Consider the following 57,671-nt stretch of genomic DNA (forward strand, 5'->3'; position numbering starts at 1 on the left):
GCGGATAAAGTTTGGCAGCAACTAAGAGTGCAGAAGTTGCAATAAAGCCATCAATCAGCAACGTGACTCGTGCTTCAGCTGCTGCGAGCAAGGCGCCGACCATCATGGCGATTTCGAATCCGCCAAAAACTGCCAGCACCTGCAAAGGGTCTCTGGCATCGACATGATGCTTTTGCAATGCGTTGGTCAGCACCGATAGTTTATGATCCAGGCCTTTATCGCTGAGGCCGGTGCCACGGCCTACACATTGATGCAAAGGAAAACTGCACAATACACTCATCAGGCAACTGGCACTGGATGTATTCCCTATCCCCATCTCGCCGAGGGCCAATACATTGCAGCCTTCGGAAATCGCATCACGGGCGATTTCAGCGCCGCGGGCAATGGCTTGCGCAGCCTCTTCACCAGTCATCGCCGGATGTTGCAGGAAACTCAACGTTCCCATGCCGAGCTTGGCATCAATCAGCATCGGATGCGGTTCAAAAACCGCATTGACGCCGCTATCCACCACATGCAACTGAAAGTCATGCTGGCGCGCGAAAACATTGATTGCGGCGCCACCATTCAGGAAGTTCAGCACCATTTGTGCCGTCACCGCTTGTGGATACGGGCTAACGCCTTCGGCCACAATGCCATGGTCACCGGCAAACACCAGCATGGTTTGCTGTTGCAAAGCCGGATGTTCAGTTTCCTGGATCAGCCCAAGTTGCAAAGCCAACGTTTCCAGCCGCCCAAGCGCACCTAACGGTTTGGTTTTCTGGTTGATCTTCTGTATGAGCGCAGCTTGCAGCGTTTCGTTTTTTGTCGATTCAATCTGGAATGTTTGCATGCAGTTATTCTACCCGATGAAATATCCGCCTGTCAGATAGACGCGTTGGCATCCAGCATAAAAAAGCCCCGCGTTGGCGGGGCTGAGAGAGGGATGGCAATATTCAACTTAGCTAATCTTCACCGGCACATAAATCTTGTTGTCACCACGCATGACCAGTAGTGCAATATTTTTGCTGTTCGGCAGTAATTTTTCATGCAGTTGCGTCACGCTGGTGACCTGGTCACCGTTCACTGCAAGAATCACATCACCCGGCTGGATGCCCGCATTGGCAGCAGGACCTTTGCCGACTTCCTCTACCAGCAGGCCTTGCTTGACTTGCACTTGCGCCAGTTCTTGCGAAGTTAGCGGGCGCACACTGACACCAAGCTTGGCCTGTTTATTGTCAGGTGCAATCAATGGAGCAGCTTTGGCAGTTTGCATTTCATCCACACGCACACTCAGGGTTTTGAGTTGTTTTTTACGCCAGACTTCCATCTTGACCGTGCTACCAGGCACAATATTTGCCACCATTGGCGGCAGGTCACTGGAGCGGTCTATCACCTGATTATTGAATTTCAGGATCACGTCCCCAGGCTCCAACCCGGCTTTATCGGCCGGACCATTTTTCTCAACATTGCTGACCAGCGCACCGCTGTTGGTTTTCAGGCCGAATGAAGTCGCGAGGTCCTGGTTGATAGACTGCACACCTACCCCAAGTCGGCCGCGGCTGACTTTGCCTTTATCCAGCAATTGTTGCTCAATACCCATGGCGACATCGATAGGAATAGCAAATGACAAACCTTGGTAACCGCCACTGCGGCTGTAGATTTGCGAGTTAATACCAATCACCTCACCATTCAGATTAAACAGCGGGCCGCCTGAGTTACCGGGGTTGATCGCCACATCCGTCTGCAAAAACGGGACGTAGCCTTCATCCGGCAAAGCGCGGGATTTGGCCGAGATAATGCCGGCAGTGACGGTATTGTCGAAGCCGAATGGAGAGCCAATCGCCACTACCCAATCGCCGACATGACTGTTTTTAGTGCTGCCGATTTTGACGGTAGGCAAGTCTTTGCCATCAATTTTCAGTACGGCCACATCGGTCAGTTTATCGACACCAATGACCTTGGCTTTGAATTCACGTTTATCAGTCAACCTGACGATTACTTCATCGGCCTTGTCAACCACATGCGCATTGGTCAGGATTACGCCTTCCGGCTTCACAATAAAGCCAGAACCCATGCCGCTCATAGGTGTTTCGGTTTGTGGCTGATTAGGCTGGAAACGGCGGAAAAATTCATACATGGGATCATTCGGATCCATGCCCGGGATGCCACTGGTTTTAACGGTACCGGTAACGCTGATATTCACCACTGCGGCGCCCTGGCTATCGGCAATGGTGGCGAAATTTGGCAAGGTAATGTATGCGCTAGGGCTAGAGATGGTTTTCGCGGCAACCTGTGAGGTGGCCTCCGCATGATTCACCAGCGTATTGCCTTTTACCCAATAGCCAGCACCAAACAGCGCTGCAATAGCCAGTGGTACGCTGACCCAATGAGTGAGTTTTGATTGCATAAATGCCTGCATAAATTTGATTCCTTTCAGACTTATTTTTTGCTTAGTTTGAGTGTTTGGATAAATAACTAAAAACACTTTCTGTGCGTAAGAGCAAAAAATTCGCTGCGAAGTTTCCGGGAATTTGTATCCTCATGTATCACGATCTGGATTTGCAAACATGGCCTCGCGCGGCTGTCACAGGCCGTGCGCGTGATACACTGCCAACTTTCATTATGCACTCGCAGTGTCGTATTCGCTCATGCCTGCTATCCCCGCGTTTTTGAAACCCTACTGGCCTCGTCCTGTCACTGGCTCGCTGCGTGATCACGCACGTGCCGCATTCGGTGCCGGCTTAGGCATTTTAGGCACTGGCCTGATGGCCCATGCTGCTTTACCGGGTGACTGGCTCACCGCTATTTTCCTGATCGCTCCTATGGGGGCTTCGGCAGTCATCCTGTTCTGTTTGCCATCCAGCCCGCTTGCCCAGCCGTGGGCGATTCTAGCGGGCAATACGGTGGCGGCACTCTGTGGCGTTTTCTTTGCCCATTTATTGCCGGCCCATATCGCCTATGCCGCTGCCCTGGCAATGCTGTCATCGATTGCCATGATGTTTGCCTTGCGTTGCCTGCATCCACCAAGCGGCGCGGTGGCATTGACCGCAGTGCTTGGTGGTGAAACAGTTTATCAGCTGGGGTATACATTTATTTTGTGGCCGGTACTGGCAAATAGCGCTTTACTGGTATTGTCCGCCTGGCTTTACCATACCCTGACTGGCTACCGCTACCCTGCGCTGCAAATCGATACTAAGCCTGCTGGGCCCGAGCACATGAATTACCAGTTCGGTTTCCGGCAGGAAGACTTACAGGCAGCGTTAGGGCAATTTCATGAAGTACTGGATATCAGTCCGGACAGCTTGCAGGCACTGCTGCAACAAACCGAGCTGATTGCCTATCACCGCAAACTGGAAGAAATTGAGTGCCGGCATGTGATGCGTCCGGTGACAGATACCTTACAGTTTGGCGATACATTAGAAGATGCCTGGCAAACATTGTTGCAACAATCTGAGCCGGCCATCCCGGTGGTGAATAAAGCCAACCTGGTGATTGGCTTATTGAGTGTGGCGGACTTTATGCAGCACGCCAAACCCGAAAAATTTAACGAGGTGGCACCGGCACTTAAAAAGCTGATCCGCTGGTCACCGACCACCCATAGCAGCAAACCGGAAGTAGTCGGCCAGATCATGGCCACTCCGGTGATTACTATTCTGGAAAATATGCACCTCATGCATACCATCCCGCTGATCACCAGCCATCATCTACAACTGGTGCCAGTTGTTGACCAGCATAATAAGCTGGTGGGTATCCTCACTCAGACAGATATTATTCGCGCGCTATATCGTTAGGCTATTCCTCACTTTAAGCTAGCAGTCTAGTTACATTACAGTATCTTCGACTTTTCCATTTGCTTGTATGGCACGATCACTTCGCGTGAGGCCAGAACGATCTCCCGCAAAAAACATAGCAAGGACAATATCAGCGAAGCCATTGAGATAATAAAAGAAATCATCACCAGATGTGACAGGCGCAAGCCGGTCTCCACTGACAGAAACATGCTGGCAATCGAGACGCAAATACACAGCGCGGCAAAGGTTGCCAAGCCTATCGCCCGGCGCAGCCATTTGGTCCTTCGTACGATAATCTTCAATTCATCCTTAAAGCGTTCTCTTTTTTCTTCTGGTGCATCGGTCAGAAATCTTGCACGATCAATCGAGCGTCCCAGCCTGCCGATCAGTACACCCAGGATAGAGCCGATACCAGTAAGCAAAAACACCGGTGCTACTGCATCGCGGATGGCTCCAGAGACATTATGAATCTCAAATGCGCTGCCAATCATGAAGTTTATTTTTCCTTTCAAAAATAGAGGGCTCTTCCTTCTCCCATAAGCAGTTCTTACGCCCGTATTGGAGATAAACTTTCCCTACGAATTTTTACATTTATTGCTATATTTCTGCACCAATAGGGGGAGTTATCGCCCCATGAAAGTGCAACCACGATTGGAAAACCGCAATAAAGGTCTATTGTAGGCTCTATCGAATACTAACATATGTGAAAAATCCCGTATTTTCAGAGCTGAAGCAAAGAAAAACGGTCGTTTTAACTGCTTATTCGCTCAATTTCATCGCGGTTTCAGGTCCCTTTCTTGCTGTAGAAGCATCGGATATTCGATGTTTTTTTGAAAGTGTTTCATGTACAAGCAGCCCCTTACCGATGATCTCACCAGCCATTTCAAACAAGTTAATGATTTTCGCTCACGAATTTACCAGCTTCAACACGCCTGGGACAGTCTTGCATTAATGGCCCAGCTTTCCGGCACCGGGTCCGAAATGGAGCATACCCGCAGTGCGTTTAATACGATTTCTAACGATGTACTGCAGCATTTATCACAGGAGACCTTACGCAAAACAGCGGCACAGCTATCTTCCAAAGCGTTTGAAATTATCAACCTGCTGGTACGCAACCTGTTTGAGCGTACGGCGGACATTGGTTTTTTTGCAACCGATGATGATGTGCGAGATTATTTATCGCACTATATGCAAGGCACAATGACCGATGAGGAACACGATGCGATTTGCTTCCGCTTTGAGGAATACCAGAAAAAATACACCGTATACGAGAATATCGTGCTGTTCGACAGCCAGGGGCAACTGATTCACCAACTGGATGCCAGCCAGACCATACTTGATCATTTCCACCCTATCGTGGCGCTGGCTCAGCAATCTTCAGAGCCGTACATCGAGCGTTTTTACGAAACGGTGATTAACGGCAGCACCTACAAATCACTTGTTTATGCACACGAAGTGCGTAGCAAGGATGACAAAAGATCCCTGGGAGTGTTATGCCTGAGCTTCAAGTTTGTGAATGAACTGGATACGATTTTCCACAACCTGATTCCCGAACATGACTGGACCATAGGCATCCTGCTGGATGAAGAGCGCAATGTGATTGCCTCCAGCGATGTTTACCAGATTCCACTGGGTGCAAAAATCTGTGCCGAGCCAGACCAAGACTGGTTTATCAGCCGCTTCTCCGGCCGTGAATATTTGTGCGTGACCAAACATTCAGAAGGCTACCAAGGGTATTTGGGGCCAGGCTGGTTAGGCCAGGCCATGATTCCGCTGGAGTATGCGTTCCGCCATAGTATGCATGAAATGGTGGCGCACATTGATGGCGAAACCCTGCGCAAGGTGATGCGCAGCCCGCTGATTTTCTCGGACAGCCTGCTGAATATTCCGAAACAGGCGGCCAGTATCCAGAGCAAACTTAACCAGTCGGTGTGGAACGGCAATATCTGGCAAAGCAACTATGTGGATACCCAGCAGAAAAACTTCTCCAAAACCCTGCTGTGCGAGATCAGCAATACCGGCCATAAAACACAGCAGATTATTGAGCAGATGGTCTCTGAGCTATACCAGACCGTGGTCTCAGTAATGCTGGAAAACTCCAGTTTTTGCGCACAAATGGCGGTGGATATCATGGACCGCAACCTGTATGAGCGCGCCAACGATGTCCGCTGGTGGGCACTGACTCACAGTTTCAGGGAGTTGCTAGGCCAAAACCAGGTGACCAAGGATGATCAGCGCAAGATCTCCGACACCCTGCGCTATATCAATAGCCTGTATACCGTGTATGATAACCTGATTGTGTTTGACCGCCAGGGCGAGGTCATGGCTGTTTCAAATCGCCACTATGAGCATCTGCTTGGCACGCAGTTGCAAGATGAATGGGTGGGCCGAACGCGTAGCTGCTTGTCGACGCAGGATTATGTGGTTTCCGCCTTTGAAAAAACGTCTTTATACAACGACCAGTTTACTTACATTTATGCCGCACCGATCCGGCATCTGGATAACAACAGCATTGTTGGTGGCATAGCGATTGTGTTTGATAGCACGCCACAATTCCAGGCCATGTTAAAAGATGTGGTGCCGCGCGATAGTGATGATGCGCCGGTTGCAGGAAGTTTTACCGTGTTTGTGAATGACCAGCTCAGCGTAATTTCCAGCACGTATCAGGAAATTATGGTTGGTGATAATTTCGAACTCATGCCTGCCATAGACAAACTGAAAGAAGGCGAGCAATTGTTTGATATCGCCATTTACCACAATACCTATTATGCCGTTGGTGCGCATGCCTCTTATGGTTATCGCGAATATAAAGGCGCAAAAGACAACTATCGCAACAAGGTAATTGCGCTGATTTTTACACCACTGGGTAAAGTGGATGAGATTAATCAACGCATACGCGCGGAATCGGAAGTGATCCATAACAAATTTAATCCCAACCTGTTCTTGCAGTCCGGCAAAGAATCTCAGGAATACGCCACTTTCTACGTGGCCGACACATGGATGGGCATTGAAACCAGTTTTGTACGTGAGGCGATTGACGAAGGCCAGTTACGCACGCTACCGGAGGCGGCACCGTTTATTGCCGGCATGCATGCTTACGGTGACGAGGTAATCCCGGTCATTGACCTGGCGCGCATGCTGGGCCACCCGCATTACTCTACCGAGTACCGCCAAATTATCGTGATAGAAGATAAAACCTCTTCGCTGAAATTTGGCGTATTCGTCTCGGCTCTGGGGGAAATCCCTTATCTCTCGCCCAACCAGATTCAGCCACTGACCTCGCTGTTTAAAGGCGTCAGCCATAACCCCGGCATCGCGATTGCCAACATTGCGCAGAACAGCATGCTGACTTTGGTCTCCCCGCAAAGTTTATGGGACAAGGCGCTCACCGTACGCAGCCTGAGGCAGGAAGAACAGGTGTTTGTCTGATGAACAGCCAAACCATACTCGGCATTATGCAAAACGACATCATGGACTCCTTACTCACTGCGCAACAGCAAAGGCTGCTGGATACGCTGCTGGATAACCTGGATGGCATGATTTACCGTTGCCTGTATGACGACAGCTGGACCATGATCTATGTCAGCAAAGGCTGCGAGACGCTGACTGGCTATACACCGCCTCAGTTATTGCTCAATAAGGATATTTCTTATGAAAGCATGACGCATCCTGATGATCGTGACAGGGTGCGGATCACCATCGCCGAAGCCCTGGAAAAACGCGAACGATTTCAACTGGAGTATCGTATTGTACGGGCCAGCGGCGACTTTGTCTGGGTGGCTGAACGCGGTAGCGGTGTGTTTGACGAGGATGGCGAGCCGGTAGCGCTAGAAGGCATTATCCAGGATATCAGCAGTCGCAAAAGGATTGAACAGGCGCTATTCAGCACCGAGCAAAAATACCGCTCCATGTTTGATAATTCAACATTGGGCATGTTCCAGACTACAGAATCCGGCACTTACCTGAATGCCAACCAGGCATTGGCCAACCTGTATGGATACGCATCTGCCGCCGACCTGATCAGCGACCTCAACAATATCAGTACCCAGCTGTATGTTGCGGAAAGCCGCCGTAGTGAATTCACTCAGGCCATCAGCACTTATGGCCGCGTGCAAAACTTTGAATCCGAGGTTTACCGGCACAACGGCGAAGCGATCTGGATCTCAGAGAATGCACACGCGGTGTATGACACCGTTGGCAATATCCTGTATTACGAAGGTACAGTAGAAGACATTACTGACCGCCGAAATCATGAACAGCAAATTCACCAGTTAGCCGTTACCGACAAATTGACTGGCTTGCTCAATCGCCATGCCTTCAGCGGCAAACTCGCCAGCCTGATTGCCGAAGCCGATAAAATGCAACGCAAAATCGCGATTGCATTTATTGACCTCGACCACTTCAAGCTGATTAATGACACCCTCGGACATCGCGCCGGCGATAAAATGCTGGAAAATGTTGCGCAACGGCTGATACAGAGCACGCGTCCCAGTGACGCGATTGTACGTTTTGGTGGCGATGAATTTGTCATGCTTTACCCCGGTTTACGTGATGGCGAAGATGCCGAGCCATTATTGGCACGTGTGATGGAAGCGATCTCGCTGCCAATTGAAATTGGCGACTACGTGTTTAACATGACCTGCAGTGTCGGCGTCAGTATTTACCCCGACCATGCCAAAGATATAGACACCCTGCTCAGTTGCGCAGACTCGGCACTCTATAGCGCCAAAAATGCCGGCAAAAATAAAGTGCAGATGTTCAGCGGCACCCTGGCGAAACAGCTTGGTGAGCGCAACGAAATTGAATATGGTCTCGGCCATGCTTTGCAGCGCGGTGAACTGATGTTGTATTACCAGCCACAACTCAATATGCAGCATGGCAATATCAGTGCCCTGGAAGCGTTAATCCGCTGGCAGCATCCTGAAAAGGGATTGATCCCGCCAGACGAATTTATCCCGGTAGCGGAAGAAACCGGGCACATTTTTGCGATTGGTGAATGGGTGCTGCAAACCGCCTGCCAGAAAATTAAATCCATGCAGACTGAATGGGGTTACCTGGTCCCTATTGCAGTGAATGTATCCCCGATACAGTTCTTGCGCGGTAACCTGGTCGAAACTGTGCAAAGAGTGTTACGCCAGGAAAGGGTACCGCCTCACTTATTGACGCTTGAAGTCACAGAAAATGCAAGATTCAAAGATGAAGCCATGTTTACGCGCACGCTTGAGCAGTTAAAACGATTGGGTGTATGTATCGCGATTGATGATTTTGGCATTGGCTATTCCAACATGGCATACCTCAAAAACTATCCGATTGATGAACTGAAAATCGACAAAGCTTTTGTGCAAGACCTTGAGCAAAGCGTGACCAACGGCAATATTCTGCTGGCGCTGATTAACCTGGGCAAAAGCTTGCATAAATCGGTCACGGCAGAAGGGATAGAAACAGAATACCAGCACCGGTTTCTGCTACATAGCGGCTGCGATGTCGGGCAAGGTTATTATTACAGCCGACCGTTATCGGAAGAGGCTTTGACAGAGTTTATGCGGGAGCAACAGCCGAAGTTTGATCATATGCAGAGAGTGGCCAGGTGAGACTGGCCATTATTGTGTTATTTAGCTGAGGTAGCTGCGTTGTATCAGCTAGCAGGCCTGCGCAAAGACTGACTTCTGCGCGAATGGTGCGCGCTGCAGCAGCTCGTCATTCCGGCGAAGGCCGGAATCTAGGCAAGGTTAATATTTAGCTTGGTTCCATAAGAGAACAAGTGATGCACTTGCGGTGAAGTTCTAATCGGTATTTCTTGGAGGGTTAAGTATTCCATTTCGCCATTCTTTTTCGCCTCTAGGCGAGTTACTTTTCTTTGTTTGCCCAAAGAAAACGTAACCAAAAGAAATGCACCCTAGCTTCCGCTTGTATCCTGCGTTGCTCGTCAAAAAAAGCGGTCGCGAAACTCGACCTGGCAGCTCACACACATCGTGAGCTGCTGCGGGACTCAAACAAACGCTCCCTTATCTCTTGTTTTGTCTGCGCTACTCGGCGCGTCAGATAGGGGCCCGTTTTAAACCCACCACGATGAAAGGTCGGATGAATTTTTTGTATTGAGGGCGCTTAGTGAATGTTTTATTTCTAAAATTAAACCCAGTGAGCAATTTCGTTGTTTTGCTTTTTGATTTTTAGGTTTGTTTAATTTCCAACGGTTGAGCGGGAATTAATGTGGCGAGTCTCACGTAACTAAAGGCGTGTGGTTTTAACGGGCCCTATCTGACGCGCCGAGTAGCGCAATCAGCGTGGGAGCCTTCGGCCAGCGTCTGTTTGAGTTCCGCAACAAGCCACGTTGTGTGTGGCTTGTCAGGGCGAGTTTCGTTGGACGCCCACGGTGATGAGCAATGCAGGATAAAAGCGGAAGCTAGGGTGCCCTTTCTTTTGGTTACTTATTCTTTGGGCAAGCAAAGAAAAGTAACTCGCCTAGGGGCGAAATGGAATGATGAATAATCCAAAGAAATACCGATTAAAACCTACAGGAAGTTTAATACCTGCTCACTTGAAGTGACCAAGCTAAACATTAACCTTGCCTGGATTCCGGCCTTCGCCAGAATGACGAACTGTTATAAAGCGCGCCGGCTTCTGCATAGGCAGTAGTTCCGCTGGCACAGAGTTGCCCTGTGAAACCCCTGGTAATACTCCTGCCAGAATTGAGACCTATTGCAGTGAACGCGGGTTTCTACATCATGAATTCGTCAGCTCAATCTCCGGCAATGCCTCATTCTTGATCGCCGCTTCAAACGCCGTCAACCGTTTATACACCGATAACAACTCAACAATCGTCGTCCACGAATTCACCAGATACTGGAAAGAATTACTGACTTGCGAAAACGCTGTCAGGATCTGCTGCAAAATACCAAATGTAATTTTGCCAGCCGCAATGGTCGGCACCAGAATAAGGTAAGCAAATATATTATCCGCCTGCAGATATAGGCTGCGGGCAACGTTAAAATACATATAGTGGAAATACAATCGGAAGTAGTTGTTACGCACATCCAGGAACAACGATTTCAATGTCTCTGGCTGTGCACGCTCAGCGTTATCTTCACCATAGACCAACTCCTTACGGTAAGCCGCTTCCACCCGCTGATTCCTGAACTCCAGGCCCGGCAATTTAATCCCGACTGCCGCCAGCAGCAGCGTTCCGAATACTGACCAGGCAATTGCAGCGGTAAACAGCGGCGCAGGCACCGCCCCAAACACTGGCAACTCACTCACGTATGATGACAGGCTCCACAATACCGGCAAAAAAGCCACCAGCGTCATAATGGCCTCCACCATGGATACGCCCAGGCCTTCCATAATAGTGGCGAAGCGCATGGTGTCTTCCTGCACACGTTGTGAAGCACCTTCAATTTTGCGCACTTGCGGCCATTGGCTTACGTAAAACTCATTCATCGCCGTACGCCAGCGGAAAATATAGTGACTGACAAAGAAACGCGTAATGACATAAATAAAAATTGCGACGAACGCAATCTCGGCAAACTGCAACATCAGCGTATACAGTTCAGCGGTAGTGACTTTTGAATTCGGCGACAATGCAGCTTGCACGCCATCAAAGAACGGCCGGCGCCAGTTGTTGATCGCCACTGATACCTGCACTGAATAGTAGGTAGAAAACAGGATAAACGCAGAACCAAGAATCGACCACCATTGCCAGCGGCTCGGTTTCAAGGTGAACCAGACCAGGGCAAAGATGGCTACACTGACCGCATAATGGACATAAAACAGCTTAAATGAATCGGTGACAAAGTGCCCTAGCCCAATCACCGGCTCTTTTTCAGTCATATCCAGGCCAACAGCGGTGCCAATCGCGGTGGAAAACTCGAACCATACTCCGCAGCAAATCACTGACCATAAAATGACAGAAGGCCAGAACCAGCGGGAATCAGGGAAAAAGGATTTGAACATGGTGTTTTCTTTATGGATTTTTTGCCAGTGTATTGCCTCTGACAGTTAGCCGCAAGAAGAATGACCTTCAAAAGCTTTTATAACAAACACTGACAAGAAAAAAGCCTCGCAAGGAGGCTTTTGGAGGATCAATTAAATTCACTTTTGCTAGCTACGATATCCGCGGAAGCAACAATCAACCGGTGCTGATTTTGCCTTCACCAACTGTATGCGAGGTGTTTTTGCGTTCGCGTGACGGGTATTGTGCATACGTTTTTTGGCCACTGCAGGTTTTTTTTCAACCTGAGTTTCAATGGCTTCATTTTGGCTGTTATCGGCAACCTTCATCAAGCCATCGGCTTGAACACTGCCAGTACGGCTAGGTTGATCACCAATCACTTTTTGCGGTTTTTCATTTATTTCCGCCGGTGCGTGGCCTTCAAACGTCATCATAATAACGGCCAGAACGTTGGCAAAAATCATCTTCGGAATCATGTAGGATTTTGAATTGTGCATCTTGAATAACTCTTATTTATTACTTGAAGTGAAATGGTAGAGGGGCATAGTTGTAGTCTTAAGAAGGATAAGTCCGATTTGCCTGTAAGAATTCCCTTACACTGCACTTAGAATTCACAATTTAATACGCACCAGCAAAACGTTTACTTAATAAAGTAGTCATAGCAAGACTTATAGGTAGCATTCATCGGAAAACGGGGACTTGCATGAAACCAATCATGGCGCTTTTTTGTTTGACTATCGGCTTGAATATTAACGGTGCGCAAGCCCAGCCGGATATAGTGGATACACTGGAGTTAGGACACTCAATCGTGATGGTCACTACCGATATGCCGGGTGGGTCTAATGGCCGTGGTTCAGGTGTGGTTGTAAGCCCTGAATATGTCGCCACCAATTGCCATGTGATTGCCAATAGCAATGGTGCCAATATCGCCAAATTTCGGGATGGTTATCAGCCAACCGGATTGAAAGCCAATTGGCGTCGTGATTTATGTCTGCTTAAATTTACTCCGCTCCCTTTCAAACCGGTGCCAATGCGCGAGAGCAAAACGCTTAAATATGAAGAAGAAGTATTTACCTTAAGTTTCCCCGCTGGTTCGCCGGTGCCGCAACCTTCTTACGGGACGATCAAAGGTATTTACCCTTATGATGGCAGCCAGATTGTGCGTTCTAGTGCCTCTTTTGCGATGGGCTCCAGCGGTGGTGCCCTGTTTGACCAGAATTTCAATTTAATCGGCCTGACTACTTTCAAAAGCCCTGGTCATCACGCCTTTTTCTATAGCTTACCGGTAGAGTGGATTAAAGAGTTGATGGAAACGCCGGATGTAGTGTCATTGAAAACGATGGAAGTACCTTTCTGGGCATTGCCTATGGCAGAAAGGCCTTTTTTCATGCAAGTGGTGATTCCTTACCAGAATGAGGAATGGGCAAACTTAAAAACCATTGCCAGCCAGTGGACCATAAAAGAACCGGAATCGGCAGATGCCTGGTATTTTTTAGGACTGGCTCAAGAAGGGTTATTGGAGCTGGCACAAGCCGAAAAAGATTTCAAAAAAGCCTATGCCATCAATGCGCGCGACCTGGATGCCATGCTGGCATTGTCGCGAATTGCCTTTGTGCAGAAAAACCTCAATGCGCTGGAGTTATTGCAACCCGCTGTCTCGTCACTGGACCAGGCGCAGGGTGAGCTGATTGCACAGCAAATCACAAAGCTCAAGCAAACGAATTAACAAGCACTTTCATTCTTACGCCATGTAAAACAGCATTCTTATCTAGTGGCTCCCATCAGATGGCCAACAATGGTAAGGTTTAATAATGGATAAGAAAGATACGACTGAAGCCGCCGCTCATTCCGGCATGGTGGGCATTTTGCTGGCGGCTGGTTTTTCGCGCCGGTTTGGTGAGCACGATAAATTACTGCATAAACTCAATAACGGACTAACAGTAGCTGAAGCTTCTGCACAGGCGCTGCTGCAAGCGTTACCGCATTCGGTAGCGGTAGTGCGTGAAGAAAACCTGGCTTTGCAAAACATGTTAGCGGCAATTGGTTACCATGTAGCGCTGAGCAAGCATCAAAATGCAGAGATGGCTGAAAATCTTAAACTGGGTGTACTGGCCGCACACTCCAAATTTCCTCAAGCTTCCGGCCTTGTAATCACTCTGGCCGATATGCCTTTTATCCAGCCACACACCATCACAAAAATTGCGAATCAATTAGCGACAGCCGCCATTGTGCAACCCGTTTTTAATGGTAAACCAGGACATCCGGTAGGTTTCTCGCAGCGGTTTAAGAATGAATTGCTGGCGATTCAAGGCGATCAGGGCGCACGAGAAATTCTGCGCGCCCATCAAAATGAGATAATGTTACTGGCTTGTGCTGATGAAGGCATTTTGCGCGACATAGATACCCTGGCTGATCTGCCTGGTCAGGCTTGAATGATGAACCTTCAAGCGACTGAATTCAGGCAACCGCGCGATTAATATCTACAGCCTGAATACATGCCTGCTGTACCTGCGAGCGTTCCTGAATCAACTCGGCCAAAATAGATACCGCGATTTCAGCAGGTGTACGACTGCCAATACGCAGACCAACCGGACCGTGCAGACGGTTGACTTCCTGCTCACTTAAATCAAACGTACGCAGACGCTGTTTACGTTTTTCCTGGTTTTTTACCGAGCCCAAAGCACCTATATAAAATGCTTCAGATTTGAGTGCCTCCAATAACGCCATATCGTCTAGTTTCGGGTCATGCGTTACCGCAACAATCGCGGTATGCGGGTCTGGGGTGATTTCCAGCACCACATCATCCGGCATCCCCGGCAACCAGTCAGCGCCTTCCACATGCCATTCGTCGCGCATTTCTTCACGCGGATCACAGATCATGACGTGAAAATCCAGCGCCTGTGCCATGGCTGCCAGTACCGAGCCAAGCTGGTTTGCGCCAATAATCAGTAAGCGCCATTGCGGGCCAAAATAGCTATGGAACCAATCATTTTCCAGGCGTGGTTGCCCTTCAGGCAATACGTATGCGTGGCGGATTTCGCCGGTTGGCAAATGGACAGAGCGTTTGAGCAATCGCCGTTGCGCCAGGCTTTCCAGCATAGGCGCTAATTGTGAGGCATCATTAAGAGATTCAGAAAAAATCTTGATCTGGCCGCCACAGGGAATACCGAACCGTTGCGCCTCGGCCTGATTAACGCCGTACTCCATGATCGCTGGCTGTACAGGTAGCTCTTGATGCTTGGCCTTATTGGCTAAATCATCTTCGATACAACCGCCGGACACCGAACCGACCAGATGGCCGTCTTCACGCACTACCAAGATAGCGCCGGGCAACCTGGGAGCAGAACCCCATGTTTGAATCACAGTGAACAAATGCGCACGATATCCTTGTTGCAACCAGTCACTGGCGCGTTGCAGCACTTCCTGATCAGAAGATTGCATTATGCTAACTGATCCCCAATTGGCAGGCGGCGTATGCGTTTGCCGGTCGCTGCAAACACGGCATTAGCCACCGCAGGCGCCAGTGGTGGCACGCCAGGCTCGCCTACGCCACCCATTTTCTCGTTACTGTTCACGATATGCACTTCTACTCTAGGCATATCTTTCATGCGCAACACCTGATAATCATGGAAGTTGGATTGCGCCACATTGCCGTCCTTAAAACTGATTTCGCTGGTCAAGGCCGCGCCCAGCGCATAGGCTACTGACGATTCCATCTGCGCTTGCACACCATCAGGATTGACTGCCAGGCCACAATCGATAGCCACTACGACGCGATGTACTTTGACTTCGCCTTCTTTAACGGAGACTTCCGCCACTTGTGCCACATAGCTGCCGAAGGATTCGTGCACAGCAATACCGCGGAATACGCCGGCAGGCAATGGCTTACCCCAGCTGGCCTTATCCGCTGCCAGATTGAGGGCCGCCAGGTGTCGCGGATGACCTTTCAATAACTGGCGACGGTAGGCAAGCGGATCCTGTTTAGCGGCGTGCGCCAGCTCGTCTATCAGGCTTTCCATCACGAAACCGGAATGGCTATGGCCGACCGAGCGCCACCACAATACCGGGATATCACTTTGTACGGAGTGCAGATGCACCTGGTGATTGGCAGTGCCTTTCACATAAGGAGAATCGGCAACGCCTTCTACCGACGTCGCATCAATACCATCCTTGATCATGACACCCTCAAACGGGGTGCCTTTGATAATGGATTGGCCCACCAGCGTGTGTTGCCATGACAATGGCTTGCCCTGTTTATCCAGCGCAATACTGGCGCGGTGCAGGAACATCGGGCGGTAAAAACCACCCTTGATATCATCTTCACGGCTCCACACGGTTTTCACCGGCATATTCGCTGCCTTGGCAACTTCCACTGCTTCAGAAACAAAGTCTGCACGCGGATTGGCCCGACGGCCAAAGCCGCCACCGAGGAATTGCGTGTGGATTTTCACCTGTTCAGGTTTCAGGCCCAGGATTTTGGCTGCTGACGCCTGGTCAGTGGTTTGCATCTGGGTACCGGTCCAAATTTCGCAACCATCCCCTGAGATTTTCACTGCACAATTGAGTGGCTCCATAGGCGCATGCGAAAGGAACGGCAGCACGTATTCGGCGCTCACGGTATGCGTAGCCTTTTTGCTGGCACTGGCAATATCCCCTGCCTTGGCCGCCTGTGTGCCAGGCTTCTGTGCCAATGCCTGATATTGCTTGAGCAATTGTGCAGTATCCGGCCGTTCGTGCGCCGCTTCATCCCACACCAGTTTCAGTGCTTCACGGCCCTGTTTGGCAGCCCAGTAGTTTTCGGCAATCACTGCAGCGCCTGTCGGCACTTGTACCACTTTAATGACGCCAAGGATTTTGCGGGTAGCACTGTCATCATAAGATTTGAGTTTGGTGCCAAACACTGGCGCACGCGCGACCATGGCGATTTTCAAACCATCAAACTGCACATCCTGACCGAACTTGGCGGTGCCGTTGATTTTGTCGGCGCTATCCAGACGCTTGGTCGGTTTGCCAATATATTTCCATTGCTCCGGCTTTTTCAGTGTGACATTTTTCGGTGTTTCCAGCTGGCTGGCAGTCTCTACCAATTGGCCATAGCTTAATTTCTGAGTGCCATTGATCACATAGCCATTTTCAGTGCGCAAACCTTCAACCGGCACCTTCCATTGTTTGGCTGCTGCTTGCAGCAACAATGCGCGGGTTAGCGCGCCTGCCTGGCGGTAACGCTCAAACTCTGACCAGGTGGTAGAAGATCCTCCGGTAATCTGTATGCCATACGCGGTATGCACATAAGAAGGCGCAGCTGGTGCATGCTCAACCTTGATTTTGCTCCAGTCAGCGTCGAGTTCATCGGCGATCAGCATAGGCAATGTGGTCCAGATGCCCTGTCCCATTTCACTATGTGCAAGCATGACGGTAATACTATCGTCCTTGCCTATACGCAAAAAGGCATTTGGCGCCGGCAATGTCAGCGCCTCGGCGGCATTGGCCACACCCATAAAACGTTTCGCTTGAGGAATACTGAAAGCCACCACCAAGCCACCCGCGACCAGGGCGGTATTTTTGATAAACCCACGGCGGGAGAGATTAATCATATCGTTCATGTGTTCTCTCCTTAAGCCAGTTTTTCGGCAACTTCGTGAATCGCTGCACGGATACGTTGATAAGTACCGCAACGGCAGATATTGCCGCTCATGGCGGCATCAATATCGGCATCATTGGGTTTCGGGTTTTGCCTGAGTAATGAAGTAGCGGACATGATCTGGCCGGACTGGCAATATCCGCATTGCACCACATCAATTTTCTGCCAGGCGGTCTGTACCGCCTTGCCCACTTTATCTTCCTGCATGGCTTCAATGGTAGTGATCTTTTTGCCAACGGCAGCGCTCACCGGCGTCACACATGACCGGATAGCCTGCCCATCCAGGTGTACAGTACAGGCCCCACACATTGCCATACCGCAACCAAATTTGGTGCCGGTCAATCCGGCGACATCGCGAATAGCCCACAAGATAGGCATATCATCGCTGACTTTTAATTCTGTTTCTTTGCCATTGATATTGAGTTTCATGAGGTAAGGTTCCTTGGTATCTGACTAAAGCCACAGATATGCGGCTGGTGCGCGAAACCCTGCGGTGGGGTCTCATCCTTATCAAAAACATCCTAACATACATGAGTGTATGTATGAATAGCTTAGCGATGACTTACTGGAAATTTAATAGTGTTAAAAAAGTGCGCTTATTCTGGAATAAAGGCATCAAGGTGCGATGCGTTTTAGCACTTTAGCTATCACGCCGATCCTACTTGGGTCACAGATGAATACTTAATCTACTGTGAAATACCGCTTTTATTTTTTGCTTTATAACCACTTCAATTTAGTCGCCAGTGTATACAGCCCCATCCCAGCCAGCATACTGGCGACAAAGATCCAGACCTGACTACCGCCGATCAGCAATGCGGCAACTGCGGGACCGGGGCAAAAACCGGCCAGACCCCAGCCAATACCAAATAACACTGCACCTATCACTAAAGGTTGATCAATATTAGTACGCTCAGGCAAATCGATAGAAAAACCCAGCTCGCTCCACTTTCGCTGTTTGGCGTCGCGAAATGCAAAGAAGCCAACGGCAATCGCGCCTATCATGACAAACGCCAGTGAAGGATCCCAGTCACCGGCAACATCCAGGAAGCCCAATACTTTAGCCGGGTTGGTCATGCCGCCTATGATCAGGCCTAAGCCGAACACCAGTCCTGCTATTAATGCTATCAAGTTCGCCATGCAGGTTTCCTTACGAATTTAACAAGTGGCGGGTGACCCACACTACAACAATAGCCACCAGCATAAATGTGAGCGTGGCGACCAGTGATCGCAAAGACAATCGAGACAAGCCGCACACGCCATGACCGCTGGTGCAACCGGAACCCAGGCGCGTGCCGAATCCCACCAGCAAACCGGACACAATCAGTAACGGTAAGCCAGCTTCAATCTGCATGGCCGGTAGTGGCGAGAATAGTTGGTAGAGTAACGGGGAAACCAGCAGGCCACTCACAAATGCGAGCCGCCAGCCACGGTCATCGGGCTTGCTTGACCAGAGTTGCCCGACAATACTGCTGATGCCGGCGACTTTACCCAGCCAGCGGATTAATAACAGGGTGGAAAAACCGATCAGCAAACCGCCGATCAGCGATTGCCAGGGGGTGAATGTGGTCATGGTGCGGACCTCAGTAATAAGTATTGTTGTTATTGGCTGTAATGCGGAAAGCCAGCACTAATCTTCTTCGTCCGTGGTATCCAGATTAGGCCTGAATTTACTGGTGTTGCATTCAAAACCGGCTTTCTCCAGTAACACGCGATATTCGCAATCTGGCAAATGGCCTTCCAGGCGACCGTTGATTTTGGTGGTCTCCTGTTTGCAAAATGCGCAGCGATAACGGTGTGCCTGACCTTCAAAATGCTCTTGCGGATAATCAATATAAAAAATCTTTTTCATCGCCGCCTCCTAACCTTATGTTCACTCTATGCTACGCCGGGTTTTGCTTGACGACAATACACAACACCTGCTGAAGAAGTTTATGGCAAGTACTGAATAACGCCCTTATTTTAAGCACAGCTGAATTACCTTGTGCAATCAGTAGTTTACAGCTTCCACCCACAGCCCACCCTAAAAGTTATCCACAAAAAATGTGGATTCACGCCTGATTGCTCCAAACTTAGCCACGGGTATGCAAGGCTGCGATTTCCTGGATATCCAGGTCCCGCTCCATCAAATGCAGCAGTTCATCATGAATCTGGCCTGAGCGATGCAACTTGAGCAACTCTTCCCGCCCTGCTGCCACTGCCGCCAACACCACATTAAAATGCGCTTTACGCACATCTTCAGGTAGCGCATGCGAGTCTTTCAAGGTATGCGATAAATTGGCCCGGTAACCATATTGTTCCAGCAAGCGTGGATGAATTACTTTTCCGGATTCATCGTGTGCCAGTGCTTTCACCACCGCAAATTGCGCCGCTTCCAGCTTGGCCCAGGTTTGCGGCTCGTTTAAATAGACGTGCTCATTGGCCGTGTGTTTAATATCCAGCACGCGAATCAGCCAGCCTATGGTGGTCCCCTGAAACAGCACCGTTACTAAAATAACGGCGAATGCAGAAAGCAGCATCAGGTCGCGGCCGGGAACTTGCGCGGGTACCGCCAACGCGGCCGCCAGCGTCACAACACCACGCATGCCTGCCCAGCTTTTGACAAAAGATTCGCGCCAGTTGGCCTGCATATGTGGCTTGTTCGATTGCTGTTTAAATAACCTTGCAAGCCCATCCACGGCAAATATCCAGACGAACCGCGACAGGATGACGGCAGCCAACACCAGCAATACCTCAATACTGTAAGCACCCCACGACTTCTCGGCATGCTCAATGCGCTCCCACACCCCGCGCAGGGAGAGTCCAATCAGGATAAACACCAGCGATTCCAGAATAAAAATCATAATGTCCCAGAAAGCACTGCCGCGCCTGCGGGCGGTCGCGGTCATGATTTCATGCTGATACCAGCCCAGTATCATGCCGTAAGTCACAGTGGCAATCACGCCGGAAACATCAAGGTATTCGCCAACCACGTAACAGATCCAGCCAGGCAACGCTGAAGCCAAAATCATGAGTGAAGTATCTTCCAGGTAACGCAGCAGTTTGTAGACCAGGTAACCAAACACCGCCCCCAGCACCACACCGCCTACACTCAGCCATACAAATTCAACCAAGGCACTTTGCATGGAAAACACACCAGTCAGTATGACTGCGATGGAAAACTTGTATAGCACCAGGCCAGTGGCATCATTGAGCAGGCTTTCGCCTTCAAGCAAAACCAGCAATTTGCGAGGTAACGCAACCCGTTGCAACACGGCTTTGGCAGCAATCGCATCCGGTGGCGACACAATCGCCCCAAGGGCAAAACATGCGGCCCATGGCAGGCCAGGGTTTAATGCATGCAAGGCGAGGCCAACAACGAGCGTAGTGAATAGCACCGCCCCTATGGCGAGTAACAGGATGCCCGTGAGGTGACGACGGAATTCATGCCAGACCGTGAAATAGGCACCCTCCATTAGCAATGGCGGTAGAAAGACTACCAGCACCAGGGCAGGGTCAATCTCGAACGCAGGCAAGCCGGGCAAAAAGGCAATGACGGCGCCGCCGACTAGCTGGGCAACGGCGGGTGGTAGACGTAACTTTTTTGCCACCAGTTCGAGGCCGATGATGGCAACTAAAAAGAAAAGAATCAGGTTGAAATAGAATTCGTTGCTCATAATGTTTCTATTCTGAAAAACTGCTGTTGGCACAATGACACAGGATAGATATTACAGTTAAATTTAAGATTTTAGATTTCATTCAGTAGGCGTATTAGAGAAGAATGCAATAGGAGTTTACATAGGATGTTTTTTGCATTTGTGGCTGGCTTATGCAGAATTAAACGCGCCCTGTATGCTGAATCCAGACCTGGTTAATTTCAGGTTGGTTGAAGTTAAAGAATGCAGCACTCACTCTTCGATTGTAACCAAGCTAAGCATTAATTTTGCCTGGATTCCGGCCTTCGCCGGAATGACGAACCGCTGCGGATGATGATTTGTTAACAATAATGATTTGATATGGCAACTGTAACCAAAGCTCGTTACACTTAAACCATCCAGCACATGGTGACGCCATCACTTCCGCCATGTCGCGAAACCAAGCGGGCTATACCTCAGCAAACCCCGCCTGACATAAAAATATAGAAGAGGATTTTCATGAGCGCGTTGAAGATTGTATTGTTAAGCATACTATTGCTTTCAAATAAGGCTGGGGCCGAACCCGCACCTGCAACAGCTGCTGTCACGGTACAATCATTCTCGCCCCAAGGTGAAATCAAAGCTGTACGCCAAGTGAGCGCACGCTTCTCAGAACCTATGGTGGCCTTTGGTGACCCCAGACTTGAATCGCCTTTTGACATCAGTTGCCCGGCAACCGGCAACGGCCACTGGGCCGATGCACGCAACTGGGTCTACGATTTTGACGATGACTTGCCCGCGGGACTGAAGTGTACTTTCACACCAAAATCATCAAGCAAAAGCCTGAATGGCGTGGCGCTTGATCGTAAGTCGTTCAGCTTCAACACCGGCGGTCCGGCCATTCAGCTTTCCCATCCTTACGAAGGTAATGAGTCCATTGATGAAGAGCAGGTATTCCTGTTGGGGCTGGACGCGCCGGTCAATCTTGAATCAGTGAAACAGCACGCCGCTTGCAGTATTAATGGCGTGGGTGACCGTATTCCGTTAAGGATTATCGAAGGCAGCCAGCGCGAAAAAATCCTGGCCGAGCAGGCTAGCCGTGCCAGTAATTTTTTTCTGGTCATCACCAAAAAAGCTAAACAAGGCATCGTTGAAGTCAAAGATAACCGCTTGAAAAACGCAACTGTGGTCGTGGCACAATGTGACCGCAAGTTACCGGCCGGCAGCAAGGTGACTTTATGGTGGGACAAAGGCGTCACCTCAACCTCGGGCATTGCCACTTCACAGGCCCAGTCACTGCAATTTGCCGTGCGCGAGGCATTTAAAGTCAGTGTCAATTGCACGCGCACCAACCCGAAAGCGGGCTGCGTGCCGGTGCTGCCAATTACGGTGCAATTCAGCGCGCCGGTAGAACGCGATGTTGCCAGTAAGTTATTGCTTAAGACTGCCGATGGCAAGCAAATAGCACCGGTGATTGCCAAGAATGACACCGGTAAAACCGTGGAGTCGGTGTCTTTCCGCGGGCCATTTACCGAAAAAAGCAGCATCAGCCTATCACTGCCTTATGGCTTCAAGGATGACGCTGATCGCTCACCCGTGAACAGTGCGTCTTTCCCGCTGAAACTGAATATTGATGAAGACCCGCCACTAATCAAATTCCCGTCGCGCTTTGGTATTCTCGAGCAACATGCACAACCTGCCCTGCCCGTCAGCGTGCGGAATGTGGAGGCAACATTGACCGGCGTGCAAGTGCAACCTGGTGCATCCACGACCAGTAAAGGCGTTGTCGGCAGGCTGGCACTGGACGATGACGCCACGCTGGCCGAATGGTTTTTCCGCGTCACCCGCCACCCTTACGATAACAAGTTAGATCAACAGTTTTCGCGCGAGCATGATCGTTACCCACGCGAAGGCGAAATCCCGCTATTAATGGGGTCAGCCAGGGATTCACGTTTTAACACCAGCCCACTGCAACTGCCGCGTGCGCATGGTGATAAAACCTTTGAGTTGATAGGCGTGCCACTGAAAAAGCCTGGTTTTTATGTAGTGGAATTCGCCAGTGACCGCCTGGGTGCTACCCTGCATGGCGAGCAAAAGCCCTACTATGTATCTTCCAGTGCGCTAGTGACCAATATGGCAGTGCATCTGAAACAGGGTCGTGAATCTTCCCTGGTCTGGGTCACACGTTTGGATAATGCACAACCGGTCGCCAATGCTGCAGTTCGGGTTTCCACCTGTGAAGGTCGCACCTTGTGGGAAGGCAAAACAGATGGCAAGGGCATGGCTCATATTGAAGAAACGCTGCCTGACGGCTATTACAACCGCTGCTCGGGTTTGCTGGCAACAGCGCGCAAGGATGATGATATGTCCTTCGTGTTTTCATCCTGGGACGATGGCATCAGCCCTTGGCAATTCAACCTTGGCGGCGGCTCTTCCGGCACCCCGCTGATCGCGCATACGGTATTTGACCGGCCGCTGTTCCGCGCCGGTGAAAAAGTGTCAATGAAACACTTCATCCGCGTACGTACCGGCAAAGGCTTTAATCTTGCAGACAAACAGCCAGATACTATTTCAATCGTGCATGAGGGTAGCGGCGAGAAATACGATGTACCGGTGAAGTGGTCCAATGCTGCCGGCATCTCGACCTGGGAAATCCCTAAGGAAGCAAAGTTGGGTACTTACTCTGTGTCGTTAATGGCAGGGCAGTTCATGCTCACCTCGGGCGCGTTCCGCGTGGAGCAGTACCGGGTGCCGCTGATGAAAGCAGTGCTGAAGCCGCCTGTGCAACCATTGATTAACGGCAATCAACTGGCGATTGATGCCCAGCTGAATTATTTGGCGGGAGGCGCCGCTGCCGGCGCGCCGGTCAAATTCCGCAGCCGACTGGTGCGTTACCCGTTGCAATACACCCAGTTTGAAGATTTCAGTTTTGGCGGGCGCATTCCAAAAGAGGGCATAGAGGCTGTACAACCCTATTCCTATGATCCGGAAATGGAGGAAGAGGGTGAAAGCGATGCAGGTGATGAATCTACCCAGGTAAAAGGCTACCCGGCGAAAACGGTCAATCTGTCGCTGGATGGCAATGGCGGTGCCAGGGTCACGTTCGACAAATTACCCAGGGTGCAGGAATCGCATGCGCTTGAGGTGGAGATGGAATACACAGACCCTAACGGACAGATTTTGAATGCGGCCACCCAGGCCATCATCCTGCCTGCGGCATTATCGCTAGGCATGAAAATAGAAGGCTTTTTTGCCACCAAGGAACGGCTGGCGTTCAAAGTACTGGCGCTGGATGCGGCCGGCAAACCTTGGGCAGGCCGCAAAGTGAATATCGAAGCATATACGCGTAAAACTTATGCTTACCGCAAGCGCATGCTGGGCGGGTTTTATGCCTATGAGCAAACCGCTGAAGTGAAGCAGGCAGGCAATGTTTGCAGTGGCAATACTGATAAACGCGGCATGCTGGTTTGCGATGGCCCGGCGCCGGAATCCGGCGAAATCATACTTGTCGCCACCGCCCAGGATAAACAGGGCAATATTGCCATCGCCAGCAATGAAGTGTACGTGGCAGACGACAATGCCTGGTTTGACGCCTCGCAAAGTGACCGCATAGATTTGTTGGCGGATAAGCGCGCCTATGAACCTGGCGAAACGGCCCGCTTTGAAGTGCGCATGCCCTTCCGCAAAGCAACTGCCCTGGTGACAGTCGAGCGCGAAGGCATCCTCGACTCTTTCGTAGTACCTGTCAGTGCCAGTTCCCCATTCATCAAGGTGCCGATTGCCAGCAATTACGGCCCGAACGCCTATGTATCGGTGATGGTGGTGCGTGGCCGCATAGACCCCGAAGTGTCGGGCCAGTTTTCATGGCTGAAACGCATGGTTTACCGCATAGGCATGTTCTTCTGGCTGGTCAAGAAAATGCCGGTTGAGATAGATACGCGCCCCACTGCACTGGTGGATTTAACCAAGCCGGCGTTCAAGCTGGGCATGACACAAATACGCGTTGGCTGGCAGGCCTATAGCCTGAAAGTCAACGTCGAAGCCGACCGCCAGGCTTACCATGTGCGCGATAAAGCACGCGTGAAACTGACGGTGACAGACCCATCCGGAAAACCTGCTGCCAATGCTGAAGTGGCATTGGCAGCAGTGGATGAAGGCCTGCTGCAACTAGCAAAACCGCAGTCGTGGAATGTGCTGGAAGCGATGATGGAACGGCGGCCAATTGAAGTACGTACGTCTACCGCGCAATCACAGGTGATAGGCAAACGCCATTTTGGCAAAAAAGCCGTGGCACCTGGCGGCGGTGGTGGCCAGGGCGCCAATGCACGTGAGTTGTTTGATACCTTGCTGTTATGGAAACCCAGCCTGAAACTGGATAAGCATGGCCAGGCAGTGGTGGATGTGCCCTTGAATGACTCTTTAACCTCATTCCGGATTGCGGCGATTGCCCACGCCGGGGCGATGCGTTTTGGTACGGCATCGACACTGATCCGCAGCGGCCAGGAAGTGATGCTGTTCTCGGGCTTGCCGCCGTTTGTACGTGAAGGCGACCAGTTCAATGCCATGGTCACTGTGCGTAATGGTGCCGAGCGGCCATTGACCCTGGATGTGGCGGTAGCGGATGACATCAGCAAAACCCCGCACACCCAGCGCGTAACGCTGAAACAGGGCCTGGGCGCTACTTTATCTTTCCCGGCGACTGTTCCGTTAAATGCAACTCGTCTTAACTGGGCTATCAGTGCCAGGGAAGTGGTCACCGGCAACAATCAAAAACCCGCGCAAGACCTGCTGAAAATTTCACAGCAAGTCGGTGCCGCGTACCCGGTGCGGGTATACCAGCAAACCTTGCAGCAATTAAATTCAGGACAACAATCAAACCCAGAAGGGCAAACGAATGCACCATGGACCTTCTCCGTCCAGCAACCGGCCGGTGCGATTGCAGGACGCGGCGGTATCGATGTCCAGCTGACGCGCTCACTGGCTGGCAACCAGGGCGCACTACGCGAGTGGATGAGCAAATATCCCTATGTTTGCCTGGAGCAACGCGCTTCTGTCGCGGTCACGCTGGAAAGCGAAGGCGGCTGGAACCAGGTGATGAACAGCCTGCCTGCGCACTTGGATCAGGATGGCCTCGCCAGGTATTTTGCCATCGACTGGTTGCAGGGTGACGATACGCTGACCAGCTACCTGCTGCATATCGCTGATGAAGCGCATTACACGATTCCGGAGGGTCCGCGTGAGCGCATGTTGAAAGGCCTGGAAGACTTTGTCGCCGGCCGTATCCACCGCTATGGCAGTTTGCAAACAGCTGATTTAACGCTGCGTAAACTGGCCGCGATTGATGCACTAGCCAGGTATGAGCGCGCCCGCCCGGCCATGCTGGAACCACTGGAAATCAGTCCCAACCTGTGGCCAAGCTCGGGCGTGATTGACTGGCTATCCGTGTTGCAAAAGCTGCCAGAAATTCCCGAACATGACGAAAAACTGAAACAGGCACGCCAGGTCTTGCAATCGCGGCTGACATTCTCAGGCACCACCATGAATTTCTCTACCGAGAAACAGGATTACCTGTGGTGGCTAATGGTGTCGCCCGACCTGAATGCAGTACGTGCACTGCGCCTGCTGGCAGAAGACCCGGAGATGGAAGCGGCTGACATAGGCCGTCTGGCGCGTGGTGCACTATCGCGCCAGGTCAACGGCCACTGGAGCACTACTGTTGCCAATGCCTGGGGCGCGACCGCTTTGCGTTACTTCCAGGCACATTTTGAGAAAGCACCGGTAGCTGGCAGCACGCAAGTCAAACTGGGCGATCAAGCGCAGTCACTCAATTGGTCTGGCGCAAAAACGGCCTCAGAAGAAACCGGGCATCATGACTCGGTAAAAGGCACGCCTATGGGCGCCGGATTAGCCACGCATTTTGCCTGGCCAAAAAATGCCACACCACTATCTATCCAGCACTTGGGCAATGGCAATCCATGGGCATTTGTGACTTCCAAAGCCGCATTGCCGCTGGATAAACCATTATTTTCCGGCTATAAACTCAAACGCACAGTGACTGCAATTGAACAAAAAAACGGTGGTCTGTGGCAACGTGGGGATACCTACCGCGTGCAACTGGAAATTGATGCGCAGACCGATATGACCTGGGTAGTGGTGAATGACCCGGTACCGGCGGGAGCGACTATTTTAGGTAGCGGCCTTGGCGGCGATTCCAGCCTGTTGGCAGCCGGGGAAAAGAAACAAGGCTGGCAACTTCCTGCGTTTGAAGAACGCGCATTTGATGGCTTCCGCGCTTATTATTCATATGTGCCTAAAGGCAAGTTCAGCATCGAATACACCGTGCGGTTGAACAACGCTGGCCGCTTTGCCATGCCAGCCAGCCGTGTGGAGGCCATGTATGCGCCGGAGATATTTGCCGAACTGCCTGTCGCTGCCATAGAAGTAAAACCTGGCTCCTAATGAGCATGTTAGGCAAAGGAATCAAGCCCAGTTGAGGAAAGAACTGCAGTGACACGTAAACGCATCGTGCTCGCAACAATGTCCATCTTGGTGATTGTTGCGAGTGCCTGGGTGTTTCTTGCGCCTGTGCCATCATTTGAACAAGCCAGGTCTGCTACCCATAGTTCTGAAGCGGTTTTGCTGGATAGGGACGGCCAGGTTTTGCAACGCCTGCGCCTGGATAAACAACGCCGTATGCTGGCATGGGTTCCCTTGCAGGAAATTTCTCGCACACTGCAACAGGCTGTATTAGTCGCCGAAGACAAACGGTTTTACAGTCACTCAGGCGTAGATTTGATGGCGGCCGGTTCAGCCGTACTGGACAACCTGCATCGCTCGCGTGCCCGGGGTGCAAGTACCATCAGCATGCAATTAGCCAAGCTGTTAAATGCTCCAGCTGACGGTTCTTCGCAAAACAGCTGGCTGTCTAAGCTCAACCAGATACGGTATGCACTGGCGCTGGAATTGCACTGGAGCAAACCGCAAATCCTGGAAGCCTACCTGAATCGCGTCACGTTTCGCGGTGAGCTGGTCGGAGTAGATGCTGCGGCAAGAGGTTTGTTGGCTAAAGGTCCGAATGGACTGGATAACATAGATGCAGCTATCCTGGCATCACTCATCAAATCGCCGGGAGCCTCCCGCAGCCGGCTGGCGAAGCGTGCCTGTGCAACGCTGCAGACCATGCCGTTTTTCACCGGCAACAAATCCAGGCCGGATAGCTGCATGCAAGTGACCTTGCGCACAGCATTGTTGCCGTCACGACCGTTTCCAATCGCGGGTATGGACGATGCACCGCATCTGGCGCGACATTTATTAAACAAAAATGGCGAACAGTTGAAGAGCAGTATCGATGCCAGTGTTCAGCGTTTTGCTCGCAATACCCTGCGCACTCACCTGTCACAACTGTCAGACCAGAATGTGGAAGATGGCGCGGTGGTGGTGCTCGATAACCTGAGTGGCGAAGTGCTCGCCTATGTCGGTTCCAGCGGTGATTTATCCGGCGCATCAGAAGTTGATGGCGTGGCTGCTTTGCGTCAGCCCGGCTCCACCCTTAAACCGTTTTTGTATGCGCTGGCGATGGACCAGGGATGGCTGAATGCCAGTTCGGTACTGGACGATTCCCCATTGGCACTGACCACCCCTTCCGGGCTGTATATCCCGCAAGATTATGACCGGCATTTCCAGGGCGCCATCAGTGTGCGCACGGCACTGGGTGCGTCGTTGAATGTACCCGCGATCCGCACGCTGACGCTGGTCGGCGTTGATCCTTTTCTGGATAAACTCAGGAATCTGGGCCTTAACAGCCTGACCCATGATGCAGATCATTACGGCTTTGGCCTGGCACTCGGTGGGGCAGAGACCACGCTGCTGCAATTGACTAACGCTTATCGCGCATTAGCCAATGGCGGTCTATGGCAGGCGGTCAGTTTTATACCTGCCAGCGCATCTACAGTAGAAGGTGAATCCAGGCAGGTGTTCAGCCCACAAGCCAGCTTTATGATCGGCGATATATTGTCGGATCCCGGCGCACGCACCATCACTTTCGGGCTATCCAGCCCGCTCTCAACCCGCACCTGGGCAGCGGTGAAGACCGGCACCAGCAAGGCTATGCGCGATAACTGGGCGATTGGTTATACCAACCGTTACACAGTAGGGGTCTGGGTAGGTAATTTTTCCGGTGCGCCCATGTGGGATGTGTCCGGCATCACTGGTGCGGCGCCGGTGTGGCGTGATATCGTTGAATACCTTCACCAAAAACAACATAGCCAGCAACCGACGCCTCCAGATGGCCTTTTGCATCAGCAAGTGCGTTATCAACCACCGATTGAGTCACCGCGGCAAGAGTGGGTGATCGCACACAATCGGGCAGCGCAAACTGTTCCCAATCAACTCATCAGTATCAATGTTACCCCGGCATCAGCCATGCTGATTGCGCCGCCAGACTCCGCTATCATCGCCCCTGATCCGGATATCCCGCAGCAACGTCAGGCACTGCTGCTGCAATCCGGAGGCACGGGTAAATCCTGCATGTTCTTGGACAATCGCCCGGTAGCTGCCTGTGGTAAAAGCAAAGTCGTGTTGCCATTGCCTTTACCAGGTAAGCATCAGCTGACATTGAAAGATACCAGTGGCAAATTACTGGATACGCATCATTTTGAAGTGCGGGCGTTAAATTTACCGATTCAGGCTAAAGGTAATCGTAAATAGGCATTTCTTTAGATACCTCAGCATTTGATTTCGCCTCCAGGCAAAAAGCGAAAAGGAACCGTTAATTCATTCAAAGACATACCGATTAGAATTTCAACAAGCATGACACTTTTTCTCTGTTGTAACTCAGCTAGACATTCACCTGACCCAGATTTTAGATCATCCACATCCAGAACCATTCTGTACAATGTGTTATCAAACTAGCTGCAAGCAAGGAGCACTTATGTTTAAATTAAAAAAATGGCTATGGACACAATGGCAAAATTTGCGAGGTACAGACCGCGCTTATGCCAGATACCTGAGCCATTTCCATCGCTACCAGGCGCAAGCTGCCGATAATGAACTGCAGCAATCTTTAAATCTTAAACCAATGAGTCGCCAGGCATTCGAGCAGGCCTGGCAAAAGAAAACGCTGAAGCCGACTGGAAAATCGTGTGGTTGCAAACCTGGCGGTTCTTGCTAGCGACAAGAATCAATAAAAAATTTCATAAAAAAAGCCGCATATCAATGCGGCTTTTTTATTATCCAGTTATAAAGCATGACTTAAAAAAGGGAATCCATATGCGATTTAAAGTAACGCGTCGCACACAAGCCTAAAGGGGTGTGATGCTTTGCAGGTGACATCCAGTCCACAAGGAAATTCATCAGTGTTTCTTCATTGTCGATACTGTGCACGTAACGCTCAAAAGACAGCTGGTCCTGGTTAAAATCCGTCTCAGGCAATTTTTTACCGATACGGTTACCGGAATGGAAGTCATACACATTGCCATAACGGCTGTTTTTTGCATCTTCCTGCGCTTTGGACTGGCGTTCAACCATGCGCCATGGCCTACCTAAACGGGCCAGCATAGGCATACTTTCCAATGCATCTCCGGCAATCCAGTCATAAATTACTTGCTGTTCATAAGGTGTAAACACGCCAAACATGGCCGCTTTTTCACCAGCAATGACTTTCCAGAAAGGGCTTTGTTCAGGGTCCTGGTGGCGTTTGATCCAGCCTGTTTTTTCCATTTCGTATAAAAACATGGCGACCTGTTCATTATCCTGCAACCATTCATTTACAGTCTTGCCGCCGATCACACAGCGGTCAGAATGCATGAATTGTCCTATGTTGGCTTTGCTTTGCAGAACCCTTACCACTTCGCCTTGCAGGTCGAAATGCCTAATGATATCCAGCGTACTCAAACCAACGTCATTTAACTTTACGCCAGCAATTACGCGTTGCATAAATTCGCGTGAGTTACTAAACATTGGCATAGCTTCTTCAACCGCATCAATCGCTGAACGCGCATGACCAGATTGCGCATTATCAATAGTGGTGTGCAGCGTGAAATAATACGGATCTATATTGAGTTCTTTCAACTCGTAGGCAGTAATCAGCAGGTGCAGCGGTAGTTGCTCGTAGCCAAGATTAAAACCTATCACCTCCGGCAAATGGCTGTCAGTGTGTGCGGATAACGCTAATTGAATTGCACCTTGGGTGAAAAACTGGTCATCTAGCGTTTTCCAGTCTTCGCATCCATTGAGTTTTAATAGTTTGCGGTAAAGCACTACGTGGTTCATGGCTTCGACACCATCACCAAGCTCTTCGAGATAAATTTTGATCAGTGATGCTAGCCGCGGGTCTTGCCAATGACGCATCAAGCCAAATAACCATGCGCCATCTACCAGTTTGGTAGGTGCCACGGCTTTCAGGAAAAACAATGCATGGGACTTGCTGCCGAAATACCACCTGGGTTGACCAGCTTTTCGCGCTGCCAGGTATTCACGGTATTGACGGCCTACGATTTCATTATGTTCAGTCAGCCAGTGATCCAGCTCTTGAATACTGGCAGGCATGCTGGTGGCATGGCTGTCAGTTTCTTTTAACTTTTCAACCAGTAATTCTGCACTGTTTGCTTTGGTTGCTGCTGAATGATTAGATTCCAGCAAAGAGAAATAGACTGATTTGGAAGTCCAGTGATTAACAGCCTTGCTTGGCTGGCTCACCGCTCCCTGAGGTCTTTTTATTTCTCTTTCAATTTCAATACGCACACCAGACATAGTTACCGCCTCTGATTCATGAAGTTGGTAAGTTACGCATTTAGTGTCAAATTCCCTATCAGACAATCATGGAGATACATGTAGGAATACGCTTATTAAAACAATTGCGGAGTTCTGTTAAGCTGCCATTACAACTCATCAAAGCATTGCAAAGGTGTACAAAGTGATCAAGCAAGTCGATAATCCACCAGCCCAGGATACACTGGGCTACGATCCTCTAGAAAAGCTGCTGCGGGCTTTATATGAACGCGGTTACCGATTTGTCACGGTGACCCCGACCACGCATAGACTGGTAAATGAGCGCCCGGAAAATGCCTGGGCAAAAACTTTGCAGGATATTTTTGGCTGGAATCGTCCCTTCACGCAAGCAAGTATAGATGCTGATATTTTTGAGCTCATGCATGCTGCCGCCGTGCTGCGTGCGGTAGATGATGGCTGGCAATCCCTGGTGCGCGTTTCCAGTGTCGCGGATAAATTATTTGTCCATTCCGGCTTTCCAACCGAGGCACAAGACGCCGTGTTTTTTGGCCCGGATACCTATCGTTATATTAATGCCATGTATCACTCACTGGCGACACTGCAAGGTAAGGTTCAACGTTGTGTGGATATTGGTACCGGGTCTGGAGTAGCAGCGATTTTGCTGGCTGAAGCTTTACCATATGCAGAAATTTACGGTGTGGATATCAATGAAAAAGCGCTGGCTTTTTCAACGACCAACGCCAAGGCGAACAGCATTGCCAATGTCTATTTTCAATATAGTAATCTGCTGAATGATGTGCAAGGCGAGTTTGATGTGATTATTGCCAACCCGCCTTATCTGGTAGACCCATCTGCCAGGGCATATCGCCATGGCAACGGGCCATTAGGTGCGCAGTTATCGCTGGATATTGTCGATGCTGCCCTGACCAGACTTTCTCCCGGCGGCACGCTCATGCTGTATACCGGTGTCGCAATCGTCGAAGGGCACGACCCGTTTCTGGAAGAAGTAAAACAGAAGACCAAAGAAGCTGGTTGCACCTATCAATATTCAGAAATAGACCCGGATATTTTCAGTGAAGAACTCGCTACCGATGCCTATGCGCGGGCAGACAGAATTGCCGCCGTCTGGTTACTGGTCAGCCGGCCTACCATTGAGGCCGATAACTTGCTGCAACTCATCAGCACAGTAGCTGAACCGTAAGCCAGCACTTACTTTGCAATGGATGCCGGGGTTGCAACAGTCGGCATCTTGTTCAACGTCAGCCATAGCAAATGTACCCGGCAATCAAACTCATATTGCATGTAATTGGGTTCCATATGCTGGCACAATTGATAAAACGCTTTGTCGTGATCACGTTCTTTCAGGTGCGCAAGTTCGTGCACGACGATCATGGTCAGAAATTCAACCGGGGTGGATTTGAAAAACGCTGAAATGCGGATTTCTTTTTTGGCTTTAAGTTTGCCGCCCTGCACCCGCGAAATAGCAGTATTTAATCCTAGCGTCTGTTTTTCTACGGTGAGTCGATTATCAAAATAGACCTTGTCTAACAACGGTGCATTTTTTAAATAGCGCTGCTTAAAATCGTTGCAGAAGTCATACAGCGCCTTATCGCTTTGAATAGCATGTGCCTGCGGATAGCGCTTGCTTAGGTAATCACCCAATTTGCCTTGGTCATGCAATTGCGCAATCTGCACATGTAACTGCGCGGGATACCCGGGTAAATATTGCTGGATTAACTGCAAAGACATGCAGCTATTTTAGTGCACCAGCCCAATATTGGAAAATCAGACGGATTTAAGCAATGCAACAAGTTGGGAATCAGATACGGTGAAACTCCCACGCCAGCGATTGCTTAACAGAATCACCTAGGCAACCAAATCCTGTTTTAACTCATGTTCAGCCAGGTATGCAGGAATATGTTCCGCTGCCATAGGCTTGGAATAGAAATATCCTTGTACCAGCTGGCAACCCATCTGCTGCAAAAACTGCACCTGGCTACCGGTTTCAGCCCCCTCGGCAACGCACTCTACCTGCATGCCCTGGCACAAGGCCAGAATTGAACGCACAATGGTTTGGCTAGTGGTGTTGGTTTCAATATCCTTGATAAAACTACGGTCGATTTTGAGCTTGTCCAGCGGCAGGTTTTGCACATGGCTCAGGCTGGAATAACCGGTGCCGAAATCATCCAGGGCAATCCGCGCACCCGCCTGGCGTAGCAGTTCGATATTATCTTTGGCGGTGGCAAAGTCCTGCAACAGCGCCGTTTCGGTCACTTCAAAAACAAAACGTGAAGGATGCAAACGGCTCTGCGCTACCATGTAAATCAGCTCTTCAATCACCGCTTTATTGGTCACGTCATATGCTGACAAATTGAAAGAGAGGCGAATGTGTGCCGGCCATTCTGCCATCACGATAATAGACTTGTGGAACATCAACCGCGTGAGGTCAGAAATTACCCCTAAACTTTCTGCCACACCAATAAACACCGCTGGTGGCACAATGCCTAAAGTTGGACTATTCCACCGTGCCAGGCTTTCAAATGAGCTTATCTCGCCAGTGCCTACATTGATGATAGGTTGAAACACCGGGAACAGCTCTGCCTCCATATCCGCCACACGCAATGCCTGGTCTACCTTGTGCAAATGCTGTCGCTCTTCCTCCAGTGTCTTCGAGTAAATCTCCATATTGCCGCGGCCAGTGCGTTTCATGTGATAAAGCGCAAAATCCGCATGTTCATACAGTTCTTGCGCAGTATCTTTGGTATTGGAAAACACGCAGGCACCAATTGAAGCCTTGATGTTGATGAGAATGCCGTCGACATTCATAGGTTGAGAGATGATACGATTAATCTCTTTGCCTATCTGCTTTAAAATCGAATTCTGCGCATCCGTGACTATCTCGAATGCAAACTCATCGCCACCCAAACGGTAAAACTGCACACCGGCGATCTTTACACGTGCCAGGCGCTCGCCTACTTCCCTCAAGACCAGGTCGCCAGTATGGTGTCCGTATACATCATTCACTGGCTTAAAATTATCCAGGTCTATAATGCCGACCGCAAAGGGTTCTGCGGTTTTTTTGGCACGTGCGAGTTGCTGTTCTACATGCAGGAAAAACTGGCGGCGGTTCGGCAATTGCGTTAACGCATCCAGATTTGCCAGACGCCGGTTTTCTTCCAGCAAAGTATGGGTTTCGTAAGTGGCATTAATGAGCCGGTCAAACACGTTGTTGCTGGCCCGCATGGCGAATAGCATGCCTATCTCAAACACCAGCACCAGCCCGGCCAGCACATACGGTTGTTGAAAATTTCCCATGAAAATGCATACCAGCGCAGCAGAAATTAGCAGGAAATTATAGATGAAAGCCGCAATCCCAATCTTACTGAGGATAAATGCAAAACACAGGCCGAACAGTGTGATATAGATAACGAGGAAATAATGCCCGAAGCTATCGGTATGGTTGAACAAATACAAACTGCGGAAAAATGTGATGGTGCCGGAAATGATCAGTACTACCGATGCCGCGCGCAAGCGCCAGCGAACTTTTTCTATGCCAGGGTTATCTTCGCGGTGCCAGAACCAGTACATAAACAACATGGCGGCAAAGGTCATGCGTATCAGCGGCAAGGCAATAGATACGCGCCAGTCAACGCCATCCCGCAAAGCAATAATCTGGATAGCCGTCGCACTTAAGCCGGCAAATATGACGACGGGCACATCAGCCATCAGGCTGTGATACCTGGCCAGCAAAAGCTCAGAACTCGTTGTTTTAGAAAAAGGCATGTTTTAATTCACTTCTGATTGACTGATATTAATTGCTGTCAATTTGTTTTAATCTTTTGGAAATAGACACATTTTCCACTCTATTCTCAATTGTCAGCTTCATAAAAAGTGCATCAAAACCAATTGGCGACGGGCTGTCACTCTCTTTAAATAGTTATCACATCAAAAATTCAGTCACCGCCAGCTGGACAAATCAACATAAGGGAAAAGATTCCGTATGGTAAGCTAGTCCTACAAAAATTGAGCTTTTCGTGAACAGTTTTTTAATAAAATGATTATTAAATCCATTCCAGCTGACTAAATGGTGAATTTACTAGTATTTGCTAAGCCGCTATTGGATCAGATCGCTTACTCTTAGCAGAGACGGTTAATCGTTCGCTATAGAGCAATTTTGTTCGACTTCCATTGCATTGATTGAAAAAGAAAAAGCCGGGGAATCCCGGCTTTTGTCATTGTAAATTCTTAGACTTCATTTAAATCGTTGCTGAATACCCTCTATGCCTGACAGGTCTTGCGATAGGCAAAGGCGCTTCTTCAAACTCATTCTGGTAAACCTTGATTAGCTCATCGCCATGCTTCAAAGTCAGTTCAAATCTAGTCACATCTGATGAGGTCAAAGTCTCCGTGCACTCCATTGATTTGTAAGTCAAAGAGAGATAAATATCTGGCTCAATCTGCAATTCGAAGCATTGACCATAAGCAGCGCCACAACTGACGTCAGTCTGGCTGAATCCCAGTACCCGCGCATTGCGGCAGGCAATAAACCAATAGCGCTCTTTGCAAGCCTGGTCTATCGAAACCCTTAACTCTTCAAACACTTCATTCGCAAATTCAATTGATGTCAGCATAATTCTTTAACCTGTCCACAACTTTATTAGTTTAAATTTTCGGCTATTTTAGTGGCGCAGCCGATTTTTGATTGCAGGCTTGCGGCTGATTCTCAAGTAAGACTTTTCTGACAGAGTCCGCTGACAGAAATATCAGAATCAGACTTCTTTTGACACCTTTATAGATTGTATAGATTCTCCTACATTATCCGCGCGTGAATAATTCACATGCGGCTCAACTAACGATTTATTAACGGAGTTATCTTCATGTCGTCTGCCAGCCTGCAACCCTCCTTCGATCCATTGCCCGGAATGGGCGCTATTCCACATGCGCACGGGGTGGCATTTCGCGTATGGGCGCCTAATGCAGACAAGGTCTCTGTTATCGGCACTTTTAATGACTGGCAAGCGGAGACGGATGACTGCGTGCATGAAGAAAATGGCTACTGGTATGCCGATCTTTCCCATGCCAAGCCAGGTGATGAATACAAGTTTCATATCGTCAATGGTGAACAGCAACTGCAACGTATAGACCCTTACGCCAAAATCGTTACCAACTCGGTAGGTAGCGGCGTGATTCCTGCGCTGGATTTGTTCGAGCCGCCAAAAAACCATTTTCAGATGCCCGCCTGGAACGACCTGGTCATTTATGAAATGCATATCGGCACGTTTAATACAGAAGAAGGGAAGGTGGGCACGTTTGACAGTGCCATTGAACGCCTGCCGCACCTGAAAGCATTGGGGATCAATGCGGTCGAGCTGATGCCAATTGCTGAGTTTGCCGGTGATTATTCCTGGGGTTATAACCCTGCGCATCCTTATGCTATTGAAAGTGCTTACGGCGGTGCGGACGGCTTCAAGCGTTTTTTAACCGCCGCTCATGAAGCGGGCATCGCCGTGATTGTAGATGTGGTGTACAACCATTTTGGCCCATCCGACATCAGCTTGTGGCAGTTTGATGGCTGGAGCGAAAACGATAAGGGCGGCATTTATTTTTATAATGACTGGCGTTCCACTACGCCTTGGGGCGATACGCGCCCGGATTATGGCCGTGGCGAAGTGCGCCAGTATATTTTTGATAACGCCATGATGTGGCTGGGTGACTACCATGCCGATGGTCTGCGTTATGACATGACGCTGTATATCCGCAGCGTAGAAGCCGATGCGCAGGATCTGATTGCCGAAGGCTTCAGCCTGCTGCAATGGATCAACAGTGAAGTGCAAATTCGCCACCCGGGCAAAATCACCATTGCCGAAGACCTGCAAAATAGCGCGGAGCTCACCTTGGCTAAAGAGCATGGCGGCGCTAACTTCAGCAGCCAATGGGATGCCGGGTTTGTGCACCCGATCCGAGAGGCATTGATAGAAGGCGATGATGCCCATCGTTCTATGCATGCCGTGCGCGACGCCCTGCTGAATCAGTACAATCATGATGCATTCCAGCGTGTGATCTACACCGAATCACATGATGAAGTTGCCAACGGCAAACAACGTCTGGTTTCTGAAATTGACCCTAGCGATCGTCCGAACAGATATGCCATCAAACGCTCAACCCTGGGCGCCGCACTAGTCCTGACTGCGCCAGGCATTCCCATGCTGCTTCAAGGCCAGGAATTCCTGCGTGATCAATGGTTCCGTGATGACAGACCCATCGACTGGCAACGCGCAGAAGAGTACGCCGACATTACCACCCTGTACCGCGACCTAATCAATCTTCGCCTGAACCGCGCCGGGCATTCCGCTGGTTTAAGCGGGCAACATACGTCGGTTTACCATGTGAATGACAACGACAAACTGATCGCCATGCATCGTTCAAAAGAAGGTGGCGCTGGTGATGACGTAGTCGTCGTGTTCAACTTCGCCGAAGGCCGCAAGGAAAACTATGTCATCGGCCTGCCGCAAGGTGGTGAATGGAAGCTGCGTTTCAACAGCGACGCCACGCTCTATAATGAAGAGATGGATGAAACCCCTTCAGGTGACATCAGTGCCAACGAAGAAGGCAAGGACGGTTTAGGCTACTCAGCGCCAATCACCATTGGCGCCTATACATGCCTGATTTATTCGCAGGATAAATAAGCAGACGCCTCTAAAATCTCACACTCGTTGTTAATCAAAAAAGCCGCAATTCGCGGCTTTTTTGTTACTGATGCAACGACTGACTGCAATGTTACTGACTCGCCAGCCCGGCTCAGATATGTCGTTTCTGCATTTCGTGCTACCTAACAACTCAACCCTGAATCACCGTAGCGAGCTACGAAGCGTTAGCTCATTTGCGTAAAATTACCAATCCACCTGTTGATCCTCAAACTTTGTGAGCAATCAATGACTCTTACCTATACGTAAATGAATGGTTGAGGAGACACATCATGACCACAGCGTTAAAAGAAGCCAAACTGGAAGCGCATTTAGATGCGGTGGAAAAACACAAAGCATTACTTGAAAAGTTACATTTAAATGGCAACCAGCATCTGGATGAAGTAAATAGCTCGTTGCAAGAATTGACCCTGACATTGGAAGAGTATTTGAAGATTATCGGCATTCCGTAAAGCAGGTTACTTTGCCGGTTTTGCTTTTTCCCGGGCTTTGGTGGGATTCAATTCGCCAGGCTCATCCGCGTGTGACCAATCCATTTCACGCAACCCGGATTCCAGGTCCAGCCGCCTTAACAACTTACGCGCATCAAACGGCGCTTTCACTTTGATATCATTATCAAAATAGCAATAGACATCGCGTGATTTGCGTTGCGTCGGAGCCTCTTCAGAAACCAGTTTCGCATCTTCCGGCTCGCTGCCTTTACTCCAGGCATCGATGCGCGCAGCCCAATGATCGAGTGCCTTATCGGTGTAACCACTGGCATACAGCTCTTCTGCGCCATGCAACCTTAAGTAAGTGAAATCGGCGGTGATATCTTGCTTATCCGGCCACTTGCCTGCCGTATCTGCAATCACCAGTGCCACGTTATATTTGCGCAGCAATGTTATAAATTCAGGAGCCTCGAAACTCTTGTTGCGGATTTCTACCGCATGACGCAACGCACGTTTTTGATCGGCTTTGATAAATTCACGATTGTGCATAGTGGCATCACGCTTTTCAGCCAGCTTGGCAGCAGCTTCTGTGTCATGCGGTAACTGCTTCAAAAAACTTTCGAACAGCGCTGCATCAAACCTGAAGCTCGGCGGAAACTGCCACAAGACAGGTCCCAGCTTTTCCTTGAGCGCCAGCAGGCCCGAGGCAAAAAAATTCGCCAAGGCTGTTTCAATATTTTCCAGCCGTAATATATGGGTAATGTAGCGCGTGGCTTTAATGCTGAATATAAAATCTGGTGGTGTTTGCTCATACCAGCTCAGGTAACTACTTGGCCGTTGCAAGGCATAAAAAGAGCCATTGAGCTCGATGGTTGGCAGCGCCTGCGAAGCAAACTCAAGCTCACGCTTTTGAATCAGGCCTTTAGGATAAAAGACCTGACGCCATGGCGGATAACGCCAGCCTGAGATACCAATCAAAATTTGCTTAGCCATCAAGGTTGGTATGTCGTCGCCAGTATTAAGTTCAACCGCTTGCGATTTGCGGGCCCGTTATCACTCAAAGAAAACCAGTAATTTTACTTACACCCTGACAAACATATCCTGATATCCGCATCTGTAAGCGATTGTCAGAAAAACAAATATGAATGGCAGAAGTTATCCCTGCTACAAGCGGATCATCTCGTTGTGGTAATTTTTAAAAAAATAGATAGAATTGGCATAAATATGTATATAGAACCACTGAGGTTCACCTCAGTCGCAGTCACGTTTGCCAGGATGGAGCAGCCATTGCTGAAGCAGCCGTTCTAGCAGCATTTGTCACGCAACCGGACACTTAATAACGTTAAGCAGTAAACAAGAACTTAGTCAGGAAATTGCAAAAAGCTTGTCCTGGTGCGACCACACTGCACCAGGGCTGCTCACCCGACAAATTTGTGACACCAAAGGGGGCTGTAGATGCATGATGACATCGGCGACATCGAGCGTGCCAATTTGCGCTTTCGCCAGGTAGTTGAAGCCGCGCCCACAGCCATGGTCATGGTCAACAAACGGGGCATCATCGAAATGGTGAATACCCAGACCGAACTCATTTTTGGCTATAGCCGTGACGAATTGCTGGGTCAGCTCATTGATATCCTGTTACCAGAACGCTTCCGCCACCAGCACCCGCAACACCGTGATTCCTTTTTTTCTGACCTCAGTCCGCGCGCCATGGGAACCGGCAGGGACCTGTTTGGCCGCCGCAAGGACGGCAGTGAGTTTCCCGTAGAGGTTGGTATCAATCCGATTGAAACCGATGATGGTGTCAAAGTCTTGTCAGCTATCACGGATATTTCTGCCCGCAAGCGCTTGGAAGAGCGTTTCCGCCAGGTAGTTGAAGCTGCACCCAATGCCATGGTCATGGTCAACAAGCGCGGCATCATTGAAATGGTCAATACCCAGGCCGAGACTATCTTTGGTTACAGCCGGGCGGGACTACTGGGCCAGCCCATCGACATCCTGCTGCCGGAGCGTTTCCGCCACCAGCATCCGCAACACCGGGATTCCTTTTTTTCTGAGCTGAGTCCACGCGCCATGGGAACTGGCCGCGATCTGTTTGCCCGCCGCAAGGATGGCAGTGAATTCCCTGTCGAAGTAGGCCTTAACCCGATTGAAACCGATAATGGCGTCAAAGTGCTTTCCGCCATTACCGACATTTCAGCCCGCGTCAAAGCCAGCATAAAACTCGCTGAGCACAGAGATGAACTTGAACGCAGCAATAAAGAACTGGCGACTTTTGCCTATGTTGCCTCGCATGACCTGAAGTCGCCGTTGCGTGGCATTTTCCAGATTTCGCACTGGATTGAAGAGGACCTCAACAACGGTCACACCGAGGCAATCCCACAGCATATGAACCTGCTGCGTGGCCGCCTGCGCAGGATGGAACGCCTGCTTGACGACTTGCTGGCCTATTCCCGGGCCGGCCGCCTCGAAGGCAGTGTCAGTCAGGTGGATCTCGGAAAATGGGCGCAAAATATTTTTGAGATGCAAACACCTCCGGAAGGCTTCACGCTGGAAATGGCTGCCGACCTGCCAACCTTCAACACACTGACCACACCACTGGAACAAGTCCTGCGGAACCTGTTCAGCAATGCAATCAAACATCATGATAAACCTGCAGGCCGGATAGAACTTAGCTGGCGGGTAGCCAGCAAGCATTACTATGAATTCAGCGTGGCTGACGATGGCCCGGGCATTTCGCCAGAGTACCAGGAGCGTGTATACATCATGTTTCAAACCTTGCGACCACGCGATGAAGTCGAAGGCAGCGGTATGGGGCTGGCGCTGGTAAAAAAGATAGTCGAAGCCTATGGCGGCAGCACCAGCATCGAGTCAGATGGTATTCGTGGCAGCGCTATCCGTTTTACCTGGCCAATCAACATTGAAGAGAGGCTGAACCGTGCAAATTCTGCCGAAGCAAAACTATAAAGAAGTCACCCTGCTGATTGTTGACGATGACGACATCGACGCTATCGCACTCGAGCGTGCCCTACGCAAAATGCGGCTACTCAACACCGTGCTGCGTGCACATGATGGTCGCGAAGCGCTGGATTTGTTACGTAGCGGCGCGGTCCCCCAACCTTATATTATCTTGCTCGACCTCAATATGCCGCGCATGAGTGGTCTTGAATTTTTAAAAATGCTGCGTACAGATCCGCAGCTGACACATGCCGTGGTATTTGTTCTGACCACATCGAAATCAGATGAAGACCTGGTGGCCGCCTATCGCAAACACGTGGCAGGCTACGTATTCAAGCAGCACATGGACCGTGACTTCATGGAGGTGATCGGGTTTATCGAGCATTACTGGCGGCTGGTTGAACTACCCGTCACAAAGGAGTAAAGATGCGATTGCTACTCGTGGATGACGATGAACTGGACCGGATGGCTGTCATCCGGGTTTTACAAAATCCCAGGCTAGTCAAAGACATTGTGCAGGCCAACAATGCTGTCAGGGCTCTCAAACTGTATGATGAACATACATTTGATATCGTCCTGCTGGATTACCGCCTGCCTGACATGGAGTGCCTGGATGTCTTAAGCAAGCTCACGCAGCACACTGAAAAACATGCTGCCGTGGTGATACTCACCGGCATGGAAGACAATGAGATCATAGAGAGAAACTGCATTTTCGCGGGCGCCCAGGATTTTTTGCTGAAAAAAGAACTTTCAGAACGCCACCTGACCAAGGCACTTCTGCATGCAAAGGCGCGGCACGAGCTCACCAGCAAGCTGATTGATACGCATAAGCGTCTCAAATACCTGGCGGAAAATGATCCCATGACCGGGTTATCCAACCGCTACTACTTTGAGGAACACCTGCGAGGCGCCATCCAGCGTGCTCAGCGCCTCAATTTCCAGCTCGGCCTGATCTACCTGGATATCGACAATTTCAAACTTATCAACGACAGTCAGGGTCATGACTCGGGAGACCAGTTACTCCAGCAGATTGCACAGCGTTTACTGACCGTGGTGCGTGAAGGTGATGTAGTCTGCCGCCTGGGGGGCGACGAGTTTGCCATTGTCGTGCTCGATCTGGATACCGAAACCTCGGTGGGCGCCCTTGCACAACGAGTGCTTGAGAGCATACGTGAACCGATTCCGCTGAACAATACTGAACACTTTGTCACCTGCAGCATAGGGATTGCAACCTATCCCAGGTGTGCCACTAACGCTGAGGATATGCAAAAACGGGCGGACCTGGCCATGTACCAGGTCAAGCGTGAAGGCCGCAACGGTTTTCATTTTTATAGCGAAGACCTGCAAGACCAGATCCTGCACCGGATCATGCTCGAGGGAGAGTTACGCTCCCAGCGTTTGCAAAACCAGCTGGTTCAACACTACCAACCGGTCATCAGTGCCAATACCTTCCAGGTATGCGGCGCCGAGATGCTGATGCGCTGGAAACATCCGGTTAAAGGACTGCTACCTCCCATCGAATTTATAGATACCGTTGAAGAACTCGGCTTCCTTGCCGCCATTGACACCCAGAACAGGCAACTGGCATGCCTGCAGCTTGCCGAATGGCGTAAACAAGGTCACGTCGATGACCAGTTTGTATTAGCGGTCAACGCCAGTGAGCAACTGTTGCAACGCGAAAGCATGTTCAGCGACATTCAACACGACCTGGCTGCCGCAGGCCTGAGTGGCGGCTGCCTGTCGATAGAAGTCACGGAAAGTGTACTTGTGTCAGACTTCGAGAAAACATCGGCCATCCTCAATAACCTCAAGTCCCTGGGCGTGAAGATCGCCCTCGACGATTTTGGTATCGGATACTCTTCCATGTCTTACCTCAAGCGCCTGCCCGCTTCCATCCTGAAAGTGGATCGCTCATTTGTGCAAAATGTACCGGAAAGCGAAGCTGACAGCCGTATACTGAAAGCCCTGATTGTCATGGCAAAAAGCCTGGATCTCGATGTGGTGGTAGAAGGCATAGAAACCGTCGCACAAGCCCGCCTCTGCCGTGAATTAGGGGCGGATATGCTGCAGGGCTATCTGTTTGCCAAAGCACTCTCGCCAGATGACTTTGTCGCATTTTTAAACGCACACGACCCCGTCAGGTATCGCACATTATCATCAAATGATTAAACACCCGCCAATCTGCACTGGCGGGTGTTTAGTGAATGCAAACGGTTGGTCACGGCCATTCATTCAGCGCTAGCTGTTGTCTGATAAAGTCTTCCGTGGACGCAGGCTCTAAACCAGTCAATCGCTTGAAATCTGCCGTTTGAATATCCATCGCCCCCTGCAACAGGGCTTGATCGATCTCTACCAGCAATTTTGCTACCGCAAGTGGCAAGCCAGCCTTGCCGTACTGTTCAAGCTTTTGCTCCCCAGTGATCGCCTGATAGGTAACCGGTTTATTCAACAACGAACCGAGCCTGCTGGCAAACGTCCGCAAATTGAGGGTTTGCCCGGTCAACGTGAAAGTCATGTCCTTGCTTTCAGTAATCAAGGCTTGTGCCGCCGCTTTGGCGCAATCTTCACGTGCGATATGGGCGATGGCGGCGTTACCAGAGGCTGAAGAAACCGTACCCGCTTCGATTGCCTCTCTGATCTGGGGCAGAAGCATGTCGTAGTAAAACGCATTTCGCAAAATCGTATAGCGCATCGTACTTTGTTGTATCAGTGCTTCAGTAGCTAAATGATCCCTGGCAGGCGGCATCGGCAAGCCATGCAATGGTTGCATGAAGGAGGTATAGACCACATGCTCTATGCCAGCATGCCTGGCGGCGTCAATAGCATGGCGATGCTGCTCTACGCGCTTGCCCGTGCCATCCAGCAGATTGGTACTAATAAGCAGCATGCGTTTGGCACTACGAAATGCACTGGCAAGCTCAGCCGGTTCATCAAAATTCGCCTGGCGGATCTCCACACCCGGTTGTTGATACATCGCCAGCTTCTCAGGGGTACGCGTTGTCAGAATCAACGGTCGCTGCTGATGAATCTTTTGCTCTAGAAGTGTTTGCACTACAGCTTGGCCCAGACGGCCAGAAGCTCCTGAAATCAGGAGAGGTGAGTGAATCATATGGTTTCCTGTCAATAGATGACGCGCCAATCGAAGCTGGACTGGCTGGCATCAAATGTAATGGAAGCGATGCACAACTACATCGCCAAACATTTAAATCAAGCAGGAAAATACAATCAACATGGCTGAATTATGCAATTGAAACGGGCGAGACACAATACCATGCTGTTTAGCCTGCCCTTTTGCTGGCGCTTGTTAAACCATGTCTGCGCCACCATGCTAAACTCGACCCATTACAAAACCAACCTTCCACCATGATTCAATACAACCCAAAAGACTGGATTATTTTCATTTTCCGCTTTCATGAGTCAGACACCTTCCGGCGTCTGTTTCCCATGATGGTGTTTATCGGGATTTACGCCGCCGGGATTGCCTACCTTGAATTGCAATATTTGAAGTTATCCGACAGCAGCCATGTTAAAAACCTGTCGTTAATCCACACCACCGTTGGGTTTGTATTGTCATTATTACTGGCTTACAGAACCAATACCGCGTATGACCGCTGGTGGGAAGGCAGGAAGTTGTGGGGGGCATTGGTGAATAATAGCCGCAACCTGGCGATCAAGCTTTCGGCTTATTTATCCGATGAATCAGACCGCGATTTTTTCAGGAAAATCATCCCCACTTATGCCTCGGTGCTTTCTCAGCATTTAATGAATGAAGAAGTGAGCAAAATGCTGTTTGAAGGGCTGGATCTGGAAATCAATCACCACGAGCATCACCCGAACCAGATTGCACAACATCTATTCCAAAAAGCCAATGAACTGTATACCACCGGAAAAATCAGCGGGCATCAGTTCTATCTCATTAACGCCGAGCTGCAGTCTTTTACCGATATCTGTGGTGCGTGCGAACGCATTAAAAATACGCCTATCCCGTACTCTTACAGCGCGTTTATCAAGAAATTCATCTTCTTTTATGTGATGACTTTGCCGTTTGGGTTTGTGTTCAACCTGGGTTATTACGTGGTGCCGGTAGTCGTGTTCATTTTCTATGTACTCGCCAGCCTGGAGCTGATTGCCGAAGAAATCGAAGACCCGTTTGGCAGTGATGCAAATGACCTGCCCACCGCAAAAATCGCTTCCAATATCCAGAAACACGTAGAAGAATTATTGTAAAAATAACTACAAAAAAAGCCGCATCTAGCGGCTTTTTTCTATTCATAGTTCCAGATTAGGGCGACCCTGTAGATCTTCCCTGAATTCGTCTCTTATTTCTGGAACATGGGTTAGTGTTTCCGAAGTTGAGTTACTGTAGCTATCGCCAGCTAAATATTCATTGTCAGTATAGCCGGATGCTTCTTCATTCATGCTAACAAGGTTGATTGCCATCTCACTCTCCTTATCAAATAGATGGCTAGATTATAGAGGATAGCGCCTGGCAGGATTATCAGAAAATTGCTGATTTTTTTGTCAGCGTCAGGCTGACCATCACCCCGGCTTTAGGTGGCTAATGCAAATATTTCAACCTGCATAAATACTCATGTTTTGAATACGATGTCTTCACCCAGCAGGATTTTATTCATAACACACCCCGAAGAAAGTCATTTCCGTGGGGTTCAGTTTTTACGGATTCACGGAAGAAAGGTCTGCGTGAACGGATTGCGTCGGCGTGCGTTGCTCGCAATCGCTCTACCACTACCTGACGAACGATCTCACTTCGTAATGCTATAACGCCCACTACCCTGCGTCAGAATCGTGAACAGCATCAGCCCCAGCATCAGCGGCACTTTAAAGCCCAGGCCTGCCTCGGTATCGATCTGGTTCCAGCCAGACCAGCCCAAATCAAAATGCACGGTGTAGATCGCGACATAGGTGATAAACAGCAAGCCCAGCGCAGCCAAACGGCCATACAACCCGACCAGCAATGCCAGGCCAAATACAATTTCCCCCGTGCCGGCCATCACCCAGTTTATATCCGCGCCAAGCAGCCCTAGCGGGAAAGGAAATTGCAGTCCACTAAACCATTCCGGCGCATGAATACCGCCGCTTAACTTGGTGTAACCGGCCACCAGAAACTCCTGGCCAGCAAAGATCCTGAGTGCCAGCAAGCCAAGGTCACGAATCGCTGCTATCAGCTTCGCGTGCAATAAATGCAAGGAATTCATCTTTTAAATCTCCATAAAAATGTGAGGTCCAGGCTGACTGGCGTACAAATGCCTGTATTAATTCTTTCCAGGCCGGTTCGCCCATCTGCTGCCGGATTTCAGGGAAATGCGCTTCCACCATCTGACTGGCGCCCAGGTAAACCAGGTAGCGATAGGCACGCATGCCGGGTTCTGCATAGCCGGCTGGCACCACATCGGTTTCGCCCCTTATATAGCTGTAGAAGTCTTCAGGCATGCCAGCTCTTGGTTGATGTGAGTAATCGAAGGGATATCGTTATCCCATTCCAGTAGCACGGGGATCTGGTATTGCTGGTGCAAAGCCATCGCCACTTCACGGGTGCCGGCCTCCACGCCCTGGCTATGCGTATCAATATACAGCCCGAAGCGCTCATCAAACTCGTGGCCAGCCACATGCATATAAGTCACGCGCTGCATATCGAGTTGCGAAACAAAGTCATGCACGCCTAACAGCTGATGGTTTTTGTGGTTCACCGCAATATTGTTGATATCCAGCAATATGTTGCAATCGGCACGTTCCACCACCTGCATCAGGAACTCAGCTTCGCTCATTTCCGCAAGGTTGGTGTAATAAGTGGTGTTTTCTACCGCGATCCTGATTCCCAGTACATCCTGCACCTGCTTGATACGGTCACTAATACGGATGACTTCACTGTTGGTAAACGGGATAGGAAACAGGTCGTACAGCTGATGCGCATCGCCACTGGCAGCCAGGTGGTCAGAATAATGTTCAATATCAAGATCCTGCATAAGCTCGCGCACCGACTTCAAAAATGCGTGCTGGACAGGCGCTTGCCCACCCAGGCTGAGGGACACACCATGTAGCTGGATCGGGCGACCCGACGCTAATAGCTCATGCAGTGGGGTTCTGTCGCGTCGAATCCAGTTCTCGGGGGCGACTTCAAAAAAGTCAGCCGCCACCGTCGACATTTCCCACTCTGCCATTTCTTGTCGGTAACCCAGCCCAGCCATGGTGATAACCCTTATTTCAGTAATCACGCTTATTGCGTGATCATTATTTCTTGGAACAACTGGATTCTTTTTTAGAGCATGAAGACTCTTTGTCTTTGTGCTCGCCTGCGTCTTTTTTGGAACATGAAGATTCTGCTTTTTTGTCTGAAGACATCTCTTTTTTACTACATGTGCCAGCACTGCATTTTTTTTCTGGCGGGCTGCCTGCGAATGCACTGGTGGCAATAATGGTGGTGGCTAATGCAGCTAACTGTTTGATATTCATGTTAAGTCTCCAATTAAGTTGATAAGCATTGCTTGAATGAAACTGTCATTTTTCACAATGTTCACTTGCTAATACGTGGCCATTAGCAATATGGTTACACTACCTGATAAAAATTTATTTATTCATGTCTGTGTAACCTTTTTCTCAATAAAGCGAATTAATAACCAATGATAGAAGAAGAATTGCGGCAGTTGATGTTAATGGCGTTAGACGGGCATGCAGCGTCTTACCAGCTTTTGCTACAGCAAACCAGCGGCTTGATAAGAGCCTACCTCAGGCGCAGGCTGGTGCGCGTGCCCGATGAGGTAGAGGACCTGGTGCAGGAGACATTGCTCGCCATTCACACCAAGCGCCATACCTATCGCCGCGAAGAACCTTTTACGCCATGGCTGTATGCCGTGGCGCGCTACAAAATGATCGACTGTTTGCGTCGACGCTCGCAGCACGAGGCGTTGAACGACCCGTTTGATGATGAAGTTGAATGGCTTGCCATCAGCGATCACGATGCGAATGACTCAAAAAAGGATTTAGACAAGTTGCTAGAAACATTACCAGAAAACCAGCGTTTATCCATACAGCACACCAAGCTTGATGGCCTGTCCGTCGCAGAGACTGCCGCAATCACCGGCATGTCAGTGTCGGCGATCAAAGTGAGTGTGCACCGTGGCATGAAGACGCTGGCAAAAATGTGGAAGGAACAAGCATGAAAACCGATGAATTAATCACAATGCTCGCCACCGGGGTTGAACCCGTACAGCCACACATGCCTGAAAAACTCATCAGCAAAGCCTTGCTGACAGGCGTAGCCATCTCCTTCATATTGTTACTCACCTTCTATGGCATACGCCCTGATATTAAAGAGGTCAGCAGCACTTTCCCTTTCTGGATGAAATTAGGTGTCCCGCTCGCCAATGTCGTGCTAGGGCTGGTATTTATTTTCGCGCTGGCGCATCCCGGCAAACTTCCGAAGATAAATTATTGGGTGTTGCTTATCCCGATTGCGGTTTTATGGGTATGGGCAATCTGGACCTGGGTCAACGCTGACCCCAGCCAGCATTCAGAAATGCTCTGGGGCAAAACCTGGCGCGTATGCATCAAGAATATTGCGTTTTTAGCAGTGCCAACCGCAGTTGCCACCCTTTTCGCTTTACGCAACCTGGCGCCCACACAACCCATGTTGAGCGGAGCGATTGCCGGCTGGTTAGCGGGTGGCGTCGGTGCGAGCGTCTACGCCCTGCACTGCCCTGAAATGGCCGCCCCATTCCTGGCGGTCTGGTATGTGCTTGGCATGCTGGTGCCCACTGCGATCATGGCCTGGGTAGGCAATCGCAGTTTACGCTGGTAAAAACCTGCCCGCTAAAAAAGCCACTTCAAGAATCCGCACCAGGCATCCCTCAATATCGGATGCGCTGGTGGCGGCTATCTTCGCGGCAAAGCAGTCACTCCTGACTGGGATTTATCTGACAATTCAATCAGCGCAACGCTGATTACCGCACTGTTCAGATGCCTTTAATCTATATCTATCCTGCTGATATATTCATTGCATCCCCGCATTCACCGGTGCAATGTTGATCTGTAAAAATGCTATCGTTTCTAAGTGGTTACGCATTTGCTATCCATAGTCCGCAACACGCATTACACTGCTAGTGACTCCAATAAACAACGCGACTTAACTATAAAACTTAGGACGAAGATGACCTATCCCCTGTGGTACTTACTCATCGGACTTCTAATGTTAAGCAGGGGCTTAAGCAAAACCTCCTTACAGAAGTTTCCCATTACACCGGCCATAGTCTATCTCGCCATTGGCTTCCTGCTCGGGCCTTCCGTATTACACCTGTTTTATTTTGACCCGATCAAGCAATCCGCCTTGCTGGAAGTGCTGACGGAAATAGCAGTCCTCATCTCCTTATTTTCAGCCGGGGTGAAGATGCCCGTGCCTTTCAGGTTCAGGAAGTGGCGATTGCCGTTACAGCTGGCATCGCTGTCCATGGTTATCACCATTGGGCTGATCACTGTGTTCTCCGTACTGGTACTTCATTTGCCGATCGGGGCCGGCGTGCTACTGGGCGCCATGCTTGCGTCTACAGACCCGGTGCTGGCAACGGATGCACAATCCCGTTACCCGGGCGACCGTGATCAGCTCAGGTTCACCTTAACCTGTGAAGCCGGTATTAACGACGGCACGGCCTTTCCTTTCGTCATGCTGGGTTTAGGGTTGCTGGGTCTGCATCAGCTCGGCGATTTCGGCTGGTTATGGCTGCTAAAAGATGTCATCTGGAGCACAAGCGCCGCCGTGGTGATAGGCATCGCCGGAGGGGTGCTGACAGGCATCACTGTATGGAAGCTGAGAGGCCAGGAGCACAAGCATGATGTGCTGGATGACCTGGTCGCGCTAGGCCTGATCGCCTTGGTATATGGCCTGTGCCTACTGGTCAGTGCATGGGGATTCCTGGCAGTATTTTTTGCAGCTGTAGCCCTCAGGCATACCGAACTCAAACTTGCAAAAGACATCGGGGTAAAACCCGAACAACTGGGTGCCGGGGTGGAAGAGCCCACTGCTGAACTGGACGACACTCACGTCCCCGCGATTGTCAGTGCAGAAGCCCTGGTGTTCAAGGAGCACCTGGAAAGACTATCGGAGCTGATGCTGGTCCTGCTGGTGGGAGGCATGCTGTTACTGGAATTCTGGAACTGGCGCACCATCAGCCTGGCTATGTTTATTTTCGTGATCGCGCGCCCTGTCAGCGTATTGATCGGCTCCCTGGGCACCCAAACGCCTTGGCGGATCCAGGGCACCGTGGGATGGTTTGGCGTACGCGGGATAGGGTCTATTTTTTACCTCATGTATGCGCTGCAGCATGGTCTCCAGCCTCCCCTCGCCAGGGATTTAACGCAACTGACACTGATTGTAGTGGCGCTCTCAATCCTGGTGCACGGCATCAGTGTCAAACCTGTATTTGGGATCATGAAAAAAGACGCTTAATCAGCCTGTGCTAACCAAGCGCTGCAGTAAAGCGCACAAACAAAAAGACCCGGAACCTGCTCTCCGGGTCTTTTAATCTTGGCTTGCTGGAATCAGTTATTCATTAATGCGTGGGCGATTCAGTCCAGTCTTCCATGGCTTCTTCACCAGGACGGTCGACCACCACCTTGCCATTTTCAATGCCGGTTACCCAGCTGGTGGGAATGTAATGGTGCTGGCCACGCTCATCTTTTTTAAGCTTGATGGAATCAGTCCCCTCCATGTGGTCCACGGTAGCAAACTGGCCGCCTTGCGAACAGACGACTGGCATTTCTGGAACAATCTGGCTCGTATTCATCGCTTTCTCCTTTAATCATCCGGGCATACATGCCCGGAAAAGTTAATGAACAGCTGCTTCAGTCTCAAAGACTTCACGCAATTGCTTCACTAAATCACGGTTGCGTTTCAAACCATCCATCTGGCGTAACACAATCGCCCTGATATCACCTGGCAGATCCATTTCCAGCACCCCCCGGTACGATGCCAGGGCGGCATCTTCGCCACGCTCGGTTTCATTGAGCACAGTCAGCGTATCCTGTGTGGTCAGCGCGGTCTTAAACTCCATCCAGCGCCGGTGTAACGTGCCGCCAATCGATGTCGAGTCGGCAGGCTCGCCGCCTAATGAGCGCACCAGGTCCTGTAATTCACGCACACTCATACCCACATCTTTTGAACGACGCAAGAAAAAATCCTTCAGACGGTCATCCTTAACGTGCTCGGCAGCACTGCGGAACCCTTCTTCACCGTCCCTTGAGGTTTCGATCAATTCATTCAATATGGCAATCACATCATTGTTATCAATCATTTTCCTGTCTCCTGAATAGATTTAAACAATTTGAGGTTAAAGTATGGTCGTGGCCGTGAAACTGCTCCATCAGCGTTTACTTAATAGAATGTAGGAATTCTCTACTGCCTGATATGTCACAGACTCTGCAGGGCCTGACATCATCATATTGGCATCACAATAAAGATAACCACTAAAGGAATTAAACAATGGAACCGACACAACATACCCTCAACAATCTTTTCGCCCAGCTCGGTTTACCCGCCAGCGATCAGGAGATCGAAACCTTTATCCAAACCCATAGCCATTTGGCAGGCTATCTCACACTGGCTGAAGCGCCTTACTGGACACCGGCACAAGCCGCATTTTTACGCGAAGAGATTTTGAAAGATGCCGACTGGGCAGAAGTGATAGACCAGTTGAATGCCAGGTTGCACAAGAAATAAAAAACTATGCCTACGAGTGGCCTACCAGCTCAAGAAATTGTCTGAAGATGAAAGGCATCATGCTCGATAATCATTATTGCAGCGGTATTGAATGAACTAATCCGGTGGAACACCGAACAAAGTAGAGTCTTCAGCCAGGCTTAGCCATTATGCTTGCCCGCCCTCGCTGCCCGGGCGCCCGCTTTGGGGCGCTTTAACTTGAAAACGTATACTTAAAGTACTCTTAAAAAAAGTATATTTCTGAAACACATTTATTGGCGCTACCAATTAACCTGATCATTACAAAAACATGAACAAGCAACCCCATCGTAGCATTCCGATACACAACAAGAATACATTCATTACCCGTGAGGATATACGCCGTTATTTTCATGAAACCGCGGATGTCTATGAAGCATTATTTGAGGTGTTAATCAGTGACGAGGCATATTACGTAAAGCCCAATCCTTTAAGACATCCGCTCATTTTTTATTACGGTCATACCAATACTTTTCTCGTCAATAAGCTCATCCTGGCCGGGTTGATCACTCAACGTGTGAATCCGCAATTCGAGTCCATGTTTGCGGTAGGCGTGGATGAAATGGGTTGGGATGATGTCAACGAGATGAACTACACCTGGCCGACTCCGGCCGAGGTCAAAGCCTACCGTGCCAGCGTGCGTCAGGTGGTGGATGCGCTGATCAGTACGCTGCCGTTTAATCTGCCGATTGATTGGGATAGCCCCTGGTGGCCCATCCTGATGGGCATAGAGCATGAGCGCATCCATCTGGAAACCAGCTCGGTATTGATCCGGCAACACGCATTGCAGTACGTCAAACAACATCCGGACTGGGCGCACTGTACGCTGGATGTGCCTGCGCCAACCAATAGCCTGGTAGACATTCCGGCCAGGGATATACAGCTCACCAAATCCACCGATTATTACGGCTGGGATAACGAATACGGCCAGTTCAAAGCGCATAGCCCCGCCTTTCAGGCCGCAAAATACCTGACGTCGAATGCTGAGTTTTTAAGCTTTGTTGAAGCGGGTGGATACCAGAAGGATGAATACTGGCTGGAAGAAGGCCTGGCCTGGCGCCGGTTTGCGCAGGCCGAACACCCGACATTCTGGGTAAAACACGGCGATGGCTGGAAACTGCGGTTAATGACCGAGGAGGTCGATATGCCGTGGAGCTGGCCAGTTGAAGTCAATTACCACGAGGCCAAGGCCTACTGTACCTGGCTATCGGCACAAACGGGCAAACCGGTACGCATGCCTACCGAGCATGAGTGGTATAGTCTCTATGAACATGCCGGTTTGTCAGATGAAAATGTAGCGGGTAGCACAAATGCCAACCTGTTCCTCGATCATTTTGCGTCTTCCTGCCCGGTGAACCAGTTTGCACACGGCGAGTTGTTCGATGTGGTCGGCAATGTCTGGCAATGGACTGAAACGCCTATTTTCCCGTTTGACGGCTTTCAAGTGCATCCTTTGTACGATGATTTCACGACCCCGACCTTTGATGGCCGCCATAATCTGATCAAGGGCGGCTCATGGATTTCCACCGGCAACGAGGCACTGAAAAGTGCCCGTTATGCGTTCAGGCGCCATTTTTTCCAACATGCAGGATTCCGCTATATCGTGACCGATACCCCGATTGAAGAAAATGCCTCGCACTACGAGTCCGACAAACTGCTGTCGGAGTATGCCGAGTTTCATTATGGAGAGTGCTATTTTGGCGTACCTAATTTTTCCAAGGCGCTCAGTGATTATGCGGTACAACACTTGCAATCCAGGCCTGCCGCAAAGGCACTGGATCTAGGCTGTGCCACCGGGCGCGCCACCTTCGAGTTAGCCAGGCATTTTGACCACGTCACCGGCATTGATTTTTCTGCCCGGTTTATCGGCCTGGCCCTCAAGCTGGCACAGCAAGGGGTGTTGCGGTACACCATGATCACCGAAGGTGACCTGGTCAGTTACCAGGAACGTAACCTGGCTGCGCTGGGTTTGAATGAGGTGGTAGAAAAGGTTGAGTTCTGGCAGGGGGATGCCTGTAACCTCAAGCCCCAATTTACCGGCTACGATTTTATTCTCGCGGCAAACCTGATAGACAGGCTCTACAGCCCGCGTCAATTCCTGAGTGCCATTCATGAGCGCCTGAATATTGGTGGCGTGCTGATGCTCAGCTCGCCTTATACCTGGCTGGAAGAACATACGCCACGCGAGGAATGGATAGGCGGCTATAAAAAAGATGGTGAAAACGTGACTACATTAGATGGCCTGAAAGCCATACTGGGCGAGCACTTTACCCTGATGCAGCCTCCGGTTGATATCCCGTTTGTGATTCGTGAAACCAATCACAAATTCCAGCATACGCTGTCGGAAGTGACGCTATGGGAACGCATCCGTTGAGCGGGTTATTTGATCAGCCGATAGCCCGTGAAGGTACTGAGTCACTCAAGTACGATGGCAGGCCAGCCACCTTCGGCACCGATGACGTGCTGCCGATGTGGGTAGCCGATATGGATTTCGCAGTGCCGGAAGGCATCAGCAAAGCGCTGCAAAACCGCGCCAGCCATCCGGTGTTTGGCTATTCAATGGCGCCGGAAAGCCTGTATCAGGCACTGATGGATTGGTTGCTGAATACCCATGATTGGCAAGTGAAACGCGAGTGGATTGTGCTGACACCTGGCGTGGTGCCTTCGTTAAACCTTGTGGTAGCCGCCTTGACTGCCGAACAGGCTGGCGTGATTGTGCAGCCGCCGGTGTATTTCCCTTTTTTCACTGCCGTCACCAATCAACATCGCCGCTTGATTGAAAACCCGCTGCGCCTAACAGACGATGGCAATCCTGCTTACCAGCTGGATTTGGCCCAGCTGGAGGAATGTGCAAAAGAGGCCGAGCTGTTGCTGCTGTGCTCACCGCATAATCCGGTTGGCCGCGTCTGGCAAAAAGACGAACTGCACGCGTTGCTGGCAATCGCTGAAAAACACGACCTGACCATTTTAAGCGACGAGATTCATGCCGACCTGGTATACACCGATGCGCAACATATCCCTTTAAGCAAGCTGAGCCTGGATTCTGCCTCAGCCTCAGCTTCAGAAGCATCGCACCGCATCATCACCGCCGTTTCACCGAGCAAAACCTTTAACATCCCCGGCCTGGGGCTTTCTGCCCTGATTATTCCTAACGAGGCACATCGGCGCGCCATCCAGAAACATCTGCAACAGATGGGCGTTTCCGTCACCAATCCATTTAATATGGCCGCGTTTGAAGCGGCCTATCGCGAAGGTGGTGAATGGCGAAATGCGTTAATCGCGTATTTGCAGGACACGCGTGATGAGGCCATCGCCTTTATCAACAAGCATCTACCTGCCATCCGCGTCATTCGCCCGCAAGCCACTTATTTGCTGTGGCTGGATTGCCGTCAGCTAACACTGGATGATGCCGCGTTAAACCGGTTTTTTATTGAAGAAGCGAAACTGGGCTTATCCCCCGGCGCCATGTTTGGGCGCGGTGGCGAAGGCTTTATGCGCATGAACATCGGCACGCCGAAAGCCAATGTGATGGCGGCGCTCTCGCGCTTACAGGCAGCCTTGGCAAAAAGTAGTTAAAGCTGTTCCACCACACCAGCAACCCCATCAATACTTAACACCGAGAGGTCCATATGCTGCAAATGCGATTGTTCATAGTAGGGATGCTGGTCTGTTGCATGGCGCAAGCCAACACGCTGGAAGAAGCAAAACAAAAGTTATCGCAAAAAGATTTCGCGGCGGCGCATGCCATTTACTTATCCCTGGCGAATCAAAATGATGCCAAGGCCTGCTACAACCTGGGCCTGATGTACCACGACGGCGACGGTGTGAAGCAGGATATGGACGAAGCCGTGAAATGGTATACAAAATCGGCTGACCTGAATTATGCCGAGGCGCAGTACATGTTGGCCTCGCTGGTGTTCCGGCGTGAAATCCAGAGCATCCCTTATGACAGGGCAGCGCAGTATTACCAGCAAGCCGCAGAGCAAGGCCATGTCAAATCGCAGTTAAACCTGGGCATGCTGTATTTCCGTGACGATGTGATTCCGCAAGACCTGGCGGCATCATTCAAATGGATAAGCCTGGCTGCCAGCAACAACAATAGTGAAGCCCAGGGCTACATGGCCAATATCTATATTCAGGGAATAGGTGTGAAAAAAGATCCCGTCAAAGCTGCGATGTGGTTGATGCTGGCGACACAAAACGAAGATAAGCACCTGGTTAACCGACACAGCAAAATGCTGAATTACTCGGTCGCACAATTGACGCCTGAGCAGGTCGCCTCTGCAAAACAACTGGCCGCACAGTGCAAAAACCAGCAACTCAAACACTGCTAAGCAAAATTTTCGTGAAGTCCGCCCACCACTTTTATCATCTTCATTTAGAGAATCGCCAGCCCTATGCAGCACTCTAAAAGTGACCCCGCTCCGGCGGTTGAAAAACGCCAATCACAAGATTGGCAGGTCATTAAACATTTGTTGCCTTATTTAAGGGCTTACAAGGCACGTATATTTTTTACTTTGCTGTGCCTGGTCATCGCCAAAGCTGCCAACCTGGGTGTACCTATTATGCTAAAAAAGCTGGTAGACACCATGAGCATCAACACTCCGGCAAAAGCCTTACTGGTGGTGCCGGTGAGTTTGATCGTGGGCTATGGTTTGTTGCGATTGTCAGCCTCACTATTTGCTGAGTTACGTGAGCTGATTTTCTCAAAGGTGACTGAGCAGGCAGTGAGACAGGTAGGGTTGCAAGTCTTTGACCACCTGCACGCCTTGTCATTGCGGTTTCACTTGTCGCGCCAAACGGGGGGCATGACACGTGACATTGAGCGAGGCACCCGTGGCATTCAATCGCTAATCTCCTTTTCGCTTTACAGCATTATCCCCACCTTCATCGAGCTTGCCATGGTGCTGGGCTACTTTTTATATGCTTATGACATCTGGTTCGTGGTGGTGACGTTTATTGCGCTTTTTTGTTATATCGTTTTTACCGTGATCGTGACCGAGTGGCGCACCCATTTCAGGCGTGAAATGAATACGCTGGACTCTAAAGCCAGTCAAAGCGCAGTGGATTCATTGATTAATTATGAAACCGTGAAGTACTTTGGCAACGAGCATTTTGAATCTGCGCGTTATGGTG

Annotated in this window: 48 protein-coding genes (2 of these 48 running past the window's edge); 23 read left to right on the forward strand and 25 right to left on the reverse strand. The window is 50.2% G+C overall.

Annotation, left to right across the window (positions count from 1 at the left end):
• Both cobT and LPA26_RS08990 read right to left on the reverse strand, forming a co-directional pair.
• Nucleotides 1-829, reverse strand: partial view of a nicotinate-nucleotide--dimethylbenzimidazole phosphoribosyltransferase gene (gene cobT, locus LPA26_RS08985; RefSeq protein ID WP_229008038.1) — the 5' portion only. 218 nt of this gene lie to the left of the window's left edge; the window shows 829 of its 1,047 coding nt (coding positions 1-829); its start codon is at nt 827-829; its stop codon lies off the left edge, out of view.
• 108 nt (nt 830-937) lie between these two features.
• Nucleotides 938-2,398: a DegQ family serine endoprotease gene (locus LPA26_RS08990; protein WP_370634354.1), complete on the reverse strand. Its 1,461-nt coding sequence runs from the start codon at nt 2,396-2,398 to the stop codon at nt 938-940.
• 229 nt (nt 2,399-2,627) lie between these two features.
• Between LPA26_RS08990 and LPA26_RS08995 the strand changes: the two genes are divergently transcribed.
• Entirely contained in the window at nt 2,628-3,770 is a 1,143-nt protein-coding gene (locus LPA26_RS08995; RefSeq protein ID WP_229008040.1) for an HPP family protein, read from the forward strand.
• Between the two features lie 35 nt (nt 3,771-3,805).
• On the opposite strand, the gene LPA26_RS09000 is transcribed toward LPA26_RS08995, so the two are convergent.
• Nucleotides 3,806-4,261 (reverse strand): DUF2721 domain-containing protein, encoded by a 456-nt coding sequence (locus LPA26_RS09000; RefSeq protein ID WP_055868929.1) that lies wholly within the window; start codon nt 4,259-4,261, stop codon nt 3,806-3,808.
• 352 nt (nt 4,262-4,613) lie between these two features.
• Here LPA26_RS09000 and LPA26_RS09005 point away from each other — a divergent pair, with 352 nt between their 5' ends.
• Both LPA26_RS09005 and LPA26_RS09010 read left to right on the forward strand, forming a co-directional pair.
• The gene (locus tag LPA26_RS09005) at nt 4,614-7,199 is read left to right on the forward strand and encodes a chemotaxis protein CheW (RefSeq protein ID WP_229008041.1); all 2,586 of its coding nucleotides are present in this window, start codon (nt 4,614-4,616) and stop codon (nt 7,197-7,199) included.
• Nucleotides 7,199-9,361, forward strand: a complete 2,163-nt coding sequence (locus tag LPA26_RS09010) for an EAL domain-containing protein (protein WP_229008042.1) — start codon at nt 7,199-7,201, stop codon at nt 9,359-9,361. Before LPA26_RS09005 ends, LPA26_RS09010 begins: the two co-directional genes overlap by 1 nt.
• A gap of 1,132 nt (nt 9,362-10,493) precedes the next feature.
• Here the strand turns inward: LPA26_RS09010 and sbmA are convergent.
• Together sbmA and LPA26_RS09020 are read right to left on the reverse strand one after the other, a co-directional pair.
• Entirely contained in the window at nt 10,494-11,720 is a 1,227-nt protein-coding gene (gene sbmA, locus LPA26_RS09015; protein WP_229008043.1) for a peptide antibiotic transporter SbmA, read from the reverse strand.
• A 147-nt stretch (nt 11,721-11,867) separates the two neighbouring features.
• The gene (locus LPA26_RS09020) at nt 11,868-12,215 is read right to left on the reverse strand and encodes a hypothetical protein (protein WP_229008044.1); all 348 of its coding nucleotides are present in this window, start codon (nt 12,213-12,215) and stop codon (nt 11,868-11,870) included.
• Between the two features lie 218 nt (nt 12,216-12,433).
• Here LPA26_RS09020 and LPA26_RS09025 point away from each other — a divergent pair, with 218 nt between their 5' ends.
• Both LPA26_RS09025 and LPA26_RS09030 read left to right on the forward strand, forming a co-directional pair.
• Nucleotides 12,434-13,444: a serine protease gene (locus LPA26_RS09025; protein WP_229008045.1), complete on the forward strand. Its 1,011-nt coding sequence runs from the start codon at nt 12,434-12,436 to the stop codon at nt 13,442-13,444.
• Between the two features lie 85 nt (nt 13,445-13,529).
• Nucleotides 13,530-14,150: an NTP transferase domain-containing protein gene (locus tag LPA26_RS09030; protein WP_229008046.1), complete on the forward strand. Its 621-nt coding sequence runs from the start codon at nt 13,530-13,532 to the stop codon at nt 14,148-14,150.
• Between the two features lie 25 nt (nt 14,151-14,175).
• Here the strand turns inward: LPA26_RS09030 and LPA26_RS09035 are convergent, their stop codons facing one another.
• From LPA26_RS09035 to LPA26_RS09065, 7 genes are all read right to left on the reverse strand, one after another.
• The gene (locus LPA26_RS09035) at nt 14,176-15,159 is read right to left on the reverse strand and encodes an XdhC family protein (protein ID WP_229008047.1); all 984 of its coding nucleotides are present in this window, start codon (nt 15,157-15,159) and stop codon (nt 14,176-14,178) included.
• A complete protein-coding gene (locus tag LPA26_RS09040) occupies nt 15,159-17,321 on the reverse strand; it encodes a xanthine dehydrogenase family protein molybdopterin-binding subunit (RefSeq protein WP_229008048.1) in 2,163 nt (720 codons plus the stop codon). The genes LPA26_RS09035 and LPA26_RS09040 overlap by 1 nt, the downstream gene beginning before the upstream one ends.
• A gap of 11 nt (nt 17,322-17,332) precedes the next feature.
• On the reverse strand, nt 17,333-17,788 hold the full coding sequence (locus LPA26_RS09045) for a (2Fe-2S)-binding protein (protein ID WP_229008049.1): 456 nt from the start codon (nt 17,786-17,788) through the stop codon (nt 17,333-17,335).
• Nucleotides 17,789-18,076: 288 nt separating this feature from the next.
• Nucleotides 18,077-18,496: a DUF6691 family protein gene (locus LPA26_RS09050; RefSeq protein WP_229008050.1), complete on the reverse strand. Its 420-nt coding sequence runs from the start codon at nt 18,494-18,496 to the stop codon at nt 18,077-18,079.
• A gap of 10 nt (nt 18,497-18,506) precedes the next feature.
• Nucleotides 18,507-18,929, reverse strand: a complete 423-nt coding sequence (locus LPA26_RS09055; protein ID WP_229008051.1) for a YeeE/YedE family protein — start codon at nt 18,927-18,929, stop codon at nt 18,507-18,509.
• A gap of 57 nt (nt 18,930-18,986) precedes the next feature.
• The gene (locus LPA26_RS09060; RefSeq protein WP_055830251.1) at nt 18,987-19,208 is read right to left on the reverse strand and encodes a hypothetical protein; all 222 of its coding nucleotides are present in this window, start codon (nt 19,206-19,208) and stop codon (nt 18,987-18,989) included.
• A 220-nt stretch (nt 19,209-19,428) separates the two neighbouring features.
• A complete protein-coding gene (locus LPA26_RS09065; protein ID WP_229008052.1) occupies nt 19,429-21,012 on the reverse strand; it encodes a Na+/H+ antiporter in 1,584 nt (527 codons plus the stop codon).
• 477 nt (nt 21,013-21,489) lie between these two features.
• Here LPA26_RS09065 and LPA26_RS09070 point away from each other — a divergent pair, with 477 nt between their 5' ends.
• The 3 genes from LPA26_RS09070 (at nt 21,490) to LPA26_RS09080 (ending at nt 30,139) form a co-directional block, all read left to right on the forward strand.
• The gene (locus LPA26_RS09070; RefSeq protein WP_229008053.1) at nt 21,490-27,429 is read left to right on the forward strand and encodes an alpha-2-macroglobulin; all 5,940 of its coding nucleotides are present in this window, start codon (nt 21,490-21,492) and stop codon (nt 27,427-27,429) included.
• Nucleotides 27,430-27,477: 48 nt separating this feature from the next.
• Complete coding sequence (gene pbpC, locus LPA26_RS09075; RefSeq protein WP_229008054.1) at nt 27,478-29,676, forward strand: penicillin-binding protein 1C; 2,199 nt, start codon at nt 27,478-27,480, stop codon at nt 29,674-29,676.
• 223 nt (nt 29,677-29,899) lie between these two features.
• A complete protein-coding gene (locus LPA26_RS09080; protein ID WP_229008055.1) occupies nt 29,900-30,139 on the forward strand; it encodes a hypothetical protein in 240 nt (79 codons plus the stop codon).
• Between the two features lie 80 nt (nt 30,140-30,219).
• Here LPA26_RS09080 and LPA26_RS09085 read toward each other — a convergent pair whose 3' ends face one another.
• Nucleotides 30,220-31,719, reverse strand: a complete 1,500-nt coding sequence (locus tag LPA26_RS09085) for an iron-containing redox enzyme family protein (RefSeq protein WP_229008056.1) — start codon at nt 31,717-31,719, stop codon at nt 30,220-30,222.
• Nucleotides 31,720-31,882: 163 nt separating this feature from the next.
• Between LPA26_RS09085 and LPA26_RS09090 the strand changes: the two genes are divergently transcribed.
• Nucleotides 31,883-32,899: a methyltransferase gene (locus LPA26_RS09090; RefSeq protein ID WP_229008057.1), complete on the forward strand. Its 1,017-nt coding sequence runs from the start codon at nt 31,883-31,885 to the stop codon at nt 32,897-32,899.
• An 8-nt stretch (nt 32,900-32,907) separates the two neighbouring features.
• Here LPA26_RS09090 and LPA26_RS09095 read toward each other — a convergent pair whose 3' ends face one another.
• From LPA26_RS09095 to LPA26_RS09105, 3 genes are all read right to left on the reverse strand, one after another.
• Nucleotides 32,908-33,447: a YgjP-like metallopeptidase domain-containing protein gene (locus LPA26_RS09095; protein ID WP_229008058.1), complete on the reverse strand. Its 540-nt coding sequence runs from the start codon at nt 33,445-33,447 to the stop codon at nt 32,908-32,910.
• Between the two features lie 117 nt (nt 33,448-33,564).
• Nucleotides 33,565-35,481 carry a bifunctional diguanylate cyclase/phosphodiesterase gene (locus LPA26_RS09100; protein WP_229008059.1) on the reverse strand — a complete coding sequence of 639 codons (1,917 nt, stop codon included), beginning with the start codon at nt 35,479-35,481 and terminating at the stop codon, nt 33,565-33,567.
• Nucleotides 35,482-35,954: 473 nt separating this feature from the next.
• Entirely contained in the window at nt 35,955-36,329 is a 375-nt protein-coding gene (locus tag LPA26_RS09105) for a hypothetical protein (protein ID WP_055830268.1), read from the reverse strand.
• A gap of 246 nt (nt 36,330-36,575) precedes the next feature.
• On the opposite strand from LPA26_RS09105, the gene LPA26_RS09110 reads away from it, so the two are divergent.
• Nucleotides 36,576-38,384: an alpha-amylase family glycosyl hydrolase gene (locus LPA26_RS09110; RefSeq protein ID WP_229008060.1), complete on the forward strand. Its 1,809-nt coding sequence runs from the start codon at nt 36,576-36,578 to the stop codon at nt 38,382-38,384.
• A 290-nt stretch (nt 38,385-38,674) separates the two neighbouring features.
• Complete coding sequence (locus LPA26_RS09115; protein ID WP_055830272.1) at nt 38,675-38,854, forward strand: hypothetical protein; 180 nt, start codon at nt 38,675-38,677, stop codon at nt 38,852-38,854.
• Nucleotides 38,855-38,860: 6 nt separating this feature from the next.
• On the opposite strand, the gene LPA26_RS09120 is transcribed toward LPA26_RS09115, so the two are convergent.
• On the reverse strand, nt 38,861-39,826 hold the full coding sequence (locus tag LPA26_RS09120; protein WP_229008061.1) for a DUF72 domain-containing protein: 966 nt from the start codon (nt 39,824-39,826) through the stop codon (nt 38,861-38,863).
• Nucleotides 39,827-40,288: 462 nt separating this feature from the next.
• Between LPA26_RS09120 and LPA26_RS09125 the strand changes: the two genes are divergently transcribed.
• The 3 genes from LPA26_RS09125 to LPA26_RS09135 are packed head-to-tail and all read left to right on the forward strand — an operon-like array spanning nt 40,289 to nt 43,960.
• On the forward strand, nt 40,289-41,800 hold the full coding sequence (locus LPA26_RS09125) for a PAS domain S-box protein (protein WP_229008062.1): 1,512 nt from the start codon (nt 40,289-40,291) through the stop codon (nt 41,798-41,800).
• Complete coding sequence (locus LPA26_RS09130) at nt 41,772-42,215, forward strand: response regulator (protein WP_229008063.1); 444 nt, start codon at nt 41,772-41,774, stop codon at nt 42,213-42,215. The genes LPA26_RS09125 and LPA26_RS09130 overlap by 29 nt, the downstream gene beginning before the upstream one ends.
• Nucleotides 42,216-42,217: 2 nt before the next feature.
• Nucleotides 42,218-43,960: a bifunctional diguanylate cyclase/phosphodiesterase gene (locus LPA26_RS09135; RefSeq protein ID WP_229008064.1), complete on the forward strand. Its 1,743-nt coding sequence runs from the start codon at nt 42,218-42,220 to the stop codon at nt 43,958-43,960.
• 49 nt (nt 43,961-44,009) lie between these two features.
• On the opposite strand, the gene LPA26_RS09140 is transcribed toward LPA26_RS09135, so the two are convergent.
• Entirely contained in the window at nt 44,010-44,900 is an 891-nt protein-coding gene (locus LPA26_RS09140; protein WP_229008065.1) for an SDR family oxidoreductase, read from the reverse strand.
• Nucleotides 44,901-45,154: 254 nt separating this feature from the next.
• Here LPA26_RS09140 and LPA26_RS09145 point away from each other — a divergent pair, with 254 nt between their 5' ends.
• The gene (locus LPA26_RS09145; protein ID WP_229008066.1) at nt 45,155-46,018 is read left to right on the forward strand and encodes a bestrophin family protein; all 864 of its coding nucleotides are present in this window, start codon (nt 45,155-45,157) and stop codon (nt 46,016-46,018) included.
• Nucleotides 46,019-46,060: 42 nt separating this feature from the next.
• On the opposite strand, the gene LPA26_RS09150 is transcribed toward LPA26_RS09145, so the two are convergent.
• From LPA26_RS09150 to LPA26_RS09170, 5 genes are all read right to left on the reverse strand, one after another.
• On the reverse strand, nt 46,061-46,231 hold the full coding sequence (locus LPA26_RS09150) for a hypothetical protein (protein WP_229008067.1): 171 nt from the start codon (nt 46,229-46,231) through the stop codon (nt 46,061-46,063).
• A 323-nt stretch (nt 46,232-46,554) separates the two neighbouring features.
• Entirely contained in the window at nt 46,555-47,007 is a 453-nt protein-coding gene (locus LPA26_RS09155; RefSeq protein ID WP_229008068.1) for a DoxX family protein, read from the reverse strand.
• Complete coding sequence (locus LPA26_RS09160; RefSeq protein WP_055869407.1) at nt 46,958-47,242, reverse strand: putative DNA-binding domain-containing protein; 285 nt, start codon at nt 47,240-47,242, stop codon at nt 46,958-46,960. The genes LPA26_RS09155 and LPA26_RS09160 overlap by 50 nt, the downstream gene beginning before the upstream one ends.
• Nucleotides 47,215-47,997 (reverse strand): DUF692 domain-containing protein, encoded by a 783-nt coding sequence (locus LPA26_RS09165; RefSeq protein ID WP_229008069.1) that lies wholly within the window; start codon nt 47,995-47,997, stop codon nt 47,215-47,217. Before LPA26_RS09165 ends, LPA26_RS09160 begins: the two co-directional genes overlap by 28 nt.
• A gap of 43 nt (nt 47,998-48,040) precedes the next feature.
• Entirely contained in the window at nt 48,041-48,262 is a 222-nt protein-coding gene (locus LPA26_RS09170; protein WP_055830290.1) for a hypothetical protein, read from the reverse strand.
• Nucleotides 48,263-48,429: 167 nt separating this feature from the next.
• On the opposite strand from LPA26_RS09170, the gene LPA26_RS09175 reads away from it, so the two are divergent.
• From LPA26_RS09175 to LPA26_RS09185, 3 genes are all read left to right on the forward strand, one after another.
• Nucleotides 48,430-48,969, forward strand: a complete 540-nt coding sequence (locus tag LPA26_RS09175) for a sigma-70 family RNA polymerase sigma factor (protein WP_055830292.1) — start codon at nt 48,430-48,432, stop codon at nt 48,967-48,969.
• Nucleotides 48,966-49,607 (forward strand): DUF1109 domain-containing protein, encoded by a 642-nt coding sequence (locus tag LPA26_RS09180; protein ID WP_229008070.1) that lies wholly within the window; start codon nt 48,966-48,968, stop codon nt 49,605-49,607. The genes LPA26_RS09175 and LPA26_RS09180 overlap by 4 nt, the downstream gene beginning before the upstream one ends.
• A 387-nt stretch (nt 49,608-49,994) precedes the next feature.
• Nucleotides 49,995-51,248: a sodium:proton antiporter gene (locus tag LPA26_RS09185; protein ID WP_229008071.1), complete on the forward strand. Its 1,254-nt coding sequence runs from the start codon at nt 49,995-49,997 to the stop codon at nt 51,246-51,248.
• Nucleotides 51,249-51,351: 103 nt separating this feature from the next.
• Here the strand turns inward: LPA26_RS09185 and LPA26_RS09190 are convergent, their stop codons facing one another.
• Nucleotides 51,352-51,585 (reverse strand): DUF2171 domain-containing protein, encoded by a 234-nt coding sequence (locus LPA26_RS09190; RefSeq protein ID WP_055830297.1) that lies wholly within the window; start codon nt 51,583-51,585, stop codon nt 51,352-51,354.
• A gap of 42 nt (nt 51,586-51,627) precedes the next feature.
• Complete coding sequence (locus LPA26_RS09195; RefSeq protein WP_082488005.1) at nt 51,628-52,092, reverse strand: PA2169 family four-helix-bundle protein; 465 nt, start codon at nt 52,090-52,092, stop codon at nt 51,628-51,630.
• 188 nt (nt 52,093-52,280) lie between these two features.
• Here LPA26_RS09195 and LPA26_RS09200 point away from each other — a divergent pair, with 188 nt between their 5' ends.
• The 5 genes from LPA26_RS09200 to LPA26_RS09220 form a co-directional block, all read left to right on the forward strand.
• The gene (locus LPA26_RS09200; protein WP_055830299.1) at nt 52,281-52,517 is read left to right on the forward strand and encodes a DUF2789 domain-containing protein; all 237 of its coding nucleotides are present in this window, start codon (nt 52,281-52,283) and stop codon (nt 52,515-52,517) included.
• Between the two features lie 289 nt (nt 52,518-52,806).
• Nucleotides 52,807-54,909 (forward strand): 5-histidylcysteine sulfoxide synthase, encoded by a 2,103-nt coding sequence (gene ovoA, locus LPA26_RS09205; protein WP_229008072.1) that lies wholly within the window; start codon nt 52,807-52,809, stop codon nt 54,907-54,909.
• On the forward strand, nt 54,891-56,111 hold the full coding sequence (locus tag LPA26_RS09210; RefSeq protein ID WP_229008073.1) for a MalY/PatB family protein: 1,221 nt from the start codon (nt 54,891-54,893) through the stop codon (nt 56,109-56,111). The genes ovoA and LPA26_RS09210 overlap by 19 nt, the downstream gene beginning before the upstream one ends.
• Nucleotides 56,112-56,209: 98 nt before the next feature.
• Nucleotides 56,210-56,869, forward strand: a complete 660-nt coding sequence (locus tag LPA26_RS09215) for a tetratricopeptide repeat protein (protein WP_229008074.1) — start codon at nt 56,210-56,212, stop codon at nt 56,867-56,869.
• 63 nt (nt 56,870-56,932) lie between these two features.
• Nucleotides 56,933-57,671, forward strand: the start of a protein-coding gene (locus tag LPA26_RS09220; protein ID WP_229008075.1) for an ABC transporter ATP-binding protein/permease. 1,076 nt of this gene lie beyond the right edge of the window; 739 of the gene's 1,815 nt are visible here — the first part of the coding sequence; the start codon lies at nt 56,933-56,935; the stop codon falls past the right edge of the window.

Source organism: Methylophilus sp. Leaf408, from assembly GCF_916856905.1.
Taxonomy (GTDB): Bacteria; Pseudomonadota; Gammaproteobacteria; order Burkholderiales; family Methylophilaceae; genus Methylophilus.

What these genes read in the sequence shown, in the direction of transcription:
- LPA26_RS08990 (WP_370634354.1), bottom strand. Translation starts at nt 2,398, where the DNA reads ATGCAGGCATTTATGCAATCAAAACTCACTCATTGGGTCAGCGTACCA.
- LPA26_RS08995 (WP_229008040.1), top strand. Translation starts at nt 2,628, where the DNA reads ATGCCTGCTATCCCCGCGTTTTTGAAACCCTACTGGCCTCGTCCTGTC.
- LPA26_RS09000 (WP_055868929.1), bottom strand. Translation starts at nt 4,261, where the DNA reads ATGATTGGCAGCGCATTTGAGATTCATAATGTCTCTGGAGCCATCCGC.
- LPA26_RS09005 (WP_229008041.1), top strand. Translation starts at nt 4,614, where the DNA reads ATGTACAAGCAGCCCCTTACCGATGATCTCACCAGCCATTTCAAACAA.
- LPA26_RS09010 (WP_229008042.1), top strand. Translation starts at nt 7,199, where the DNA reads ATGAACAGCCAAACCATACTCGGCATTATGCAAAACGACATCATGGAC.
- sbmA (WP_229008043.1), bottom strand. Translation starts at nt 11,720, where the DNA reads ATGTTCAAATCCTTTTTCCCTGATTCCCGCTGGTTCTGGCCTTCTGTC.
- LPA26_RS09020 (WP_229008044.1), bottom strand. Translation starts at nt 12,215, where the DNA reads ATGCACAATTCAAAATCCTACATGATTCCGAAGATGATTTTTGCCAAC.
- LPA26_RS09025 (WP_229008045.1), top strand. Translation starts at nt 12,434, where the DNA reads ATGGCGCTTTTTTGTTTGACTATCGGCTTGAATATTAACGGTGCGCAA.
- LPA26_RS09030 (WP_229008046.1), top strand. Translation starts at nt 13,530, where the DNA reads ATGGATAAGAAAGATACGACTGAAGCCGCCGCTCATTCCGGCATGGTG.
- LPA26_RS09035 (WP_229008047.1), bottom strand. Translation starts at nt 15,159, where the DNA reads ATGCAATCTTCTGATCAGGAAGTGCTGCAACGCGCCAGTGACTGGTTG.
- LPA26_RS09040 (WP_229008048.1), bottom strand. Translation starts at nt 17,321, where the DNA reads ATGAACGATATGATTAATCTCTCCCGCCGTGGGTTTATCAAAAATACC.
- LPA26_RS09045 (WP_229008049.1), bottom strand. Translation starts at nt 17,788, where the DNA reads ATGAAACTCAATATCAATGGCAAAGAAACAGAATTAAAAGTCAGCGAT.
- LPA26_RS09050 (WP_229008050.1), bottom strand. Translation starts at nt 18,496, where the DNA reads ATGGCGAACTTGATAGCATTAATAGCAGGACTGGTGTTCGGCTTAGGC.
- LPA26_RS09055 (WP_229008051.1), bottom strand. Translation starts at nt 18,929, where the DNA reads ATGACCACATTCACCCCCTGGCAATCGCTGATCGGCGGTTTGCTGATC.
- LPA26_RS09060 (WP_055830251.1), bottom strand. Translation starts at nt 19,208, where the DNA reads ATGAAAAAGATTTTTTATATTGATTATCCGCAAGAGCATTTTGAAGGT.
- LPA26_RS09065 (WP_229008052.1), bottom strand. Translation starts at nt 21,012, where the DNA reads ATGAGCAACGAATTCTATTTCAACCTGATTCTTTTCTTTTTAGTTGCC.
- LPA26_RS09070 (WP_229008053.1), top strand. Translation starts at nt 21,490, where the DNA reads ATGAGCGCGTTGAAGATTGTATTGTTAAGCATACTATTGCTTTCAAAT.
- LPA26_RS09080 (WP_229008055.1), top strand. Translation starts at nt 29,900, where the DNA reads ATGTTTAAATTAAAAAAATGGCTATGGACACAATGGCAAAATTTGCGA.
- LPA26_RS09085 (WP_229008056.1), bottom strand. Translation starts at nt 31,719, where the DNA reads ATGTCTGGTGTGCGTATTGAAATTGAAAGAGAAATAAAAAGACCTCAG.
- LPA26_RS09095 (WP_229008058.1), bottom strand. Translation starts at nt 33,447, where the DNA reads ATGTCTTTGCAGTTAATCCAGCAATATTTACCCGGGTATCCCGCGCAG.
- LPA26_RS09100 (WP_229008059.1), bottom strand. Translation starts at nt 35,481, where the DNA reads ATGCCTTTTTCTAAAACAACGAGTTCTGAGCTTTTGCTGGCCAGGTAT.
- LPA26_RS09105 (WP_055830268.1), bottom strand. Translation starts at nt 36,329, where the DNA reads ATGCTGACATCAATTGAATTTGCGAATGAAGTGTTTGAAGAGTTAAGG.
- LPA26_RS09110 (WP_229008060.1), top strand. Translation starts at nt 36,576, where the DNA reads ATGTCGTCTGCCAGCCTGCAACCCTCCTTCGATCCATTGCCCGGAATG.
- LPA26_RS09115 (WP_055830272.1), top strand. Translation starts at nt 38,675, where the DNA reads ATGACCACAGCGTTAAAAGAAGCCAAACTGGAAGCGCATTTAGATGCG.
- LPA26_RS09120 (WP_229008061.1), bottom strand. Translation starts at nt 39,826, where the DNA reads ATGGCTAAGCAAATTTTGATTGGTATCTCAGGCTGGCGTTATCCGCCA.
- LPA26_RS09125 (WP_229008062.1), top strand. Translation starts at nt 40,289, where the DNA reads ATGCATGATGACATCGGCGACATCGAGCGTGCCAATTTGCGCTTTCGC.
- LPA26_RS09135 (WP_229008064.1), top strand. Translation starts at nt 42,218, where the DNA reads ATGCGATTGCTACTCGTGGATGACGATGAACTGGACCGGATGGCTGTC.
- LPA26_RS09140 (WP_229008065.1), bottom strand. Translation starts at nt 44,900, where the DNA reads ATGATTCACTCACCTCTCCTGATTTCAGGAGCTTCTGGCCGTCTGGGC.
- LPA26_RS09145 (WP_229008066.1), top strand. Translation starts at nt 45,155, where the DNA reads ATGATTCAATACAACCCAAAAGACTGGATTATTTTCATTTTCCGCTTT.
- LPA26_RS09150 (WP_229008067.1), bottom strand. Translation starts at nt 46,231, where the DNA reads ATGGCAATCAACCTTGTTAGCATGAATGAAGAAGCATCCGGCTATACT.
- LPA26_RS09155 (WP_229008068.1), bottom strand. Translation starts at nt 47,007, where the DNA reads ATGAATTCCTTGCATTTATTGCACGCGAAGCTGATAGCAGCGATTCGT.
- LPA26_RS09160 (WP_055869407.1), bottom strand. Translation starts at nt 47,242, where the DNA reads ATGCCTGAAGACTTCTACAGCTATATAAGGGGCGAAACCGATGTGGTG.
- LPA26_RS09165 (WP_229008069.1), bottom strand. Translation starts at nt 47,997, where the DNA reads ATGGCTGGGCTGGGTTACCGACAAGAAATGGCAGAGTGGGAAATGTCG.
- LPA26_RS09170 (WP_055830290.1), bottom strand. Translation starts at nt 48,262, where the DNA reads ATGAATATCAAACAGTTAGCTGCATTAGCCACCACCATTATTGCCACC.
- LPA26_RS09175 (WP_055830292.1), top strand. Translation starts at nt 48,430, where the DNA reads ATGATAGAAGAAGAATTGCGGCAGTTGATGTTAATGGCGTTAGACGGG.
- LPA26_RS09180 (WP_229008070.1), top strand. Translation starts at nt 48,966, where the DNA reads ATGAAAACCGATGAATTAATCACAATGCTCGCCACCGGGGTTGAACCC.
- LPA26_RS09185 (WP_229008071.1), top strand. Translation starts at nt 49,995, where the DNA reads ATGTTAAGCAGGGGCTTAAGCAAAACCTCCTTACAGAAGTTTCCCATT.
- LPA26_RS09190 (WP_055830297.1), bottom strand. Translation starts at nt 51,585, where the DNA reads ATGAATACGAGCCAGATTGTTCCAGAAATGCCAGTCGTCTGTTCGCAA.
- LPA26_RS09195 (WP_082488005.1), bottom strand. Translation starts at nt 52,092, where the DNA reads ATGATTGATAACAATGATGTGATTGCCATATTGAATGAATTGATCGAA.
- LPA26_RS09200 (WP_055830299.1), top strand. Translation starts at nt 52,281, where the DNA reads ATGGAACCGACACAACATACCCTCAACAATCTTTTCGCCCAGCTCGGT.
- ovoA (WP_229008072.1), top strand. Translation starts at nt 52,807, where the DNA reads ATGAACAAGCAACCCCATCGTAGCATTCCGATACACAACAAGAATACA.
- LPA26_RS09210 (WP_229008073.1), top strand. Translation starts at nt 54,891, where the DNA reads ATGGGAACGCATCCGTTGAGCGGGTTATTTGATCAGCCGATAGCCCGT.
- LPA26_RS09215 (WP_229008074.1), top strand. Translation starts at nt 56,210, where the DNA reads ATGGCGCAAGCCAACACGCTGGAAGAAGCAAAACAAAAGTTATCGCAA.